The sequence below is a fragment of the Burkholderia sp. Z1 genome (assembly GCF_014893795.1).
In the GTDB taxonomy this organism is placed as follows: Bacteria; Pseudomonadota; Gammaproteobacteria; order Burkholderiales; family Burkholderiaceae; genus Burkholderia; species Burkholderia theae.
This window is the reverse complement of sequence record NZ_JACFYL010000001.1, coordinates 57,672-114,021: the sequence shown is the minus strand read 5'-3', so window position 1 is coordinate 114,021 and position 56,350 is coordinate 57,672. Positions and strand designations below refer to the sequence as shown.

Here is a 56,350-nt window from a genome sequence, read left to right as displayed (position 1 = left end):
ATCGAGCACTTCGTCGCCGACCGTCACGCGCACGCCGCCGATCAGCGACGCATCGGTCTCGACCGTCGGCTTCAGTTTGCGCTTGAACTTGCGTTCGAGGCTGGCGATGAGGTCGGTGAGCTGTGCGCCTTCGAGCGGAAACGCGCTGACGATCTGCACGTCTGCCGCGCCTTCGCGCGCATTCTTCAGCTCGTCGAACTGCGTGGAGATTTCCGGCAGCAGCGCGATACGGTGATTTTCGACCAGCATCTGCACGAAGTTCTTCGCTTCCGCGCTGGTCGCGAGCGGCGATTTCACCGCGGCGAGCAGCAGCTCGTTGACCTGCGCGCGACTCACTTTCGGACTCGACGCGACAGACAGCACTTCGGGCAGGTGCGCAACCTGAGCCAGCTCTTGCACGAGCGTGGACCAGGCGGCGATATCACCACCCTCGGCCACGCGGAACAGCGCTTCTGCGTAAGGGCGGGCGATGGTTGCAAGTTCGGCCATGATCAGAGCTCGGCTTTCAGTTGATTCAGCAGTTCGGCGTGGGCCGTTTGATCGACTTCGCGCTTCAGGATCTGCTCGGCGCCCTTGACCGCCAGCGTGGCGACTTCGCCGCGCAGCGTTTCACGCGCCTTCACGATTTGCTGATCCGCGTCCGCCTTCGCCTGAGCGATGATGCGGGCGGCTTCGGCATGGGCTTGAGCCTTGATTTCTTCGGCAACGGCCTGCGCGCGCTTTTCAGCGTCGGCAATGCGTTGTTGACCGTCGTTACGGGCCTGCGCGAGTTCCTGGTCGACGCGCTTGTGCGCCGCTGCGAGTTCCGCCTGACCCTTTTCCGCGGCCGAGAGGCCATCGGCAATTTTCTTCGAGCGCTCGTCGAGGGCGTTGATCAACGGCGGCCACACGAACTTCATCGTGAACCACGCGAGGATCAGGAACACGACCATTTGCGCAAACAGGGTTGCGTTAAGATTCACGGTGTTTCCTTATCTGCTATTCCGGAAATTGAAACGAGGAGGAGCGCGTCGAATGTGAATTCGATTGGCGCTCGTCATCCGTTCCACCCTGCGCCGGCGATCGCTGGCGCAAATCTTCCGAGGAACCTTAGCCTGCGAGCTTCGACAGGAGCGGGTTCGCGAATGCAAACAGCATTGCCACGCCGACACCGATCAGGAACGCCGCATCGATCAGACCAGCCAGCAGGAACATCTTCGTTTGCAGCGGGTTGATCAGCTCAGGCTGACGTGCGCATGCTTCGATGTACTTGCCACCCATCAGACCAATACCGATACAGGCGCCGATCGCACCGAGGCCGATGATGATACCGATACCGATAGCGGTCAGACCTTGGATGTTGGCGATGAAAGCTTGCATGATCACTCCTTTGTGAAAAGACTTGGAACTGGAATTAAAAGAAAAACTAAAAACAAACCTGCTTGATTGTCCGGCTGCTTAGTGCGATTCGTGAGCCTGGCCGAGATACACCAGCGTCAGCATCATGAAAATGAACGCTTGCAGCAAAACAATCAGGATGTGGAAGATCGCCCAGATGCTGCCCGCGAGGATGTGGCCGATGAAGCCCAGCACCGATGCGTCCGCACCGAAACCCCACATGCTGCCCAGCAACGCGATCAGCAGGAACAGCAGTTCGCCTGCATACATGTTGCCGAACAGCCGCATGCCGAGCGACACAGTCTTGGCGACATATTCAACGATGTTCAGGCCGAGGTTCGGGATCCACAGCAGCGGATGCGCACCGAACGGAGCCGACACGAGTTCATGCACGAAGCCGCCCGCGCCCTTGATCTTGATGCTGTAGTAGATCATCAGCACGAAGACGCCAAGTGCGATGCCGAGCGTGCCGTTCAGGTCGGCCGTCGGGACGATGCGATGATGCGGGATGACTTCCGACAGACCCAGCAAGCCGATCACGCGGCCCGGCAGGTCGACGGGGAGAAAGTCGAGGGAGTTCATCAGCGCGACCCAGATGAACACGGTCAGCGCGAGCGGAGCAATGAAGGTACGATTGCCGTGAACGACCGCTTTCGACTGGTCTTCCACCATCTCGACGATCATTTCGATCATGCACTGGAAACGACCCGGCACGCCCGGCGTAGCCTTGCGGGCAGCCATGTACAGGATCAGGATCGTAACGAGACCGCAGACGATCGACCAGAACAGCGTGTCGAGATTCCAGACGTGAATATCGAAAATCGACGTCTGATGCGCGGTGGAGAAATTCTGCAAGTGGTGCGCAATGTACTCGGACGGATCCAGAGCACGCGAGCCTTCGCTGGTTGCCATATCGTTAGTGCCACCCAAATTGTCGAAAATCGGTCTATCCGCTTCGCCGCAACAATTTATTGCGGGAACGCGCCTGCGCATGTTCCTGTCGAACTGCGCAAGGTCTCACAGCCTATCGCCAGGCCAACGCAATCCAGTACGTTTTCAGCACGAGCAAGTACGTAATGAGCAACGGCACCCAGTGCACACCGGGGTACCACACGGCGATCGCCACGAACAGCGCGATCGTCGCACCCATCTTGAGTACTTCGCCGACCACCCAACCCATCACGGTGTCGGCACCGCCTCGCCTCAAACGCGCCGCAAACAATGCGCTCGGCACCCAGCCAATCGCTCCGCCCAGAAATGCAGATTGCGCAGCGGCGCCCGGCGGCTTCGAGGAAAACAGCCACCACGCCAGCGTTGCAACCAAGGACAAGACCACTTGCGCGATCACCACCCGGTAGGGCGTGACCCGCGAGGGTCGGCTTACATCCGGCCCGAACAGCGTTTCCGCTTCGGCCCGCGTAAGCGGAACGATTGTTGTGTCGTCTTGCTGCTCGGCATCCCAATCGTCGTCGGCTACGTGCCGCGTCTCGACAACCGGTGCGGTATTACGGCGTGCGCTGTGCTTGTCGTGCCCATTGTTCGGCTCCTCCTGACCCGCCATCGCAACCTTCCGCAAAATCCCAATCCGCCCCAATCTTTCCGAAAGCTTTCGGGGGTGCCTAGCTAACAAATCCGGGCGATTGTAAGCGATAGTTGCAGGTGATTCAAGGCTTTAGACGCGACAAAAATCTGCGTAAAACGTCGCCTCATCATGTGAAAAACGGGCGAACCGACGACGTACGATGACAGTTGTAAGGTCGGTTTTTCGCGCAGGTATTTCTTGCCGGGAAAAATGCGTCGACGATGGAATCGCGCGCAAACGATGCTGGGCGCGCGTGTCGGTGGTGCGGCGCGATCCCCGCAGGAAATTCGCTGTGGCGCAGCCGGTCGGAATTGTTCTGTGCGACGCACCGGAACAAGCAAGGCACGGCAACCGATCCGCCGCACCCGATGCGCGAAATTCGATCGGACGCTGGTGCGTCGATCCATCCAATCAGTTGTCATGCCACCACAGACGATCGACTGTGGATGGTCGCACTTATCAACAGCCCCGCAACCACCGCGAACGCTGTGCACCCACCCCACCACCCGAATGGCGCGCCTGTGCCGCACACGCCCGCATCGTTCAGCCGTGCACGAGCAGCCACGCGCCCAGTGCGGCGCTCGCAAGCGCGAACGGAATCGAGACGAGATGGAACGGCAGCCACATGCGCGGCTCCTTCGCGAGACGCACCGCGATCAGGTTCGCGAGCGAACCGATCGCGAAACCGAAGCCGCCGACCGATACGCCGAATGCAAGCGCGCGCCAGTCGCGCGTGAATTCGGACAGCAGGATGGCCGCCGGCACGTTGCTGATCCCTTGCGACAGCACGGCGCCGGCCGCAAAGACACGCAGCGGCGAATCGAGCTGGGCGCGCGCAATCGCGTCATGGATGGCGGGCAGCGCAGCCGCGCTGCGCAGCACGACGAACATCAGCACGAAAATCAGCAGCAGCAGCCAGTCGATCCTGAGGACTGCATCACGTCTTACGACGAGCAGCATGATCGCGACCGCAACCAGGCCCGGCAGCGGATGGTGCGCATCGGCGAGCAGCACGAATGCGGCGAACAGTACAGCGGCGATCAACGCATGCATGCGCTGCACCGGAAGCGCGACAACGTCGCCCGACAGGTCGAGCGGTTTCGCGCGAAACGCGCACGCGGTCAGCGCGAGCAGCAGCACCATCAACGCGATCGCGAGCGGCCCGAGCGTGACCACGAAGTGGCCGAACGATACGCCGCTCAATTGCCACAGGAACAGGTTCTGGGGATTGCCGAGCGGCGTCGCGACGGACCCCGCATTGACGGCCAGCGCGACGACGATCACGAGCCGCCGGAACGGCAGCGGCGTCAGCGCACGCAGCGACACCATCAACGGCACGACGACGAACAACGCGACGTCGTTGGTGAGCCACATCGACAGCACCGCGGCGAACACGACGAGCAGCATCGCGAGCCCGCGTTCGGAGTGCACGTGATGCACGATACGGTGTGCGAGCCACATCAGGCAGCCGGACAACTCGAGTGCCTTGGTCAGCATCAGCAGGCCCGCGAGCGTCGCGACCGTCTGCCAGTCGACGCGACCGGCCAGCACGGAAAATGGTTGCGGGCGCACCCATTGCAGCACGATCAGGCCAAGCGCGAGCACCGACAGTACCGGCTCCTGCGCAAGCCATCCGAGCCACCGGCGCGGCGCCGGTGCGCCCGTCTTCTCCATCGACAACCCGTTACTCTTCGGTCGCGACGTTGCCGCGCAGCCGCGCGAGAATGCCCTCGAGCGAGTCGAGGCTGCCGAAGTCGATCATCACCTGCCCTCGCCCGCGGCGGCCGAGCTTGATCTTCACCGTCGACGCGAGCAAGTCGGACAACTCCTCTTCGAGACGGCGCGTATCGCGGCCGCCATCGTCCTTCGCACGCGCCTTCACGGCCGGCGCTTCCTTCGTCGTATGTGCGACGAGCTTCTCGGTCTCGCGCACCGACATGCGCTTGTTGACGACCTGATGGGCGAGCGTGATCTGCGTTGCCGCATCGACGGCGAGCAGCGCGCGCGCATGCCCCATGTCGAGATCGCCGGCCAGCAGCATCGTCTGCACCGGCGACGCGAGGTTCAGCAGGCGCAGCAGGTTCGACACCGCGCTGCGCGAACGGCCGACCGATTCAGCCGCCTGCTCGTGCGTGAAACCGAACTCGTCGAGCAGGCGCTGGATACCGTGCGCCTCTTCAAGCGGATTCAGATCCTCGCGCTGGATGTTCTCGATCAGCGCCATCGCCGCGGCGGCCTGGTCGGACACGTCCTTCACGAGCACCGGCACTTCGTCGAGGCCGGCCAGGCGCGCCGCGCGGAAGCGCCGCTCACCTGCGATGATCTCGTATTTGTCTGATGAAATGGGCCGTACCAGGATCGGCTGCATCACGCCCTGCGCGCGAATGCTTGCCGCCAGCTCCTGCAGGCTGCCTTCGTCCATCCGCGTCCGCGGCTGGTACTTGCCGGCCTGCAGCTTGCCGAGCGCGAGCGTGTTCGGCGCCCCTTCGATCTTCACCGCTTCGGTGATATCGGCACTGCCACCGAGCAGCGCTTCGAGGCCACGTCCCAAGCCCTTCTTCTTTGGTACCGCGTTCATGTCTTTCTTCCTCGCTTCGCTCATGTCCGGATCACGACACCTCAAACGCGCGGACGCGTTCGATCATCTCGGCACCGAACTGGAGATACGCTTGCGCACCGCGTGAGCTGCGGTCGAACACGACGCCCGGCAGCCCGTAACTCGGCGCTTCCGCCAGGCGCACGTTGCGCGGAATCACCGCGTCGAACACCTTGTCGCCGAAGTGCGCTTTCAGTTGATCGGAGACTTGCTGCTGCAGCGTGATGCGCGGATCGAACATCACGCGCAGCAAGCCGATGATCTTCAGGTCGCGGTTCATGTTCGCGTGAACCTGCTTGATCGTGTTGACGAGGTCCGACAACCCCTCCAGCGCGAAGTACTCGCACTGCATCGGGATCACGACGCCATGCGCCGCGCACAGTCCGTTCAGCGTCAGCAGCGACAACGTCGGCGGGCAATCGATCAGCACGAAATCGTAATCGTCGGCGACGGACTCGAGTGCGGCCTTCAGCCGGCGCTCGCGGTTGTCGATGCTGATCAGTTCGATCTCGGCACCGGACAGCTCGCGGTTCGCAGGCAGCACATCGTAGGTGACGCCTTCCGGGCGCACACGTGCGTCGCTCACCGACACGCCGTCGACCAGTACTTCGTACACGGTCGATTCGCACGCGGCCTTGTCGATCCCGCTACCCATCGTCGCGTTGCCCTGCGGGTCGAGATCGATCAGCAGGACTCGTTGCTCCTGCGCTGCAAGGCTTGCGGCGAGATTGACCGATGTCGTCGTCTTGCCGACGCCCCCCTTCTGGTTTGCAACGCAGAAGATCTTTGCCATCGTAGGTGTGTTCCTCTTACTTCAAACAATCGGCGCGCTACAGCGCGCCTTCAATTCGCTTCGTCGACGGCCACTTCGATCAGATGCCGTTCGGCATCGAGCATCGGCACCGCCAGCCGCATCGTCTGCTTTACGCGGCTGCCTTCCGGCAACCGTGCAATCTCGTCGTCCGGGTGTACGCCCTTCATCGCCCAGATCGATCCGCCCTGCGCAACCAGATGTCGAGCAAGTTTAACGAAGTCGGACAGATCAGCGAAGGCGCGAGAGACGATCATGTCGAATTTTTCCGGCACTTCGACGCCCGGCTGCAGCGATTCGACCCGCCCGGTGACGACCGACAGGTTCGAGAGCTTCAGCTCCGCACGCATTTGCGTCTGGAATGCAGACTTCTTCTGCACGATATCGTTCAGCGTGACCTGCCAGTCCGGTTCGACGATCGCCAGCACGATACCCGGCAACCCGCCACCCGAACCGACGTCGAGCACGCGGGCCGATGCACGGCCGCGCAGATGCGGGACGATGGAAAGCGAATCGAGGATGTGCTGAATCAACATCTGCTTCGGGTCGCGGATCGCGGTCAGGTTGTAGACCGCGTTCCACTTGCCGAGCAGCGCGACATAGTCGAGCAGCTGGTCGCGTTGTGCATCCGTCAGCGTGATGTCGAGCGCAGTCGTGCCGTCGACGAGCATCTGTTCCAGTACGTCCCGATTAACCGCCGGCGCGCGACGCGCCGTCATTGTTGCGTCGGGACAGCACCGTCCCCCTGCTCCGTTGCCTCTGCGGCAGTGCCGTTACGACGTCCCAGGCCGCGGCGCTTCAGGTGCACCATCAGCAGCGAGATGGCCGCCGGCGTGACGCCCGAGATGCGCGACGCCTGCCCGATCGTTTCCGGTCGGAACTCGTTGAGCTTCTGGCTCACCTCGAACGACAGGCCGCGAACTTCGCGGTAATCGATGCCGTCCGGCAGGCGCGTGTTCTCGTTCGCATCGTTGCGTTCGATCTCGGATGCCTGGCGCTCGATATAACCCTGATACTTGATGCCGATCTCGACCTGTTCCTTGATCTGCTCGAGCATCACCGGATCGTCGGCCAGCGGCTCCGCGGGGCCGCATTCGCCACCCTTCAGGCCGCATACGCCGTCGTAGCTGATACCCGGGCGGCGCAGCAACTCGGCGAGACTGTATTCGTGATCGATCGCCTTGCCGAGCAGCGCGGTCGCCTCTTCCGGCGGCAGCGTCTTCGGCGTGACCCACGTCGACTTCAGGCGTTCGGTTTCACGTGAAACAGCGTCGCGCTTTCGGCTGAACGCATCCCAGCGCGCGTCGTCGACGAGCCCCAGTTCGCGACCCATCTCGGTCAGGCGCATGTCGGCGTTGTCTTCACGCAGACTCAGGCGATACTCGGCGCGACTCGTGAACATCCGGTACGGCTCGGCCACACCACGCGTCACCAGATCGTCGACCAGCACGCCCAGATAGGCCTGGTCGCGGCGCGGACACCATGCGTCCTTCTCCTGCACATAGCGGCCCGCGTTGAGGCCGGCCAGCAGGCCCTGCGCCGCCGCTTCTTCATAGCCGGTCGTGCCGTTGATCTGGCCCGCAAAGAACAGCCCGTTGATCGCCTTCGTCTCGAGCGACGCCTTCAGCGCGCGCGGGTCGAAGTAGTCGTACTCGATTGCGTAGCCGGGGCGCAGGATGTGCGCGTTCTCGAGGCCGCGCATCGAATGCACAAGCTCGAGCTGGACGTCGAACGGCAGGCTCGTCGAGATCCCGTTCGGGTAGAACTCGTTGGTCGTCAGCCCTTCCGGCTCGAGGAAAATCTGGTGCGATTCCTTCGATGCGAACCGGTGGATCTTGTCCTCGATCGACGGGCAATAACGCGGCCCGACGCCTTCGATCACGCCTGTATACATAGGCGAACGGTCGAGGCCGCCGCGAATGATGTCGTGCGTGCGCTCGTTCGTATGCGTGACCCAGCACGGCAACTGCTGCGGATGCTGCTCCGCGCGGCCCAGGAACGAGAACACGGGGATCGGATCGAGGTCACCCGGCTGCTCGTCCAGCTTCGAGAAGTCGATCGTCCGGCCGTCGATACGCGGCGGCGTACCGGTCTTCAGGCGGCCTTGCGGCAGCTTCAGTTCCTTCAGGCGCGACGACAGCGACACGGCCGCCGGATCGCCCGCGCGGCCGCCCGTGTAGTTGTTCAGGCCGACGTGGATCTTGCCGTCGAGGAACGTGCCGGCGGTCAGCACGACCGCGCGAGCGCGGAAGCGGATGCCGATCTGCGTGACGGCGCCCACCACACGGTCGCCTTCGACCATCAGGTCGTCGACAGCCTGCTGGAACAGCCACAGGTTCGGCTGGTTTTCGAGCCGGTGACGGATCGCGGCCTTGTACAGGATGCGATCGGCCTGCGCGCGCGTCGCCCGCACGGCCGGGCCCTTCGACGAATTGAGGATCCGGAACTGAATACCGCTCTCGTCCGTCGCGGCGGCCATCGCGCCGCCCAGCGCATCGACTTCCTTGACCAGATGGCCTTTGCCAATGCCGCCGATCGACGGGTTGCAGCTCATCTGCCCGAGCGTTTCGATGTTGTGGGTCAGCAGCAGTGTCTTCGCGCCCATTCGGGCGGACGCCAACGCGGCTTCCGTGCCGGCGTGACCGCCACCGACGACGATGACGTCAAATTCTGTGGGAAAAAGCATGGTGGGATTCCGTACGCAGGACTGCGCACGAACCTATCTGAGAAATGTATGGGCGGAATTATAGCGGGTTCGCTTTTCACCCGAAGGCCGTCCGAATGGTAGGGTCTGTGCATTTCGTCGATTTTTCGACGGTGGCCACAAGAATTCGTGGTGCCAGGCCCGCTCCGACAATGCTCTCGGTCAGTTCGCCGCACATCGCTGCGGCTGTGCAAAGACCGCCACATCGGGAAAGCAGCACGAGGAACACATGCAGCAATCAAAGCCTGTGGCCGACGCAACACTCCGGACACGACACCCTGTGCCTGCCGCGCCCGCCCTCTTCCTCACAGAATTTCCAGCTATTGATCCGGCACTTATCCACTGAGAACCAGCACCTCGCGGGTCTGTGCAGAGATCCATGCACCGTGAACCCAACCTGTGAAGCAAGACGCGGGATCATCAGCCGTACTGTGGACACCTTATCCGCCGTCACCACACAGAACTTCCGACTATTCACCCGATACTTATCCCCCGGCCTCGGGCCTTCGAGGCATCGCCCGATCCTCCAAACAAAAACGGCGTGTTTCACGTGAAACACGCCGCCCGTTTCCCGCCAACCGCTCTAACAATCAGGCCGTCTTCTTCGCCAACCCGAGGTACGTCTCGATCACGCGCGGATTCTGCGCGAGTTCGGCTGCCGGCCCTTCCAGCGCAAACTCGCCCGTCTCCAGCACATAACCGTAATCGGAGATCTGCAACGCGGCCCGCGCGTTCTGCTCGATCAGCAACGTCGCAACGCCCGTACCGCGCAACGCACTGATGATATGAAAGATCTCCTTCACGATCAGCGGCGCCAGCCCGAGGCTCGGCTCGTCGAGCATCAGCAGGTCGGGCTTGCCCATCAGCGCGCGCCCGACCGCAAGCATCTGCCGCTCGCCGCCCGACAGCGTGCCGGCCGCCTGCTTGCGCCGTTCCTTCAGCCGCGGAAACAGCGCGAACACGTGATCGAGCTGGTCCAGGAAGTTCGCCTCCCCGGCCCGCTTGCGCCGATACGCGCCCAGCACGAGGTTGTCCTCGACCGTCATCGTGCTGAACAGCTCGCGCTTTTCCGGGACGAGGCACATCCCGCGCGCGACGCGCTGCTCGACCGGCAATGCGCCGACGTCGTTGCCGCGATACACGACCGCGCCCGACGCATGTCCGGTCACCGGCAGCGCCCCCATGATCGCGTTCAGCAGCGTCGATTTGCCGGCGCCGTTCGGGCCGATCACGCTGACGATCTGCCCCGCACCGACCTTGATCGCCGCACCGTGCAGCGCCTCCACCTTCCCGTACCGGACCGCCAGCCCGCGCACTTCAAGAATCGGCATCGTCGTGTCCGTCATCACTCCACCCCGCCCAGATACGCTTCGAGCACCGCCGGATCCTGCTGCACGTCCTGCGGCAGCCCTTCCGCGATCCGCGTGCCGAATTCCATCACCACCAGCCGGTCGGTGAGGTTCATCACGAAATCCATGTCATGTTCCACGAGCAACACGCTCATGCCTTCCGCCTTCAGCCGCCGCAACAGGTCGGCGAGCTGCTGCTTCTCCTGGTAACGCAGCCCGGCGGCCGGCTCGTCGAGCAGCAGCAGCGTCGGATCGCAGCACAGCGCCCGCGCGATCTCGAGAATCCGCTGTTGCCCGAGCGCGAGGCTGCCCGCTTCGTCGTACATGTGCTTTTCGAGCCCGACGCGGCGGATCTGGCGCGCGGCTTCGGCCAGCAACTGCGCCTCCTCGTGGGCATTGAGCCGCGCGATGCTGCGCCACACACCCGTATGGCCGCGCAGATGCGCGCCGATCGCGACGTTCTCGAGCACCGTCATCGCCGGCAACAGCTTCACGTGCTGGAACGTGCGGCCGATGCCGCGGCGGACGATCTGGCGCGACGTGAGCCCGTCGATGCGCTCGCCGCGAAACGTGATCGTGCCGCTCGTCGGCTTCAGTACACCTGTGACGAGGTTGAACGTGGTCGACTTGCCGGCCCCGTTCGGGCCGATCAGCCCAATGATCTGCCCCGCCTTCACGTCGAAGCTGACATCGTTGACGGCCACGAGCCCGCCGAACTGCTTGCGTGCGTTGTCGACGACGAGCAGCGGCTCGCCGGCCGCGGGCTTCGCGCGCTGCGGCAACGGATCGGCGTGCTCGGGCACATGCGCGCGCGGCCCGCGCGGGAACAGCCTCGCGACGAACGGCCATACGCCCTGGCGCGCGTACTGCAGCAGCAGCACCATCAGCACGCCGAACACGATGATCTCGAAGTTGCCTTCCGAGCCGAGCAGCTTCGGCAACAGCGTCTGCAGGTAGTCCTGCAGCACAGTGAGGATCGCCGCACCGAGCACCGCGCCCCACACGTGCGACACGCCGCCGACCACGGCCATGAACAGGAATTCGATCCCGTGGTTCAGGCCGAACGGGGTCGGATTCACCGCACGCTGCAGGTGTGCGTACAGGAAACCCGACACGGCCGCGAGCACGGCCGCGTAGACAAAGATCACGACGCGCATCCACGCGGTGTTCACCCCCATCGCCTCGGCCATCACACCGCCGCCGCGCAGCGCGCGGATCGCGCGGCCCGGGCGGCTGTTCAGCAGGTTCTGCACCGACACGATCGCGGCCAGCACGACGGCCCAGATCAGGAAGTACAGGCTGCGGCCGCTTTCGAGCGCGATGCCGAACAGGTTCAGCGCCGGAATCCCGTTGATCCCGTCGTACTTGCCGAGCAGTTCGAGGTTGCCGAACAGGTAGAACAGCGCGAGGCCCCACGCGATCGTGCCGAGCGGCAGGAAGTGCCCGGACAGCCGCATCGTGACCGCGCCGAGCACGAGCGCGACGAGCGCCGTCAGCACGACGCCGACGATCAGCGCGAGCCACGGCGACACGCCGTACCGCGTCGTCAGGAACGCGGTCGCATACGCGCCGATACCGACGAACGCGGCCTGCCCGAAGCTGGTCATCCCGCCGACGCCCGTCAGCAGCACGAGCCCGATCGCGACGATCGCGTAGAGGCCGATGTAGTTCAGCAGCGTGATCCAGTACTCGGGCACCTGCAGCACGCCCGGCAGCACCGGCAGCGAGAACAGCACCACGAGAAACACCCAGAAGGTCTTGTTGCGTACCATCGTCTTCATCGTGTCACTCCTCTTCCTCTTCCGCGTGCGGCGTCGCGAAGCTCCGCCACAGCAGCACCGGAATGATCAGCGTGAACACGATCACCTCCTTGTATGCGCTCGCCCAGAACGACGAATACGATTCGAGCACGCCGACGAGCAGCGAGCCGGCGGCCGCGAGCGGATAGCTGACGAGCCCGCCGATGATCGCGCCGACGAAGCCCTTCAGGCCGATCAGGAAGCCCGAGTCGTAGTAGATCGTCGTCAGCGGGCCAACGAGGATGCCGGACAGCACGCCGAGCCCCGCCGCGAACGTGAACGCGAGCCGCCCTGCGTCGGTCGTGCCGATACCGACGAGCTGCGCGCCGAGCCGGTTCACCGACGTCGCGCGCAGCGCCTTGCCCGCGATCGTGCGGCCGAAGTACACGTAGAGCGCACCGATCAGCACGAGTGCGGTGACGACGACCAGGATGCTCTGCACCGACACCGTCATGCTGCCGATCGACAGCGATGCATCCGAGAACCCGTTGGTGCGCGAGCCTTCCGCGCCGAACATCACGAGCCCGAGGCCGACCATCGCGAAATGGACGGCAACCGACACGATCAGCAGCAGCAGCGTCGTGCCTTCGGCGATCGGCTGGTACACGAGCCGGTAGACGAATGGCCCCATCGGCACGACGATCGCAAGCGTCAGCGCGATCTGCGCGAGCATCGGCAACGGCTGAGCGGCAACACTGTGCGTAATCGCGAACACCGCGAGCGGCAGCAGGATGTAGCGGCTGCCGAGCGTCGCGAGCGTGCGGCCGAGCTGATGGCGGCGTTCGCGATGCCGGATCAGGCCGCCGACTTCGAGCAGGAAGCACGCGATGCCCATCACGAACAACAGCCAGCAGGTGGCGGGAAATTTCTGCGCCTGCAACGCTGCAAGCGTCAGCGCACCGTAGGCGACGAATTCGCCCTGGGGAATGAAGATCACCCGCGTGACGGAAAACACCAGCACGAGCGCCAGCGACAGCAATGCATAAATGGCGCCGGTCGTGATGCCGTCTTGCGCGAGGATCGCCGCAATCGAGAGATCCATACGTTTCGTGTATCGAGAATGTTGCGGAGAAACGGCGACGGGAACGGCCGGGATGCACGGACCGCAAGATCGGCGCGTCAGGCGCCACGCGGCGTGCCCGGTGGTTCCATGCGGCACGGGCGCGGCCTGTCAGGCCCGGCGCCGTGCCGACGGTGCGCGCGGCACCGTTCGCGCCGCGCACGCCGGTTTCACGTGATGCTTACTCGGCCTGCAACTTCCACTTGCCGTCGACGATCTGCACCATCACGCGCGCACGCGTGTCGAAGCCGTTGTGATCGGTCGGCGTCATGTTGATCACGCCGTGAGACACGGGCAGATCCTTCACGCTTTCGAGCGACGCGCGCAGCGCTTCGCGGAACGCTTCGGTGCCCGGCTGGCCCTTCTTCAGCGCGTCGGGAATCGCACGCTGCAGCAGCAGCCCCGCATCCCATGCGTGGCCGCCGAACGTCGCCAGCGAGCCCGCACCATAGGCCTTCTCGTACGCGGCCTTGTACCCGAGCGCCGCCTTCTTCACCGGATTCGAATCGGGCAGCTGGTCGGTCACGAGCACCGGGCCGGCCGGCAGGATCTCGCCTTCGCAATCCTTGCCGCACACGCGCAGGAAGTCGTTGTTCGCGACGCCGTGCGTCTGGTACACCTTGCCCTTGTAGCCGCGCTCCTTCAGCGTCTTGGCCGGCAGCGCCGCCGGCGTGCCGGACCCGGCGATCAGCACCGCATCGGGATTCGAGCCCATCAGCTTCAGCACCTGCCCCATCACCGACGCGTCGGTACGGTTGAAACGCTCGTTCGACACGACCTTCAGGCCGTTCTTCGCGGCCGCCGCGTTGAACGTGTTGTACCAGCTGTCGCCGTACGCATCGGCGAAGCCGATGAAGCCGACCGTCTTCACGCCGTGCTTCGCCATGTAACCGGCGATCGCGTCAGCCATCAGCTGGTCGTTCTGCGGCACCTTGAACATCCACGCGCGCTTCGCGTCCATCGGCGCGATGATCTGCGCGCTCGCCGCGAGCGAAATCGTCGGCGTCTTGCCCTGCGACACGGGGTCGAGCATCGCGAGCGAGTTCGGCGTGACGGACGAGCCGATGATCGCGTCGACGTGGTCCTCGTCGATCAGCTTGCGCACGTTCTGCACCGCGCGGCTCGTGTCGGATGCATCGTCGAGCACGATGTACTGCACGCTCTTGCCCGCGATTTCCTTCGGCAGCAGCGCGATCGTGTTCTTTTCCGGAATCCCGAGCGATGCAGCCGGCCCGGTGGCCGACAGCGTCACGCCGATCTTCACCTGCGCCGACGCCGTTGCCGCCGCGCACACGAGGCCCGCGGCGAGCACGGCCTCCATCCATCGATTCATCTTCATTTACGTTGTCTCCAAACGCTGCTCGAAAAAGCCACGGGTCGCTCGGGCGGCTCCCGGTCCCCAAAACAAGTTAATAATTTAACTATCTCGCCTTGCCGCGCCTACGCTCGTTTTCCCGTGAAGCCTCGCGTGCGCGACAGCGCCCGGCCGGCATCCCGCACGCGCGCGCCGGATACCGGCCGGAGCGGTCGTTCGACCGCCACGATGCGCAGCGGCAGTGTCGTCAGGATGAAGGACGCGAAGAAATGCGGAATCGCGCGGGCGATCGATGCGTGCGCAACGATGGTCGGAAGGTGCGTCGATCCGGCCTGGTTCGGCCTGATACGCGAGCGGCAAACGATCGAAAAACCGGCAGCTCATGCGGATGCCAACGCGGCTGCGGATACAGATGCGAACGCAACGACCCGGAATCGCGACGGAACGCCCATACAGGCTGCAGGACGGCCCGGGAAAGCCGCGATGGCACCACTCGCACCCCACGACGAACGAGCGGCGCCAGCCGCCCTTCCTGCCCCGATCCAACGTCCCGCGCTTCTCATCCAACCGTACTCCCTCTTCTGCATTCTGCTTGTAGGAGAACTGCCGACCGATATTCCCGACCGCACGGTCGGCGAAAGCCAAGTGTAACGGACGCTTTTCGCGCACGCCAACCGGGTAAGCCCGGACGGTATGCACATGGCTGCGCGTCGTCTGCGAATGGATTGCGGAGAATGGAAAAGCGGAGGGACGCGGTGAAGCGCGGAAAATGCGCGGCGCGAACGGAGGCGTGGAACACGGCGGCTGCGCCGCTCGATGCACCATCGACGCAATTCGTGCACGCAAATGAAAAAGCGCTGTTGGATTCCGTCCAACAGCGCTTTAGGGTCCGGGCACTTTGTGCCTCGATTGTCTCCTCGTTCTCCACCTGCAAATTCGTTTCGCGGTGCATCAGAACTAGGACGAAGATTAAAGGACCTTTCACCGAGCGACAACTTAGCATTTACCCCTATGGTGCATCGCCGCACGAAAATGGGGCACCAGTCTGCCGCGCGGCGCCGGCCCGAGCCCGCTGCGGCACCCTTCCGAAGCGTGCCGGATGGTGCTTCGCATCAACGTGCACGCGACGCGTGCGGACCCGCGCTCAGGACGCCCTGAGCGGTTTGATCCGCGCGACCATTTCGCCGACGATGCCGCGCCGGAATGCCAGCACGCACGCGATGAAAATCAGTCCCGTGACGATCGTCGCCGATTCGCCGAGCGAGTGGAACCACGCAACGCCCGTCGTCGACGCGAGCCATTCGCCGATGTCGCCGAGCCGGTCTTCCAGCGCGACGATCAGCGCGGCCCCCAGCAGCGGCCCGAACAGCGTGCCCATCCCGCCGACGAGCGTCATCAGCACGACGAGGCCCGACATCGTCCAGTACGCGTCGGAGAGCGTCTCGAAGCCCAGCACGAGCACCTTCAGCGAGCCCGCCAGCCCGGCGAGCCCGGCCGACAGGATGAACGCGAGCAGCTTGAAGCGATCGGTGTCGTAGCCGAGCGAGATCGCGCGCGCTTCGTTCTCCTTGATCGCGACGAGTACCTGGCCGAACGGCGAATGCACGACCCGCACGATGAACGCGCACGCGGCGACGACCACCGCCAGCACGACGTAGTACAGCGCAACGTCGTTCGACAGGTCGAGCAGCGCGAACAGGTGGCCGCGCGGCACGCCCTGCAGGCCGTCCTCGCCGTGCGTGAACGGCGCCTGCAGGTAGATGAAGTAGACCATCTGCGCGAACGCGAGCGTGATCATCGCGAAGTAGATGCCTTGCCGGCGGATCGCGAACAGCCCGACGACGAGCCCGAGCAGCGTCGCGGCGACGGTGCCCGCGAGCACGCCGAGCTCCGGCGTGACACCGAGCGTCTGTATCGAGTAGCCGGTCGCGTAGCCGGCGGTCGCGAGGAACATCGCATGGCCGAACGACAGCAGCCCCGTATAGCCGATCAGCAGGTTGAACGCGGCCGCGAACAGCGCGAACGTGAGCACCTTCATCACGAACACCGGATACGCGCCGATGAACGGCGCCGCGAGCAGTGCGGCGAGCAGCACGCCGTAGAGCACTTTTCTCTGCATCATTTTTCCTTGCCGAAGAGGCCCGCCGGGCGGAACAGCAGCACGATCGCCATGATCACGAACACGACGGTGGCCGACGCTTCGGGATAGAACACGCGCGTGAAGCCCTCGATCACGCCGAGCAGCAGGCCCGTGACGATCGAGCCGAGGATCGAGCCCATCCCGCCGATCACGACCACCGCGAACACGGTGATGATCATCGGCTGGCCCATCAGCGGCGACACCTGGATCACCGGCGCGGCCAGCACGCCCGCGAACGCGGCGAGCGCGACGCCGAAGCCGTAGGTGAGCGTGATCATCATCGGCACGTTCACGCCGAACGCCTCGACCAGCTTCGGGTTCTCGGTGCCCGCGCGCAGGTAGGCGCCCAGGCGCGTCTTCTCGATCACGAACCACGTCGCGAGGCACACCGCGAGCGATGCGACGACGACCCACGCACGGTAGTTCGGCAGGAACATGAAGCCGAGGTTGGTTGCGCCGGAAAGCTGCGACGGCACGTCGTACGGCTGGCCGGACGAGCCGTAGATCGACCGGAACACGCCTTCGACGACCAGCGTGAGGCCGAACGTGAGCAGCAGCCCGTACAGGTGATCGAGCTTGTACAGCCAGCGCAGCATCGAGCGCTCGATCACGATCCCGAACGCGCCGACGACCAGCGGCGCCAGCACCAGCATCGCCCAGTACGGCAGCCCGAAATACGACAGGCCCATCCACGCGAGCATCGCGCCCAGCATGAACAACGCGCCGTGCGCGAAGTTGATCACGTTGAGCAGCCCGAAGATCACCGCGAGCCCGAGGCTCAGGATCGCGTAGAACGAGCCGTTGACGAGCCCGAGCAGCAACTGGCTCAGCATCGCCGGCAACGGAATGCCAAAGATTTCCATCGACTTAGCCGTCAGAATGAGTTTCGTTGCGTGCGCAACCTTCATGCATTGCGCACGCGGGCGGCGCAGCGGGCACATCGCCGCAGCCGCCACTGCGCGGTGCGCCCGCGCGCGCCGCTACGTTTCGCTTACTTCCACAGCGCGCAGCGCGTCTCCTGCTTGGTCCCGAACGCCTGCTCGCCCGGAATCGTCGCGAGCACCTTGTAGTAGTCCCACGGCTCCTTCGATTCCGACGGCTTCTTCACTTCCATCAGGTACATATCGTGGATCATGCTGCCGTCCGTGCGGATGTAGCCCTTCGCGTAGAAGTCGTTGATCTTGATCTTCTTCAGCTCGGCCATCACCTTGTCGGAGTCGGTCGTACCGGCGGCCTGGACCGCCTTCAGGTAGGTCGTCACCGACGAGTAGTCGGCCGCCTGCAGGCTCGACGGCATCTTCTTCATCTTGCCGAAGTAGCGCTGCGCCCACTGGCGCGACGCCGCGTCGCGATTCCAGTACCAGCTGTCGGTCAGCACGAGGCCCTGCGTCGTCTCGAGGCCCAGGCTGTGCACGTCGTCGATGAACATCAGCAGCGCGGCGAGCTTCATCGTCTTCGTGATGCCGAACTCCTTCGCGGCCTTGATCGAGTTGATCGTGTCGCCGCCCGCGTTCGCGAGGCCGAGGATCTGCGCCTTCGACGATTGCGCCTGCAACAGGAACGACGAGAAGTCCGACGCGGACAGCGGGTGACGCACCGTGCCGAGCACCTGGCCGCCGTTCGCCTTCACGACATCCGACGTGTTCTTCTCGAGCGCCTTGCCGAACGCATAGTCGGCGGTCAGGAAGAACCACGACTTGCCGCCCTGCTTCACCACCGCCGACCCGGTGCCCTTCGCGAGCGCCATCGTGTCGTACGCGTAGTGGACGGTGTACGGCGTGCACTGCTCGTTGGTCAGCGTGTCGGCGCCCGCGCCGATGTTGATGTAGACCTTCTTCTTCTCGCCCGCGACCTGGTTCATCGACAGCGCCGTCGCCGAGTTCGTGCCGCCGACCAGCAGGTCGAGCCCGCCGCGATCCATCCATTCGCGCGCCTTCGACGCGGCGATGTCGGCCTTGTTCTGGTGGTCGGCATAGACGACCTCGATCGGCTTGCCGAGCACCTTGCCGCCGAAGTCGGCGACCGCCATGCGGATCGCCTCGAGGCCGCCCTGCCCGTCGATGTCCGCGTAAAGCCCCGACATGTCGGTGATGAAGCCGATCTTCACGGTATCCGCGGCTTGGGCGGCGCCGGCAGTGAACGCGGCGGTCGCGAGCGCGAGACAAGCGTGTGCGAGGGTCTTCATTTTCATTGACGTCTCCTTGTTGTTCTGATGCGTTGTGGTTGTTCGAGGGCCGCCACGGCTAGCGGCAAAAGATACGGGGCGGCGTCACACCCCGAGCAGGTCGTGCAGGGTCGGCATCTTGCCTTCCAGTTCGGACGCACGGAAATGCTCGACGATCGTGCCGTGCTCCATCACGTAGAAGCGGTCGGCGAGCGGCGCGGCGAAGCGGAAATTCTGTTCGACCATCACGATCGTGTAGCCGCGCGCCTTCAGCGCGACGATCATCCGTGCGAGCGTCTGCACGATCACCGGCGCGAGGCCTTCGGAAATTTCGTCGAGCAACAGCAGGCTCGCGCCGGTGCGCAGGATCCGCGCGACCGCAAGCATCTGCTGTTCGCCGCCGGACAACCGCGTACCCTGGCTCTGCCGGCGCGACGCGAGGTTCGGAAACATCGCGTAGATCTCGTCGAGCGACATCGCGTGTTCGCGCGGCCCGATCGGCGGCGGCAGCATCAGGTTCTCCTCGCACGACAGGCTCGAGAAGATCCCGCGTTCCTCCGGGCAGTAGCCGACGCCGAAATGCGCGATGCGGTGCGTCGCGAGGCCGATCGTCTCGTTGCCCGCGACCTTGATCGACCCGCTGCGGCGGCCCGTGAGGCCCATGATCGCGCGCAGCGTCGTCGTGCGGCCCGCGCCGTTGCGGCCGAGCAGCGTGACGACCTCGCCGCGGTGCACCGTGAGGTCGACACCGTGCAATATGTGGGATTCCCCGTACCAGGCCTCCAGGCCCGTGATCTCCAGCGCGGGCGTACCGCTTTCGACGCCGCTCAATTCGCGTTCCTCCCGTTCGCTGTGCTTCATGCGTGCGCCCCCGCGAGCGCCGCGTCGGCGCTGCCCATGTAGGCCTCGATGACGAGCGGATTCTTCGATACCTCCGCATACGAGCCTTCGGCCAGCACCTCGCCGCGTTGCAGGACGGTGATCGTGTCGGAGATGCCCGCGATCACGTTCATGTTGTGCTCGACCATCAGGATCGTGCGGCCGCTCGCGACCTTCTTGATCAGCGCGGTCACGCGGTCGACGTCCTCGTGGCCCATCCCCTGCGTGGGCTCGTCGAGCAGCATCAATTCGGGTTCCATCGCGAGCGTCGTCGCGATCTCGAGCGCGCGCTTGCGGCCGTATGCGAGCTCGACGGTCGGTACCTGCGCGAAATCGGTGAGGCCGACCTGCGTGAGCAGGTCCATCGCGCGATCGTCGAGCCGCTTCAGCGTGCGTTCGCTGCGCCAGAAATGGAATTCGGTGCCGAGCGCGCGTTGCAGGCCGATGCGCACGTTCTGCAGCGCGGTCAGGTGCGGGAACACGGCCGAGATCTGGAACGAGCGGATGATGCCGCGCCGCGCAACCTGCGCGGGCCGCTCGTCGGTGATGTCGATCCCGTTGAAGACGATCTGGCCGGCCGTCGGTGTCAGGAACTTGGTGAGGAGGTTGAAGCAGGTCGTCTTGCCCGCGCCGTTGGGCCCGATCAGCGCATGGATCGCGCCGCGACGCACACGCAGGTTGACGCCGTTTACGGCGGTGAAACCCCTGAATTCCTTCGTCAGTCCGCGTGTTTCCAGAATCGTGTCGCCGAGAATCATGTTCCCTTCCGTACGAAGTCAGGCGAAGCACCGGGAAGCGTGGCGCAAGCGCCCGCGAACAGGTCAGCGGATCGGCCGGCTGCCCCCGGGCGCCGTGGTACGCCTCGAGGGTGGTCTCCCGCGCCGACGCGTATGCACATTGCGCAACATTGTCGCGCCGTTGGTGCAGTGCAATCATCGGGATTTGCACTTATAGGGCTGGCCGCCATGCCGCATGGGCTGTGCACGGTTTTTCGCCACGCTTTTTTGACACGTGCATCATCGTCCGTTGACCATCCGCACGGCCCTGCTCGCGCAACGAAAAAAGCCGCGCAACTGCGCGGCTTGCATGGATCTTGCCGTTCGAACCGCCGCAATCGACACGCGCGACGCAACGGCAGCTTGTTTCGCATATCGAATCAGCGGACGCCATCATGGCGGCCCGCTGTCGCGTGCGTCAGCGTTTCGTCACGCGACCGTCACCGCCGCGTCGGTTCGCACCGTCGTGGCTTCGCGCGCCGCGCGGCGATCGGCACGGATCATGTCGCTCGCGCGCTCGGCGATCATCAGCGTCGGCGAATTGGTGTTGCCCGATGTAATGAACGGCATCACCGATGCATCGACGATCCGCAGCCCGGCGATGCCGCGCACGCACAGCCGGCTGTCGACGACCGCGCGTTCGTCATCGGCACGCCCCATCCGGCAGGTGCCGACCGGATGGAAGATCGTCGTGCCGACGGCGCCGGCCGCCTCGATCAGCTCGGCCTCGGTCCGGTACTGCACGCCCGGCAGGATTTCCTCGGGACGGTAGCGCGCGAGCGCCGGCGCGGACGCGATCCGGCGCGTGAGGCGCAGCGCGTTCGCGGCGACCTGGCGATCGTGCCCGGTCGACAGATAGTTCGGCGCGATCGCGGGCGCCATGCCCGGATCGGCGCTCGCGATGTGCACGCTGCCGCGCGACGTCGGCCGCAGATGGCAGACGGACGCCGTAAACGCGTTGAAGCTGTGCAGCGGCTCGCCGAAGCGTTCGAGCGACAGCGGCTGCACGTGGTATTCGAGATCGGGCCGCGTGAGCGCGGGATCGTCGGGATCGGATTTCGCGAACGCGCCGAGCTGCGACGGTGCCATCGACATCGGCCCGCGCTGCAGCAGCGCATATTCCGCGCCGATCATCAGCTTGCCCCACCAGTGCGCGGACAGCGTGTTGAGCGTGCGCACGCCTTCGACGCGAAACGCCATCCGCAATTGCAGGTGATCCTGCAGGTTTTCGCCGACGCCGGGCAGATCGTGCACGACGTCGATGCCGAGCGCCTGCAGCCGCCGGCCGCAGCCGACCCCCGACAGTTCGAGCAGTTGCGGCGAATTCACGGCGCCGGACGTCAGCAGCACTTCCGCGCTCGCCCGCGCGACGTAATCGGTGCCGCCGCCGTGATACTCGACGCCGACCGCGCGCCGCCCTTCGAAGATCACGCGCTGCGCCTGTGCGCCGGTGATCACGGTCAGATTCGGGCGCGCCATCGCGGGCCGCAGGAACGCCTTCGACGTATTCCAGCGCACGCCGCGCTTCTGGTTCACCTCGAAATAGCCGACCCCGGAATTGTCGCCGCGATTGAAATCGTCGGTCGCCGGGATGCCCGTCTGCTGCGCGGCCTGCGCGAACGATTCGAGGATCTCCCAGCGCAGCCGCTGCTTCTCGACGCGCCAGTAGCCGCCCGCGCCGTGCGCGTCGCTCGCGCCCGCGTGGTGATCCTCGCTGCGCTTGAAGATCGGCAGCACGCTGTCCCACGACCAGCCGGCGTCGCCCGTTTCCTGCGCCCAGCTGTCGTAATCCTCGCGCTGGCCGCGCATGTAGATCATGCCGTTGATCGACGAGCAGCCGCCGAGCACGCGACCGCGCGGATACGACAGCGCGCGGCCGTTGAGCGCCGCTTCGGGCTGCGTCTTGTACAGCCAGTCGGTGCGCGGGTTGCCGATGCAATACAGATAACCGACCGGGATGTGGATCCAGTGATAGTCGTCCTTGCCGCCCGCTTCGAGGAGCAGCACGCGGATGTCGGGATCCTCGGTCAGGCGGTTCGCGAGCACGCAGCCCGCGGTGCCCGCGCCGACGATCACGTAATCGAATTCGCCTTCGAGCGTGCGTTGAGTAGTCACTTGTTTGTCTCCTGTCGACCCGAGTTAGCGCTTCAGCGCTTACTCGGGTCCCATGGCGTGGTTGGATGGAGTTAGCGCTTCAGCGCTTACTCCACCCCCACGGCGGTCGGTCCGAGTTAGTGCTTTAGCACTTACTCGGATCCCATAGCGTGGTTGGATAGAGTTAGCGCCTCAGCCCTTCCTCCGGCCCATCCAAATCTCGTTGTTGTGTGCCGCGCGTCATTTCCAGCATAGTGCGTCGCGCGCCGCGCTTGCGGCCCCACGCGCCACGACCGCTGAAGCGTACTCCGGCAGCCGGCCGTCGATCCAATGAGTTATGCTGAACTGCGTTATAAGCCGCGCTCATATCACGACGATGGATCTCACCCTGCTCCGCGCGTTCGCGACGGTCGCCCGCGAAGGCAACCTGACGCGCGCCGCCGCGCAACTGCACCTGACGCAGCCGGCCGTCAGCCTGCAGATCAAGCATCTGCAGGAAACGCTCGGCGTCGCGCTGTTCACGCGCACGTCGCGCGGGCTCGCGCTCACGCGCGACGGCCAGACGCTGCTGCCGCATGCGGAACGCGCGCTCGCCGCGGCCGCCGACGTGCAGCGCGCCGCTGCTGCGCTGCGGCACGAAGTGCGCGGCCGGCTGCGGATCGGCACGATCCTCGATCCGGGTTTCCTGCGGCTCGGCGGCTTCCTGCGCGCGCTGGTCGAGACCCATCCGCAGATCGAGACGGCGCTGCGGCACGGGATGTCGGGCTGGGTGATCGAACAGGTGCGCGCGCAGGCGCTCGACGTCGGCTACTACATCGGCCGGCCGGGCGAGGACGACCCGCTCGACGGCGCACTGTTCCATACCGTCACGCTCACGCATTTCCAGTACCGCGTGCTCGCACCGGCCGGCTGGAAGGAGCGTGTGCAGCGCGCGCACGACTGGCGCGCGCTCGCCGCGCTGCCGTGGATCTGGACGCCGCCGGCGTCCGCGCACCACCGGCTGCTGTCGCGGCGCTTCGCGAACGCCGGTGCGCAGCCCGTGAAGGTCGCCGAGGTCGACCAGGAGCAGTCGATGCTCGATCTCGTCAAATCGGGAATCGGGCTGACACTCGCGCGCGACTCGACCGCGCTGGCCGAAGCGCACACGCATGCGCTGACGATCGTCGAGCGCGTGACTGTGCCGACCGAACTGACGTTCGTGACGCTCGCCGAGCGGCGCGACGAACCGGCGATCGCGGCCGCGCTGCGGCTGATCGAAGCCCAGTGGGCGATATGAGCGGTGCTGATGAAGGCGCGACCGCCACGCACCGGGCGCCGGGGTCGCGCGCAACACGCGTCATCTCGCCACGCCCCCCGCCCGTCGTCACGCCACCATCCCCGCCTTTTTGCTAGATTGTGCGTTCGCACACCGCGAGACCCCTTATCGAAGGAGACCCGCATGGCCCGCAACATCGAGATCAAAGCCCGCGCCCGCGCATTCGACCAGCTGCGCGAACGCGCGGCGACACTCGCGACCGAAGCGCCGCTGTTCTACCGCCAGCAGGATTTCTTCTATGACGTGCCGCGCGGCCGGCTGAAGCTGCGCCGCTTCGAGGACGGCACGCCGGCCGAACTGATCTTCTACCAGCGCGACGACCGCGACGGCCCGAAGGCGTCGTACTACACGCGCAGCCCGGTGACGAATCCCGACGCAATGCACGCGCTGCTCGCCACCGCGCTGACCACCCGCGGGATCGTGACGAAGGAACGGCACGTGTACCTCGCGGGCCGCACGCGCATCCACCTCGACCGCGTCGACGGCCTCGGCGACTTCATCGAACTGGAAGTCGTGCTCGGCCCCGACGACGACGAAGCCGGCGGTGAAGCCGAAGCGCACGACGTGTTCACCAAGCTCGGCGTGTCGCAGGACGACCTCGTCGCGGTCGCGTACGTCGACCTGCTGAACGCGGACACGCCGCACGAGGCCGCCTGATCCGGCCCTGCCGGCGGCGCAGTACGCGCCGCCCTCAGCCCCGGTGCCGCGTCATGCGGCGCCGGGCGCCAGGTGCGCGAGCGGCAGCGCGCCGTTGCGCTTGAAGGTGGTCAGCACGATGTTCGAGCGCACGCTGTCGACGCCCGGCACGCGCATCAGCTTCTTCATCACGAACTGCGACAGCGCGTTCAGGTCCGGCGCGACGATCCGCAGCAGATAATCGGCATCGCCCACCACCGCATGGCATTCGAGCACTTCGGGCAGCACATCGATCTGCTGCTGGAACTGCTCGATGATCGAATCGCCATGGTGTTTCAGCTTCAGGCTCGTGAACGCGGTCACGCCGAGCCCGAGCTTTTCGGGGCGCAGCATCACGCGGTAGCCTTCGATCACGCCCGCCGCCTCGAGCCGCTGCAGCCGCCGGCCGATCTGCGACGGCGACAGCGGCACCTCCTCGCCGAGCTGCTGATGCGTCGCGCGACCGAAGCGCTGCAGCACGTCCAGCAGCGCGAGATCGAAGTGATCGAGTTCCAGCATGAGCATTCTCCGCATTGATTCGTGATTTTATGCGCGATTATCGCATCATCTGTCGAATCAACGCCAATATTGCGCCCATTCCGCGCGCAAGCCGCTCTACACTTGCATGGTTCACAACCACAGCGTGCAGAGCCTGATCATGTCCACCGTCGTCACCGCGAAACTGCAGGAGCAGTTCGACGCGGGCCTCGAAACCCGCGCGGATTTCACCATCGACCAGCCGCTGGCCCGCTACGGCCAGGTCGACCACGCGGTGTGGAAGCAGCTCTATGCGCGCCAGTCGGCGCTGCTGCGCGGGCGCGCGTGCGATGCGTTCGTCGCGGGGCTCGGGAAGATCGACCTGCCGGCCGATCGCGTGCCGTCGTTCGCCGACGTGAACCTCCAGCTGAAGCCGGCAACGGGCTGGGAGATCGTCGCGGTGCCGGGCCTCGTGCCCGACCGCGTGTTCTTCGAGCACCTCGCGAACCGGCGTTTCCCGGTCACCTGGTGGATGCGCCGTCCCGACCAGCTCGACTACCTGCAGGAACCCGACTGCTTCCACGACCTGTTCGGCCACGTGCCGCTGCTGATCGACCCGGTGTTCGCCGACTACATGCAGGCGTACGGCCGCACCGCACTCGCGGTCGCCGACGACGAAGCAGCGCTGGCGCGGCTCGCGCGGCTCTACTGGTATACGGTCGAATTCGGGCTGATCCGCGACCCGCGCGGCACGAACGGGCTGTCGATCTACGGCGCCGGGATCGTGTCGAGCAAGGGTGAAAGCCTGTACAGCCTGGAAAGCGCGGCGCCGAACCGGCTCGGCTTCGATCTCGAGCGCGTGATGCGCACGAAGTACCGGATCGATACGTTCCAGAAGACCTACTTCGTGATCGACGATTTCGCGCAGCTGTTCGCGCTCGCCGATGTGGACGGCCGCGCGCTGGCGGACCGGCTGGCGGCGCTGCCCGAATTCGCGGCCGGCGCGGTGCTCGCGACCGACCGCGTGCTGCACCGCGGCACGGGCGAAGGCTGGCCCGACGACGCCGACGCGTAACGCGCCAACGCGCGCCGCATTCCGGCCGGCCGCGGCCGGATGGCCGTCCCCGGATGCCCGTCCCACAACTATGAAACAATGACCGATGCCGGCTGCACCGCGCGGCGCAGCCGCGCGCGGGCGCCGTTACCGAACGAGAGGTGCAACATGATCCACAAGCTCACATCAGAAGAACGCAAGACCAGGCTCGAAGGCCTGCCGCTCTGGACGGCCGTGCCGGGCCGCGATGCGATCCAGCGCAGCCTGCGCTTCGCCGATTTCAACGAAGCCTTCGGCTTCATGACGCGCGTCGCGATCAAGGCGCAGGAAATGAACCACCATCCGGAATGGTTCAACGTGTACAACCGCGTCGACGTCACGCTGTCGACCCACGACGCCGACGGCCTGACCGAACGCGACATCGAACTGGCGCTGTTCATCGACCGTGCGGGCGCGCACGCGCACCCGGCCGCCTGAGGCCTTCCTCTACCGCCGCGCATCTTTCGATGCGCGGCGCGTCAACTTTTCATTTCGATGAACGTTTTCTAGGATGTAGTCAGCGAAAGCCTTCAGCTTTCCAAGCCATCCTTAAGGCGCACGTAAGTCTCGTACGCTTTCCGCGCCTTGGGGTCCAAACCTTCCAGTTGCAGCGCGCTTTCGCGCTGTACAATCAGCAGCGCATACGGCTTGGAGAGCGCGCTGGCCTCTTCGCAGAGTTTGAGTTCGTCGCCGCTCGACGGCGAGCGGGCGCGCCAGAAATTGATCGCGGCTTCAAGGTCGTTGATCGAGATATCGGACATGTTTGGATTTAATCGTTCGCTGGCCGCCACGCTTGATGTCGGTGATGCGGCGCCCCTGTGGAAACGGCGTCGTGCTGTCCGCGTGCCTGAACCGCCAACCCATTGTACTTGAGCGAACTTCATGCGACTCCTTCTGATCGAAGACGACCGCCCCATCGCACGCGGTATCCAGAGCAGCCTCGAGCAGGCTGGCTTCACCGTCGACATGGTGCATGACGGCATTTTTGCCGAACAGGCGCTGGCACAAAACCGCCACGAACTCGTGATCCTCGACCTCGGCCTGCCGGGCATCGACGGGATGACGTTGCTCACGCGCTTCCGCCAGACCAACCGCCACACGCCCGTGATCGTGCTGACCGCGCGTGACGAGCTGAACGACCGGATCCAGGGCCTGAATTCGGGCGCCGACGACTACATGCTCAAGCCGTTCGAGCCGGCCGAGCTCGAAGCGCGTATCCGCGCGGTGATGCGCCGCAGCGGCCCGCACAGCGACATGCCGCGTCCGGAAGTGTCGCTCGGCGGCGTCCGCCTGTCGGGCGTCGACCGCCGCATCTTCAACGACGACAAGCCGCTCGAACTGTCGCCGCGCGAATTCGCGGTGCTCGAGATGCTGCTGCTGCGTCACGGCCGCGTCGTCAGCAAGGCCCAGCTGCAGGATCACCTCACGCACTTCGGCGGCGATCTCGGCGATACCGCGATCGAAGTCTATGTGCACCGCGTGCGCAAGAAACTCGAACAGTGCCGTGTCGAAATCGTCACGGTGCGCGGCTTCGGCTACCTGCTGCAGGAAATCCGCCAGACGGCGAGCGTCTGAGCGGCGCCGCGTCGGCCGGCCGCGTGCCGCCGGCGTCCGCGCCCTGCCCCGCGTCGTCGCCCGGCGCACGACCGCGCCGCTCCCCGTGAGCGGCGCTTATCCATTTGCCCGTCGAAATGTCTCCTGATCCGGCTGTGACCACCAGCCTGCGCCGCTCGCTGCTCCGGCGCCTCGCCGCGCCGCTGTCGATGCTCGCGCTAATGAGCGGCCTGATCGCCTACTGGCTCGCGTGGCAATACACGCAGCACGTGATCGACCGCTCGCTCGCCGATCTCGCGACCGCCATCTCGAAACAGATCCAGATCGCCGGCCCCGACGCGCCATTCACGGTGCCGCCGCTCGCGCAGGCGATGTTCTCCGATCCCGCCGAAGCGCTGATCTACCGGATTAGCGACGGCGAACAGGAACTCGCCGGCGATCCGAAGCTGCCGCTGCAGGGCATCAACGTGCGCCGCATGCATCACGCGTACGTGTTCGAGGCCGAGTACGACAACCGCGCGGTGCGGGTCGCGCAGGTACGTGTCGACGATGTCGAGGGCGGCAAGCCGATGGTCGTCGAGGTCGCGCAGCCGGTGCGGCACCGCTACCGGATCGCGGCCGAATTCCTGGTCGCGATCATGATGCCGCTGCTGCTGCTGCTGCTCGCGGGCTGGGGCATCGTCTGGCGCGTCGTGAACCAGCAGCTCGGCCCGCTCACGCATCTCGCCGATTCGCTGAACCGACAGACCCACACGTCGCTGGAGCCGGTCGACGAAACCGAAGTGCCGCTGGAGATCCGGCCGCTGACGAGCGCGATGAACGCACTGCTCGGCCGCCTGAAGACCGCGCTCGACGCGCAGCGCAAGTTCATCGCCGATGCCGCGCACCAGTTGCGCACACCGCTCACCGCCGTGAAGCTGCATGCCGAGCAGGCGGCCGTCGCGCGTGACCCGCACCAGACCTTCGCCGCGGTGCGCGAGCTGCGCGCGGCCGCCGACCGCGCGGTGCGGCTGTCGAACCAGCTGCTGTCGCTCGCCCGTGCGGAACCGGGCGAACAGGCCGCGCGTTTCGTCGACGTCGACCTCGCGGCGATGGCGTTCGAGACGGGCGCCGAATGGGTGCCGCGCGCGCTCGCGTCGCATGTCGACCTCGGCTTCCAGCGCAGCGACGACCCCGGCGACGACCATAAGCTGACCGTGCGCGGCAACCCCGTGCTGCTGCGCGAGGTGATCGCGAACCTGCTCGACAATGCGCTGAAATACGTGCCGCTCGCGCGGCCGGACGGCGCGCGGATCACGGTGAACGTCGCGCGCGGCGCACTCGAGGACGGCCAGCCGGCCGCCGAGATCGTCGTCGAGGACAACGGCCCAGGCGTCCCCGCGAACCAGCAGGCCGACCTGTTCAAGCGCTTCTTCCGCGGCGACGCGCAAAGCGGCAACGGCGTCGAGACCGGCGCCGGGCTCGGTCTCGCGATCGTGCACGACATCATCGCGATGCATGGCGGCACCGTGTCGTACGAGGATGCGTCGGGAGGCGGCTCGCGCTTCGTGGTGAGGGTACCGCTCGCCGCGCACACGGAGAAGCCGGCCAGCGAAACGCCGGCGGCCGCGTCGACGCACTGAGTTGAGCGATAACCGGGTGCTTTACGGCGGGCGGGCGACCGTTGGCCGGCTCGCCCGCCGGATCAAGAAGCAGGAACAACGGCGGCGCAGCGCGGCAACCGTCCGCCGAAACGGCAGCGGGAGCGCACGGTGCGCCGCCGCCTGCGTTACTTCCTGCTTTTCTTGTCCTTCGATTTGGACTCGGACTTGCCGTCCTTCTTGTCCTTCTTCTTTTTCTTCTTATCGCCGTCGTCCGACGTCGCGAGCAGCGTGCCGCGGCACGCGGCCGCGCCGCAATGGCACGCGTATTCGCGCTTGAGCGTCTTCGTCAGCTTCGCGTCGATCACGAGGCCGTAGTCGTAGAACAGCTCCTCCTCCGGCCCGATGTCGCGCAGCGCGTGGATGTACACGCGGCCTTTGACTTCCTCGGCTTCGCAGTTCGGCGCGCACGAATGATTGATCCAGCGCGCGCTGTTGCCGTCGATCTTGCCGTCGATCACGCCGCCTTCGTCCAGTGCGAAGTAGAACGTATGGTTCGGCTCGCTCGGGTCGTGCGGATGGCGGCGCAGCGCTTCCTTCCACGAAATTCGTTCGCCCTTGTATTCCACTACGCGCTCGCCGGCCTTGATCGGCGCCACGGCGAACACGCCCTTGCCGTGTACTCCCGAGCGGCGCACCGCGATCCTGCGTGAACTCATCGAACGAATCCTTGTGAAGACGAATGAATGGAAGACGGCCGCGACCGCGGCCTGGCGTCGCGCAAAACGAAAACGCGGCACCGGGTGGTGCCGCGTCGGGGCATGCGGCGAATCACCCGCATCCTACACGTTCACGATTGCTTCGTTCAACATCGCGCGCAATATTGCGCGCTTGACGCTCAACGCTGGCCGAAGGCGATGTCGCCGAACAACGCCTTGTGCTCGCGCGGCTGCGAGCGCCAGTACTGCGGCGGCGCCGTCACCTGCGCGCCGAGCTCGGCCGCCGCGTGCCACGGCCAGCGCGGGTCGTACAGCATCGCGCGCGCCATCGCGACGAAATCGGCATCGCCGGACTCGATGAGCCGGTTCGCATGCGCGGGCTCGTTGATCAGGCCGACCGCGATCGTCGGCATGCCGACCGCGCGCTTCACGGCCTGCGCGAACGGCACCTGGTAACCGGGCGACAGCGGAATCTTCTGCAGCGGCGATACGCCGCCGGACGACACGTCGATCCAGTCGCAGCCGCGGCGCTTCAGTTCGTGCGCGAACGCAATCGTGTCGTCGAGTTCCCAGCCGCCTTCGACCCAGTCGGTCGCGGACACGCGCACGCCGACCGGCCGATCGTCCGGAAACGCCGCGCGCACGATCTCGAAGATTTCGAGCGGAAAACGCATCCGGTTTTCGAGCGAGCCGCCGTATTCGTCGGTGCGCTGGTTCGCGAGCGGTGACAGGAACTGGTGCAGCAGGTAGCCGTGCGCCGCGTGCACTTCGATCGCGTCGATGCCGAGCCGCGCCGCGCGCTTCGCGGCGGCCGCGAATGCGTCGCGGATCCGGTTCAGGCCCGCTGCGTCGAGCGCGAGCGGCGGCGTCTCGCCGTCCTTGTGCGGCACGGCCGACGGCCCGTGCGGCAGCCACCCGCCGTCGGCGACCGACACGAGCTGGCCGCCCTCCCACGGCGCGGCGCTCGACGCCTTGCGCCCCGCGTGCGACAACTGCATCGCGACGGGGATCGGCGAATGCTTGCGGATCGCGGCCAGCACCGGTTTCAGCGCGGCTTCGGTCACGTCGTCCCAGAGGCCGAGGTCGCCGTGCGTGATGCGCCCGTCGGGCTCGACGGCAGTCGCCTCGATGCAGAGTAGCCCCGCGCCGGACAGCGCAAGATGGCCGAGGTGAATCATGTGCCAGTCGGTCGCCTCGCCGCGCTCGGCCGAATACTGGCACATCGGGGAAATCACGATCCGGTTCGGAAGAGTCACGCCGCGGAGCGTGAACGGGGAAAACAGCGCTGTCATGGAGGCCGCTCGCCAGGAAAGGGAAAGAGCGGACGAGCGTAGCACGCAGTCTTGAAGCGTGCAGTTGGCGTGCGTGGCAGTAAGCGGATGGTCAGGTGCGGCCGGCAGCTTGCCGGCGATGCTGGAAACGCGAGGGACGCAACGACACGCCGGCCTGCAACGGATGCAGGCCGGGCAACAGGTTCGCGGCGACCGGCGCCGCCCGCGACGTCAGAGCCCGACGCTGTCGAGCCACTCCGCGAACATGCGCCGCGCAGCCGTCTCGAGCACGGGGCCATGCTGCGCGGTATCGGCGCGCAACTGGCGCGCGTCGATGCCGGGCGTCGCGGCGATTTCGCCCGCGTTCCCGATCAGCCAGGGTTCGAAGCGGTCCGTGCGGATTTCCGGATGACACTGCAGCGCCAGCACGTGCTGCCCCCACGCGAATGCCTGGTGGCGGCACGCCGGCGTCGACGCGAGATGAATCGCACCGCCCGGCAGGTCGAACGTGTCGCCATGCCAGTGCAGCATCGACGTCGCCGCGCCATCGAGATGGCGCAGCGGCGACGCGCGGCCGGCATCGGTGAGCGCCAGCGGCGCCCAGCCGAGTTCGTGCTGCGCAGCCGGATAGACGCGCGCGCCGAGCGCACGGGCGATGAACTGCGCGCCGAGGCAGATGCCGAGAATCGGCAGCCCCGCGTCGATGCGCTGGCGTACGAGCGCCGCGAGCGGCGCGATCGTCGGATACTCCGCATCGTCGTACACGCTGAGCGGCCCGCCAAGCACGACGAACAGCGACGGCGCGAGCGGGTCGAGCACCTCGACCCGCGACGACCCGACATCGACGTAGCGCACCCGCCGGCCCCGTTCGCCGAGCACCTGCTCGAAGCTCCCGAGATCCTCGAAATGCACGTGGCGGATCGCCACGACTTCAGCGTTCATCATCGGCCTCCCGGTCGATCGACGGACGTCAGCCGGCGAAAATCTTCCAGGTCTTCTTCTGCGTCGCCGCGTCGGCTTCTTCCTGCACCGAACAGTCGAGACGCAGGTCGCTGTCGGACATCGAGATGTCGAGCGCCGCGCAGTGATGCACGGTCTTCTTCGACAGCTTGCCCGGCTGGAAGTGGGCGCACGTCACGCACATGCGCTGCGGCGGCGTCGCACCGGCCACCTGCAGTTCGCGCAGCGTCTTCAGCAGCGCGCGATACAACGCGCCCTGCTCGTCCGCGCCGAGCTTGCCGACCGCTTTCGTCAGGAATTCCGGCCATTGCAGCGCCTTCTTCGCGGCCGTACGGCCACGGGCCGACAGGCGCACGGCCAGCGCGCGGCCATCGTCCAGCGCACGGCGCTTCTCGACGAGCCCCTTCGTCTCGAGCGTGCTGACCGCATCGCTCGTGGTGGCTGCGGTGAGCTGCGTCTCGCGCGCGATCTCGCCGAGCCGCATCGGACCCTTGCGCTGCAGCAGCAGCACGAGAATCTCGCCCTGCGTCGGCGTGAGGCCCGCGCCTTCCGCCCAATCCCATGCCTGGCTTCGCATGGCCGTACTCAACCGCAGCAGGCTGTGGGTGACACGTCCCGAAGCCTGGTTCCCGTAAACGCCTTCGCTCATAGTCTTTTCGCTTTGCCGCCGCCCGGATTGCCGAGCGGCCGTAGTGTGGAGATCGAATGTCTATCTCAAAACAGACGCACTCTTGCGAGTGCGTCAGCACGGCCGTCGCGAGGCACACGCGGCGGTCGCGTTCGCGGCGACCGGTGAGACACGCGTCGTTCCGGTGTCCGCAAAGCCGACATTCTAAGCGACAGTGGAAAATCGCACAGCTAAGTTATCCCCTGCATTCTGTGGAAAATCGCTGGATAACTGAAATTTTTCGTTGTGCCTGCTATGCCGCGCGCCCGCGGATCGGGGCGCGCAAACATTTTCCTGTTCGGATCGGCCATCGGGGGAATGGCAATGATCCACCGGGTTATCCCACCCGCAGACCGTTGACTTTGCAGCGGAATATCGGGTTATCCACAGATTTTCAGGACGACTGGCAACGATTTCGGCCTGAAACAGCGCCGAGCGTCGTTCAGCGAATCGCGACGCGGTCGAGCCTGCAATCTGCAAAACATTTTTTCATTCACGCCAACGTAAGCACTGCTGGCGGACCGTCTCGTTCAGCGATTTTTCCTGTTTGAAAACGGTTCTCAACCACGATGCGTCGTTCACGCGCGCTTTCGCCAGCGCGCCGATCTCGTCGAGCGCCGCGCGCGAGCCGAGCGCGGCCGCATGCGGCGCGATCCGGTCGAGCGTGTCGAGGATGTCTTCCGCGATCGTGCGGCGTTCACCCGTCTGAGGATTCACGCAGGTGCCCTCGAGCCCGAAGCGGCACGCTTCGAAACGGTTGAACGTGTAGACGAGGTAGTCGTCCTCCGACAGCTTCAGCGGCCGGTCGGTCAGCAGGTAGCGCGCGAGCGTCTGGATGTAGCAGGCGATCGCCGCCGCCCGGTCGACCGACAGCGGCGTGTCCATCACGCGCACCTCGATCGTGCCGAAGCCGGGCTTCGGGCGGATGTCCCAGTAGAAGTCCTTCATCGAGTTGACGACGCCGGTGTTCACCATTTTCGTGAAGTACTCCTCGAAGCTGTCCCAGGTCAGCACGAACGGCGCGCGGCCCGACAGCGGGAACGCGAACACCGAATTCAGGCGTGCCGACTGGAAGCCCGTGTCGACGTTCTGCACGAACGGCGACGACGCGGACAGCGCGATGAAGTGCGGAATGAAGCGCGACATCGAGTGCAGCAGGAACAGCGCGCTGTCGGAATCGGGACAGCCGATGTGGACGTGCTGGCCGAACACGGTGAACTGTTTGGCCAGGTAGCCGTACAGCTCGGAGATGTACTGGAAGCGCGGCGCGTCGTAGATCTGCCGGTCGCTCCATTGCTGGAACGCGTGCGTGCCGCCGCCGGCGAGCCCGACGTTGAGCTGGTCGGCCGCCTTCACGAGCACGTCCCGGATCGCATGCAGCTCGCTGACCGCCTGCTCGTGCGTATGGCAGATGCCGGTCGACAGCTCGATCATGCTCTCGGTGATTTCCGGCGTGATGTTGCCCGGAAAGGTCTCGCCCTGGATCAGGCGCATCAGGTCGGATGCAGCCTTGGTCAGGTCGTAGTTGTGCGTGTTGACGACCTGGATCTCCAGTTCGACGCCGAACGTGAACGGTTCGGAATTGACGAAGGTTTCGAGTGCCATGGCAGGTTCCTGAATCAGTTGCTGTCGCTGCGTTCACCGACCGCCGACAGGCATCGGTAGACGACGAACGGACTGACGAGCTGCAAGACCACGATCGTGCACATCACGATCGCGCGCAGGTGCGGGTCGAAATTCGGATAGAGCTGGTAGGTATCGTCGACGAGCAGGTACGACAGCGCGGACATCGGCGTGAGCGCGATGCCGAGCGCGACGCCCTGCTTCAACCCGATGCCGCTCGGCTTCGCGAACGCGACGACGCCGGCCAGCTTCGCGACGAGCCGCGTGACGATCAGCACGATCGCGAGCAGCCCGCCGAGCGCGAGGTCGCCCCACGTGAACGACGTGAGCGTCAGCACGAACAGGACCACCGTCAGCAGCCAGCCGGCCGTGCCGAAGTGCTCGGGCCACAGCTGCGGACGCGCTTCGAGGTTCTTCACGATGATGCCGGCGAGCAGCAGCGTGAGCAGCGTCGACAGCTTCAGCGCCTGTGCCACCGCGATCGCAAGCATCACGAGCCCGAACAGTGCGACGAACGAATGCTCGTCGCGCATCGTCGACGTCATGTGGCGAAACAGGAAATTGCACGAACGCGCGACCAGGTACGCGACGATGAACGAACCGGCGATCAGGTACAGCGGCTGCAGGATCGTCGCGAAAACGTTGCCGTACGCTTCCTGGTGGAGCCAGCTGGTCACGAGCTTGGTCAGCACGATCGCGTACACGCTGTTCAGCGCGGTGAGCGTGATGAGCCGCTGTGACACCTGCCCTTCCGCGCGCAGTTCGGTCTTGAGCTGGATCACCATCGACGGCGATGTCGCGATCGCGATCGCCGACAGCACCAGCGCAACCATCCCCGATACGCCGAGCGCGAGCATCACGAACAGCACGAGCACGAACGTCAGCGTGGCTTCGGCGAGGCTCGACGCGATGAGCCACGGATTGCGCCGGATCCAGCGCAGGTCGAGGCGGCTGCCGAGCTCGAACAGCAGCAGGCCGAGCGCGACGTCGATCAGCAGCCGCGAGGTTTCGTCGGTGCTCGCGTCGATCACGCCGAAACCGAACGAACCGGCGATCAGGCCGATCACCGCATAGCCGGTAATGCGCGGCAGGCGCCACGCGCGATAGCACAGCTCGCCGCACAGGCCGGCCGCGAACAACGCGAGCCCGGCCCAGAACACGGCATCCGGCGCAAGCGGCCAGTTGGGCAGAAATGAGAACGCCGACTTCATCGTGGTGACTTCTCCTTTGGAAGCAACCGCCAGCGACGCAGGGTCAAACGTCAGAAATGGATACGCGCCGGCTGGGTGTCGCCCCGAATTTGATTGTTGTGGTCGACGACGGCGGGACATGGGATCCGCCTGTTCCGCCACTCGGCGGAACGTCGCACAGATTGCCGATCTGGATTGTCGGCCTGGTGTGTGAACGGACAGCGCAGTCTCGAAGATTCAGATTCGAAAACGTGCCGACCGTTCCATTGAAGCATGTCCGGCGCCTGGCCGAACGAACGCGAAGGACACCGATTGTGCCACAGCTTTTTCGGTCTGGAACCCATTGAATCGACTCGCGGCGCTGTGCGGCACCTCAGGTCTTTGGTTTCAAAGGTTTACTTGTATATATACGTAGTAGAAGTTAACAAGACCGGCACAGTTCTGTGGATAACTTCGGTTTACGCTGACGGATCAATGCGTTGCAGAAGCCATAACCCGTTGCACAGGCTGTTCGTGCACAGAGGTTTGAGTTGAGCAACTTTTGGCCCTTCTCACAGCTGTGCGGAGTTACCCAGTTTACGTCCACTGTGATTACACACGAAGTGCGTGCGGATTTCGCAAGGTTATCCACAGCATCGGGTGGATAACCTCGCACAGGAAAATCGGGAAACTGTGAGGGATGCGCGCGGCCGGTCAGCCGGCTGACGCGATGCGGCGAGCGCGTAGTGCGCGGATCAGGAAGCGTGCCGGGTCGACGGCTTCGGCGAGTTCGCGCTCGAGCGGCCACGGCTCGCCTTCGAGTTGCGATGCGATCAGTTCGGCGCCGAGGGCGGCCCATACGAGGCCGCGCGAGCCGAAGCCGAAGGCGCCGTAGAGGCCGGGCATGCGCGGCAGGTCGCGCGCCTTGGCGCCGCTCAGCGCGCGTGCGTTCGCGACGGCCTGCGCTTCGTCGGCGAGCAGGCCGATCAGCGGCAGACGGTCGGCGACGACCCAGCGGAACGCGACGCGGCCGCCCAGGGTGCCGACGTCCGACAGGTCGCCGATCAGGCCCGGCAGCAGGTGCCGCACGCGGTCGAGATTTTCGACGTGGCCGGCCATACGCATCGCGGGATCGACGTCGTCGGGTTCGAACGTCGCGCCGATCAGCAGCGTGCCGTCGTCGAGCGGCACCGCGTAACCGTCGCCGATCGTCGGACACGGCAGCGGCGCCGCACTGCCGGGCGGCAGCAGCGTGAGCTGCCCGCGCACCGGTTGCAGCGCGACATGCTGCAGCCCGGCGAGACGCACGGCGTCGCCGGCGTTCGCGATCACGACGACGGGGGCTTCGGCCAGCGTGCTACCGGCCGCGTCGAGCGCATGCCACGTGTCGCCCTGCTGCTCGAGCCGCGCGACGTCGGTGGCCGCGAGCAATCGCACGCGTTCGCCGGCCGCCGCGCATTGCGCCGCGCAAAGCCCGGCTGGCCAGACGGCGCCACCATGCGGAAACAGCAGGCCGCCATGCGCGACCGGCAGGTTCAGATGGGCGCGCGCGGCATCGGTATCAAGCAGCGATGCATAGTCGGACGGCGCGCCGAATGCATCGAATGCGTCGCGCATCCGAGCGAAATCGTCGGCCGATTCGGCGAGATGAATCATCCCTTGCGTGCTGCGCGCGAACGCATGACCTGCGCGTTCGAGCGCACGCCAGCGCGTGATCGCGTGCAGGAAGCCGCTGCGCGTGAGCCGGCTCGCGACGTTGTCGTCGCGCGTCATCAGCGGGTGGAATACGCCGGCCGGATTGCCCGACGCTTCGCTCGCGATCCGTTCGTGCCGCTCGATCAGCGTGACGTCCCAGCCGCGCGCGGCCAGACGTTCGACGACCGCGCAGCCCGCCAGGCCCGCGCCGATCACGATCGCGCGGCGCGCCGCAACGGGCAGCGCGCGCGGCGGCTCGTGCCGGCGCGCGCGCCAGCGTGGCGCATATTCGCCGACGAGCAGATCGTCGACCTCGCGATACGTGAAGCCTGCTTCGCCGAGTGCATGCTTCATGGCGTCGGAATGCGCATGCGTCGCAAACGTCGCGCCTTCGCCGGCGATCTTCGCGCATGCGCGGAACACGTCGTTCGACCACTGATCCGTGTCGTTCGATGTTGCGACGCCGTCGAGACAGAAGGCATCGGCGCGTGCGACGAGCTTCGTCAACATGTCGATCGCATCGCCGAACGCGAGCGTGAGCACCACACGCCCTGCGTCGAATTCGAGCCGGTGCAGGCCCGGCACGAGCATTGGCCATGCGTCGACGAGCGCATCGACGTCCGCCGATATGGTTGTGTTCGCAACGATATGGGAAAGCACTCGGCGCAGGTCGTCGCGCGAGAACGGATGCGGCTCGACCGCGACGAAGTGCAGCCGCTCGCAGCGTGCGGGATCGTCGCGCCACGCGGCCCAGGTCGACAGGAAGCTGTCGCCTGTACCGAAGCGCGTCGCGACCATCGTGAACGCGCGGCGGCCGTGCCAGCGCGCCGGCAGCCCGTTGCCCGCGACGAACGTGCGATGCGTGTGCGCGAGTGCGCCTGACGCGCCGCGATGGAGGTCGCCGAACTCGGGCGAGACGGGCGTGCCGTCGTCGCGAAGCGCGAGCGTGGCGGGAACAAGTCGGTCGGGCATGCGAAACAAAAAACGTGGCAGCCAAGCCTGGCAAGGGATTGCGCGGGGGCGTCCGAGCGGCCGTTGGAAAAAGCCAACGGGGCGGCGCACGGGCGGACCGCGCTGCGTATCCTGTCCGGTTGGCGCAGGTCAAAAAACAGGCAATCGACGATTCATTCGGCGAAATACCGATGAAAATCTTTGAAACCCTTGTCGTTATTGGGTTTGCGCTGCGCTATCATAGCAACGCCGTACCGCGGGGTGGCCGCCGGCAAGCCGGAGGGCGCGTCGCGCGGGCCAGGATTCGGCGCTGTGCCGTCGGAGTCTGACTCTCGACGGCACGGTTCGCGCACGTATAATCGGCGCGTTCGCGCTGTTCGTGTCAACCTAACCTGATAAAGGAACCTTAATGAACAAACAGGAACTGATCGACGCCGTCGCCGCCCAAACGGGCGCCAGCAAGGCTCAAACCGGCGAAACGCTGGACACGCTGCTCGAAGTCATCAAGAAGGCCGTGTCGAAGGGTGATGCGGTTCAGCTGATCGGCTTCGGCAGCTTCGGTTCGGGCAAGCGCGCAGCACGTACGGGCCGCAACCCGAAGACCGGCGAAACCATCAAGATCCCGGCAGCCAAGACGGTCAAGTTCACGGCTGGCAAGGCGTTCAAGGACGCCGTCAACAAGCGTTAAACCAGCGCCTGTTCCAGAAAAAACCCGCCTCTCGGCGGGTTTTTTGTTGGGCGCGCGCGGCATTTTCGCCACAGTCCGCGCCGCTCTTGCAAGATTTAACGGTTGTTTTACAAGCCGTTACGCGTGCACGATCTGCGTGTCGCCGTGATCGTCGTCGTCGTGCGAATCGACATCCCACGCCGGGAACGGATCGTCGAACGCGCTCCATCCCGCCGCGCCGAGTGCGAATTCCGCATCGGTCAGCAGGCACGCATCGAGTTTCTCGCGCCATGCATCGGCGTCGAGCGCGATGCCGATCAGCACGAGTTCCTGCCGGCGATCGCCGACCGCGCGATCGTCGAGATCGCCCTGCCATTCGGCGCGGATTTCGGCGAGCAGGTCGTCGTCGTCCGGCCATTCCGAGCGATCCTGCGCGGCCCACCACAGACCCGCCGGGCCATGCCGGCAGACGCCGCCGGCCTGCGACAGCGAACCCGCGATGTCGTTGCGCGTCGCGAGCCAGAAGAAGCCCTTGCTGCGCAACACGCCCGGCCACTCCTGGTGCAGCAGCGCCCAGAGTCGCGCCGGATGAAACGGCCGGCGTGCGCGGTAAACAAAATTGCCGATCCCGAATTCGTCGGCTTCACCGTGCACGTGCGCGTGATGCTGATCGTGGCAGTCGGGGTCGTCGCAATGCGTGTGATCGTGATCGAGCGACGCGAGCCAGCCCGGCGCGTTCGCGGCCTCGTCGAAATCGAAGCGGCCCGTGTTCAGCACTTCATTCAGCGGAATGTTGCCGAACGTCGACACGACCTGGTGCGCGCGCGGATTGAGCCGCGCGAGGATGTGCTGCAGGCGCGTGAGTTCGTCGGCAGCGACGAGGTCGGCCTTGTTGATCACCAGCACGTCGCAGAATTCGATCTGCTCGATCAGCAGCTCGACGAGCGTGCGGTCGTCGTCTTCCGACGCGGCGATGCCGCGCGTCGCAAGCGCGTCGTCGGAACCGTAGTCGCGCAGGAAGTTGTATGCGTCGACCACGGTAACGAGCGTGTCGAGCCGCGCGATTTTCGACAGCGACGTGCCGTCGTCGTCGACGAATGTGAAAGTTTCGGCGATCGGCATCGGCTCCGCGATACCGGTCGATTCGATCATGATCGCGTCGAAGCGGCCTTCGGACGCGAGGTTGCGGATCTCGACGAGCAGGTCGTCGCGCAGCGTGCAGCAGATGCAGCCGTTCGACATTTCGACGAGGCGTTCCTCGACGTGCGACAGCGCCTGCGCATCGCGCACGAGCGACGCGTCGATGTTGACCGCCGCGAGATCGTTGACGATCACGGCGACTTTCAGGCCCGCGCGGTTCGCGAGGATATGGTTGAGCAGCGTGGTCTTGCCGGCGCCGAGGAAGCCGGACAGCACGGTGACGGGCAACGGCTGGTTCATTGCGGTACGCACCAACGGAAAAAATGAAAAAGCGGCCGCGGCGCCCTTCCGGGGCGCGATCGGCCCGCGGACGGGCGAAGTTGCGGCGTGAGCCCGCATTGTGCATCAAACGCGCGCCGGCCGGCCGGCACGGCGTCAGGCCGCGACGCGGCGCAGCGTCATTGCGCGGGCGGCAGCAGCTTCCATTGCGACAGGATGCCGGCGATCTGCCGCGCGTACTTGTCGCGCAGCGACGGTGTTTCCGAATGATAGGCGCCGACGGCCTGCCACGTGTTGCCGTAGCGGTTCATCTTCTGTTTGAGATGCCACGCGGCGATGTACACGTTCTTGCACGGTTCCATCAGCGTGTCGCGGCCGATCCCGTAGCGCGACAGCGTCGGCAGATGGATCGAATTGATCTGCATCAGGCCGTAGTCGATCGAGCCGTTGGTGTTCTTGTTCAGCGCGTCGGGCCGGTTGTGCGACTCCTGCCACGCGATCGCGCGCAGGATCAGCGGATTGACCTGCTGGTATTTGGCCGCCTCGTCGAAACAATCCGCGCGTGCGTTTGCGCTGGCGAACCACGCGCCGGCGGCGATCAACACGATCGAAGCGAACCGTCTGTTCATGGTGCGGAAACGAAAAGGAATTGCGCGAAGGTCGGGAAAACCCGTGTCTATTACCAGTACGGCGAGAAACGCGTCGCCCGTATCATACCGACAGTCCGTCAGGTTGCGACAGGCAGGCGTACGACAGTCCGGTTATATCGTATTTCCATGTCGGTTCATCGAGAAACGGGGCGATGGCCGGCATGCCGAGGGTAGCTCAGAATCTTACATATTGCATACGACTCGCCGATCACATGTCGTATGTGAGACAGTCCTCTGATCAATGTGATATTTCGGACATGAAAAACTGCTAATGTCGCCCCTTTCGGACTTGGATCCCAGCACTACCGCCGGAAGTGGCCTGAGCCGGCATCGACCCATTCATCCATGACAAGAAATCGCTTCGTTATGCGGCGCGTTGCCACGACCCTGATCGTCGCCGGCATCATCGTCTCGCAGGCCGCCTACGCTCAGGTCACGCTCAACTTCGTCAACGCGGATATCGACCAGGTCGCCAAGGCGATCGGCGCCGCGACCGGCAAGACCATCATCGTCGACCCTCGCGTGAAGGGGCAGCTCAACCTCGTTGCCGAACGTCCGGTGCCGGAAGACCAGGCGCTGAAGACGCTGCAGTCGGCGTTGCGCATGCAGGGCTTCGCGCTCGTGCAGGATCACGGCGTGCTGAAGGTCGTGCCCGAGGCCGACGCGAAGCTGCAGGGCGTGCCGACCTATGTCGGCAATGCGCCGCAGGCGCGCGGCGACCAGGTGATCACGCAGGTGTTCGAGCTGCACAATGAATCGGCGAACAACCTGCTGCCCGTGCTGCGGCCGCTGATTTCGCCGAACAACACGGTGACGGCCTACCCGGCGAACAACACGCTCGTCGTGACCGACTACGCGGACAACGTGCGCCGCATCGCGCAGATCATCGCGGGCGTCGACAGCGCCGCGGGCGCGCAGGTGCAGGTCGTGCCGCTGCGCAACGCGAACGCGATCGACCTTGCCGCGCAACTGCAGAAAATGCTCGACCCGGGCGCGATCGGCAACAGCGACGCGACGCTGAAGGTATCGGTCACGGCCGACCCGCGCACCAACTCGCTGCTGCTGCGCGCATCGAACGCGGCGCGCCTCGCGGCCGCGAAGCGCCTCGTGCAGCAGCTCGACGCACCGAGCGCGGTGCCCGGCAACATGCACGTCGTACCGCTGCGCAATGCCGATGCGACCAAGCTCGCGAAGACGCTGCGCGGGATGCTCGGCAAGAGCGGCAACGACAGCGGCTCGTCGGCGTCGTCCAACGATGCGAACAGCTTCAACCAGAGCGGCGGCTCGTCGTCGAGCGGCAACTTCTCGACCGGCACGTCCGGCACCCCGCCGCTGCCGTCGGGCGGCCTCGGCGGTTCGTCGTCATCGTCGTCCGGGTACGGCGGTTCGTCGGGCAGCGGCGGTCTCGGTACCGCCGGCCTGCTCGGCGGCGACAAGGACAAGAGCGACGACAACCAGCCGGGCGGGATGATCCAGGCCGATGCGGCGACCAACTCGCTGATCATCACCGCGTCGGATCCGGTTTACCGAAACCTGCGTTCGGTGATCGACCAGCTCGACAAGCGTCGCGCGCAGGTTTACATCGAAGCGCTGATCGTCGAGCTGAACTCGACGACAGCCGGCCAGCTGGGTATCCAGTGGCAGGTCGCGAGCGGCGCACTGCTCGCCGGCACGAACCTCGCGGCTACCGCCGGCAGCGTCGCGGGCAACAGCATCATCGGTCTAACGGCCGGGACGGTGAACGCCACCACGGGCGGATTGACCGGCGCCGGGGTGGCGGCGAATCTGTCGTCGCTGAACCAGGGCCTCAACATCGGCTGGCTGCATAACATGTTCGGTGTGCAGGGGCTTGGGGCACTGCTGCAGTACTTCGCGGGCGTGAGCGACGCGAACGTGCTGTCGACGCCTAACCTGATCACGCTCGACAACGAGGAAGCGAAGATCGTCGTCGGCGAGAACGTGCCGATCCCGACCGGTTCGTATTCGAACCTGACGAGCGGCACGACGAGCAACGCGTTCAACACCTACGATCGCCGCGACGTCGGCCTGACGCTGCACGTGAAGCCGCAGATTACCGACGGCGGGATCCTGAAGCTGCAGCTGTACACCGAGGATTCGGCGGTGGACACCGCGACGTCGAACGCGCAGACGGGCCCGTCGTTCACGAAGCGCTCGATCCAGTCGACGATCCTGGCCGACAACGGTGAAGTGATCGTGCTCGGTGGCCTGATGCAGGACGCGTATCAGGTGTCGAACAGCAAGGTGCCGCTGCTCGGCGACATCCCGTGGATCGGCCAGTTGTTCCGCTCGGAAAGCAAGCAGCGCAAGAAGACCAACCTGATGGTGTTCCTGCGCCCGGTGATCATCGGCGATCGCGATACCGCGCAGGCCGTCACCGCGAACCGCTATGACTACATTCAGGGCGTGACGGGCGCGTACAAGTCGGACAACAACGTGATCCGCGATAAGGACGACCCGATCGTCCCGCCGATGCCGCTGGGCCCGAGCCAGGGCGGTACGCCGGCCGGAAACCTGTTCGATCTCGACAAGATGCGCCGTCAGCAGATGCAACGCCAGGTGGCGCCGCCGGCCGAACAGGCACCCGCGCAGCCGCAGGGCGTACCGCTGCAGGCGGTGCCGCAACAGCCGCTGACCGCCACGCCGGGAGCCTCGCAGTGAGCGACGTGCTCGCGTCTTCCGCCCACGACGGCGCGCCGGGCGAACGGCAGCCGCCGTCGCCGCTCGCCGCGCGCCTGTTGCCGTACGGCTTCGCGAAGAGCGGCCAGGTGCTGATCGCGCATCAGCTCGACGACACGCTCGAGGTGTGGATCAGCGAACGCACGAGCGACGCCGCGCTCGCGGAAATCGCGCGCAACTTCGGCTCGATTTCCGTGCACCGCGTGCCGGCCGACGAACTCGCGCAGGCGATCAACCAGGCCTACTCGCGTCATGACGGCAGCGCCGCGCAGGTGGTCGGCGAGGTCGAAGGCGAAGTCGACCTGTCGCGGCTGATGCAGGACATCCCCGAAGTCGAGGATCTGCTCGAATCGGAAGACGACGCGCCGATCATCCGGATGATCAACGCGCTGCTCACGCAAGCGGCGCGCGAACACGCATCGGACATTCACATCGAGCCGTTCGAGAATGCGTCGGTCGTGCGCTTTCGCGTCGACGGCACGCTGCGCGACGTCGTGCGCCCGAAGAAGGCACTGCACGGCGCACTGATCTCGCGGATCAAGATCATGGCGCAGCTCGACATCGCCGAGAAACGCTTGCCGCAGGACGGCCGCATCACGCTGCGCGTCGGCGGCCGGCCGGTCGACGTGCGTGTGTCGACGCTGCCGACCGGGCACGGCGAGCGCGCGGTGCTGCGTCTGCTGGAAAAGGATGCGCAGCGCCTGAACCTCGAGGCGCTCGGGATGGGCCGCGACACGCTGCGCGAGTTCGACAAGCTGATCGCGCGCCCGCACGGCATCGTGCTCGTCACGGGCCCGACGGGTTCGGGCAAGACGACGACGCTGTATGCGTCGATGTCGCGGCTCGAAACCGCGACGACCAACATCATGACCGTCGAGGACCCGATCGAATACGATCTCGGCGGCATCGGCCAGACGCAGGTGAACGAGCGGATCGGGATGACCTTTGCCCGTGCGCTGCGCTCGATCCTGCGCCAGGATCCGGACGTGATCATGATCGGCGAAATCCGCGACCTCGAAACCGCGCAGATCGCGGTGCAGGCGTCGCTGACGGGCCACCTCGTGCTCGCGACGCTGCACACGAACGACGCGGCATCGGCCGTCACGCGTCTGACCGACATGGGCGTCGAGCCCTACCTGCTCGCGTCGTCGCTGCTCGGCGTGCTCGCGCAGCGTCTGGTGCGGCAGCTCTGCCCCGTCTGCAAGGAAGAGCGGCACGAGGACGGCCGCATCGTGTGGCACCCGGTCGGCTGCGACAAGTGCGGGCATTCGGGTTACTCGGGCCGCCGCGGTGTATACGAACTGCTGCTGGTCGACGACGCGATCCGCTCGCTGATCCATCGCAACGCGGCCGACGCGGAGATTCTGGCCGCCGGCCGCGCGGAAGGGATGCGCACGCTGCGCGACGATGCCGAGCGCTGGCTCGCGGCCGGCGCGACGTCGCTCGAGGAAGTGCTGCGCGTGACGGGAGGCGCATAGCGCGATGCCGGCATTCCGTTTCGAAGCAATCGATTCGGCGGGACGCGCGCAGAAAGGCGTCATCGATGCCGACAGCGCGCGGTCCGCGCGTGGCCAGTTGCGCACGCAGGGGCTCACGCCGCTCGTCGTCGAGCCGGCCGCCAGCGCGACGCGCGGCGCGCGTTCGCAGCGGCTCGCGTTCGGCCGCAAGCTGTCGCAGCGCGAACAGGCGATCCTCACGCGCCAGCTCGCGAGCCTGCTGATCGCCGGGCTGCCGCTCGACGAGGCGCTCGGCGTGCTGACCGAGCAGTCTGAACGTGACTACATCCGCGAACTGATGGCCGCGATCCGCGCCGAGGTGCTCGGCGGCCATTCGCTCGCGAATGCGCTGGGCCAGCATCCGCGCGATTTCCCGGAAATCTACCGTGCGCTGGTCGCCGCCGGCGAGCACACGGGCAAGCTCGGTATCGTGCTGTCGCGCCTGGCCGACTACATCGAGCAGAGCAACGCGCTGAAGCAGAAGATCCTGCTGGCGTTTACGTATCCGGGGATCGTCACGCTGATCGCGTTCGGCATCGTCACGTTCCTGCTGAGCTATGTCGTGCCGCAGGTCGTCAACGTGTTCGCGAGCACGAAACAGCAGCTGCCGATGCTGACGATCGTGATGATGGCGCTGTCGGATTTCGTGCGGCACTGGTGGTGGGCGATCCTGATCGCGGTCGCGCTGATCGTGTGGTTCGTGAAGGCGACGCTGTCGCGCGACGGGCCGCGGCTCGCGTTCGACCGCTGGGTGCTGACCGCGCCGCTCGCGGGCAAGCTCGTGCGCGGCTACAACACGGTGCGCTTCGCGAGCACGCTCGGCATCCTGACCGCAGCTGGCGTGCCGATCCTGCGCGCGTTGCAGGCGGCCGGCGAGACGCTGTCGAACCGCGCGATGCGCGCGAACATCGACGACGCGATCGTGCGTGTGCGCGAAGGCTCCGCGCTGTCGCGCGCGCTGAACAACGTGAAGACGTTTCCGCCGGTGCTGGTGCACCTGATCCGTTCCGGCGAAGCGACGGGCGACGTGACGACGATGCTCGACCGCGCGGCCGAAGGCGAGGCGCGCGAGCTGGAACGCCGCACGATGTTCCTGACGAGCCTGCTGGAACCGCTGCTGATCCTGGCGATGGGCGGCATCGTGCTCGTGATCGTGCTGGCCGTGATGCTGCCGATCATCGAGCTGAACAACATGGTGCAGTAACGGCCTGACCAGTGGGTCGGGCCGTCACCGTTCAACGCATGTAGATCGCGGGGGACGGCGTGTTCGCCGGAAGCTGGATTTCGGCGCGGGCGCCGTTGCGGTCGACGATGATCGAGCGGGGGCGGACTTCGGCGAGCTTCGCGCCGGGCGTGACCTCCGCGCCGAGCGACACGGCGCGCGGCGGTTCGCCGCCGATGCCGACGATCGCGGCGGCGCCGCGGTCGAGCGAGAGAATGCCGAACAGGTGGATGTCCTGCACGGGATTCTTGTCGAGCTGACCGCCGAAGAGCGCCGCGGCGTCCTCGGTGCGGATCGGCAGCCGCGCGGCGGCGGCGGGCAGCGGTGCTTCGCGGGCCGATAGCGTGACGACCCAATAGGTGGCCGTCGCGCACAAACCCGCGAAGAGGGCTAGGGAAAGGATCCGGATCGAGAGCGCGTTCATGCGCGCTATTGTACGGATGTATATGAAATTTGCGTTGGGTGAAAGCCCTCGGCAATGCGCGCCTTACAATGCGTGCTCCGCGCCCGCGGGTTCGGAAGCTTGCCGTCAGGGAATCGTCCGGGTGTGCCGGGTGCGTCACTCAACCAACGACATTTTTTTGGAAAGAGGTAGTCAGTCATGCAAACGTGGATCACTCGCCGCAACGCGGCCGTGCGTCGTCAGCGCGGTTTCACGCTGATCGAGATCATGGTGGTGGTCGCGATCCTCGGGATCCTGGCGGCACTGATCGTGCCGAAGATCATGAGCCGCCCGGACGAAGCGCGCCGCATCGCCGCGAAGCAGGACATCGGCACGATCATGCAGGCCCTCAAGCTGTACCGTCTCGACAACGGTCGTTATCCGAGCCAGGAGCAGGGCCTGAACGCGCTGATCCAGAAGCCGTCCACCGATCCGATCCCGAATAACTGGAAGGACGGCGGTTACCTCGAGCGCCTGCCGAACGACCCGTGGGGCAACGGCTACAAGTACCTGAACCCGGGCGTGCACGGCGAGATCGACGTGTTCAGCTACGGCGCCGACGGCAAGGAAGGCGGCGAAGGCAACGATTCCGACATCGGTTCGTGGCAATAAGCCGTCGCTGATCGGCCCGCCGCTTCGGTCCCGTTCTTCATGCTCGCCATTCGCACGACCTCCCGCTGCGGCCGCGATTGCCGTGTGCGTCGCGGTGCGGCGCCGTTCGTCCCGGCGCGTGCCGATAGCGGGCCGCTGAAGCGCGACGCGCGCGGCTTCACGCTGCTCGAAATGCTGGTCGTGCTCGTGATCGCGGGGCTGCTCGTATCGCTCGCGTCGTTGTCGCTGACGCGCAATCCGCGCACCGACCTGCGCGAGGAGGCGCAACGCGTCGCGCTGCTGTTCGAGACCGCCGGCGACGAAGCTCAGGTCCGCGCGCGCCCGATCGCGTGGCAACCGACCGCGCACGGCTTCCGGTTCGACGTGAGTTCGGCCGACGGCTGGCGCACGCTGCGCGACGACCTGCTGCGCCCGCGCGACTGGGACGGCGGCGTCACGGGCGCCGACATCGACTACCCGGGTTCCGACACGCACGCGAGCCGGGTCGTGTTCGGCACCGAGAGCATCGACACGCCGGTGCGCGTGACGCTGCATTCGGCCGTCGGCAGCGCGACGATCGTCGGCACCGGCAACGGCCGCTACGAGGTGCAATGACGATGCGTCGTCGCCTGCCCTTCCCCGTTTCCTCATCCCGCGGCTTCACGATGATCGAGGTGCTCGTCGCGCTCGCGATCATCGCGGTCGCGCTCGCCGCGTCGATCCGCGCGGTCGGCACGATGGCGACCAACGCGTCCGACCTCCATCGCCGGCTGCTCGCCGGCTGGAGCGCCGACAACGCGCTCGCGCAACTGCGGCTCACGCATGCGTGGCCGGAGATCGGCGAGCAAAGTTTCGACTGCTCGCAAGGCAACGTGCAGCTCGTCTGCACGCAGCGCGTGAGCACCACGCCGAACCCCGTGTTCCGGCGTGTCCGGGTTTCGGTGAGCATGCCCGGGCATTCCGGCGTGCTCGCACAGATGGTGACGGTGATCGCGAATGAAACCAGCCGTCCGCTCTGACGCGCCGATGCGACGCTCGCCCACCCGCTCCGCCCGCGGCTTCACGCTGATCGAGCTGATGATCGCGATCGCGATTCTCGCGGTGGTCGCGATCCTCGCGTGGCGCGGGCTCGACCAGATCATGCGCGGCCGCGACAAGGTGGCGGCCGCGATGGAAGACGAGCGCGTCTTCGCGCAGATGTTCGACCAGATGCGCATCGACGCGCGGCTTGCCGCGACCGACGACGAGGCCGGCCAGCCGGCGATCGGCGTCGCCGGCAATACGCTGCAGATCGTCCGCGAATTCGAGGTGCCGGGCGCCGCGCCGCGGCTGCAGGTGGTCCGTTACCGGATCGCCGGCGGGCGCGTCGTGCGTTATGCGTCGCCGCCGATCGACGACGCGAACCGGCTGCGCAGCACGCTGAAGGACAGCAGCGTCGAAGGCTGGAGCTGGGTCGCGCTGATGGGCGGCGTCGGCGCGATCGACGCGAAGCTGTACGTGCCGCGCGTGGGCTGGACGACCAATCTGCAGACGGCCGACGATGCGCTCGCGCAGAACAACGATGCGCTCAAGGTGCCGCAGATCGGCAACGCGCCGCCGGCGCGTGCGGTGACGGGGCTGCAGGTCAGCATCGGCGCGACGTCGCTGCGCGTGCCGGTCACGCGCATCTTCCTCGTCGGGGAATGACGATGCGCGTGCGCCGTCACCGTTCATTGCTCACCCACCGCGCTGCCGTGCGCACGCGTGCACGCCGCCGCGAGCGCGGCGCGGCGATCATCACCGCGCTGCTCGTTGTCGCGCTGTCGGCGATCCTCGTCTCGGGGATGCTGTGGCGCCAGCAGGTGCAGATCCGACGCATCGAGAACCAGCGCGTGATCGCGCAGGCGCAGTGGGTCGCGCGCGGCGCGCTCGACTGGACGCGGATGATCCTGCGCTCGGAAGGCGACACGGCGCCTGGCATCACGTATCTCGGCGGAATCTGGGGCGTGCCGATCGCGAAGACGAAGCTGTCGGATTTCCTCGGCCGAATCGGCGCGCCGAACGACAACGGCGGCGAAGACACCTATATCTCCGGCTCGATCGAGGACGCGCAGGCGAAGTTCAACCTGCGCAACCTCGTGGCGTCGCCGGCGCCCGGCGTGCTGCAGCTGAACGTCACGCAGCTGCAGGCGTTCCAGCGCCTGCTGACCACGCTCGGCTTCGACGGCGCGTTCGCGAAGCGCATCGCGCTGCAGGTGCGTGCGGGCCTCATGCATTCGGCGACGCGCTTCCAGATGCCGACGCTGCCGGGCGGCGGCGGCACGGCGCCGGCCATCGCGCCGGTGACCACCGACGAGCAGGGTGGCAGCGGCTTCACCGACGATCCCGGCATGACCGGCGGCGACCGCGGGCCCGCGCCGCTGATGATGACCGGTGTCGACAGCCTGCTCGACGTCGACGGCGTGACGCCCGAGATGGTCGCGCGGCTGCGCCCGTTCGTCACCGTGCTGCCGACCACGACGCCCGTGAACATGAATACCGCACCGGCCGAGGTGATCGCGGCGCTCGTGCCAGGGATGAGCGTGTCGTCCGCGCAGGCGCTCGTGTCGCGCCGCGAGACCGTGTTTTTCCGCAACGTCGGCGATGTGCAGCTCGCGCTGCGCGGTGCCGGCGCGCCGAACGTGACGATCGACTCGAACCTCGTCGACGTCAATTCGAGTTATTTCATCGTGCATGGCCGGATCCAGCACGATCGCGCGGAGGTCGACCGCACCTCGCTCGTGTATCGTGATCCGACCACGCACTCGACGCGGGTCGTGCGCATCCGCGACCAGCTATAACAACGCCATTCGGGAGAGGAGCTCTTGTGAGCACGTTGATTGTTTCTTTGCCGCCGCGCGAGCCTGCCGTGCCGTTGCAGGAATGGCAGTGGCCCGAACTGCCGTTCACGCTCGTCGACAAGGCCGGCCATGTGCAGCGCGCGGGCCGCGCCGCGCTTGCGTTGCTGCCGCGCGCGAATGCGACGGTACTGATCGTCGCCGCGCGCGACGTGCTGCTGCTGGCCGCGATGGTGCCGCCGCTCAAGGGACCGAAGCTGCGCCAGGCGCTGCCCAACATCGTCGAGGATCAACTGATCCAGGATCCGCTCGGCTGCCACATCGCGCTCGATCCGGCCGCGCTGCCCGACGGGCGCCGCGTGCTGGCGATCGTCGATCGCGCGTGGTTTCGCACGATCTGCGACGCGTTCACGGCGGCCGGCCACCGGCACCTGAGCGCGGTGCCCGCGACCCGCTGCCTGCCGGCGCCGCGCACGTCGGCCGAGGCCGCAGCCGCGGTCGCAGCCGCCGCGCCGGCCGACGGTGAGATCGCGAACCTTGCCGATGCCGCGCTGGCCGCGGGCGCCGTCGAGCCGTCCGCCCACCCGCCCGCGGTCGCCGCGGTGCTTGGGCTCGCGGCGGCAGTCGAACCGGCGCTCGTCGAGGCCGGCGCGCTGCCGGCCGCGGCCGGCGCGCCGCGCCTGGAACTTGCGGTCGCGCGCGGCGCGCTCGGCGAAGGCTTCGCGGCGCCCGCGGCGCGCGCGGCTGGCACGCTGGCCGCGCTCGCGGGCGGCGGCGACGTCGAACTGTATGAACTCGGCGAACCGGGCGCGGAGCCGCGCCTCGCGTCGGTCGGCCGCACCGACGGCCCGCTGCTGCCGGGTGCCGCGCCGCTGTCGTTCGACACGTTCGCACGGCGCGCGCTGACCGAGCGGTTCGATCTGTGCCAGTTCGAATTCGAGTCGCAGCCGTGGCGCTTCGACCGTGCGACGGTGAAGCGCCTGCGCGTGCCGCTCGCACTCGTCGCGGCGACGCTCGGCGTCGCGGTGATCGGGATGAACCTGCACTGGTGGAAGCTGTCGCGCGAGCGCGATGCGCTGTCGGCGCAGATCACCGAAACGCTGCTGTCCGCGTTCCCGAAGACGACGACGGTGCTCGATCCGCCCGCGCAGATGCAGCGCCAGCTCGATCAGTTGCGCCTCGCGGCCGGCGAGCTGTCGCCGAACGATTTCCTCGCGCTGTCGAGCGGCCTGACGCGCTCGATGGGCGCGCTGCCGCTGAACGGCATCGCGTCGCTCGACTATCACGACCGGCGGCTCGACGTCGGCTTCAAGCCGGAGGTCAAGGTCGATCCCGATTTCCCGCAGCGCCTCGCGCGTAACGGACTGTCCGGCGAAGTCGACAGCAACACGGGCAAATGGACGATCCGGAGCCGCTCATGAAAACGGAACAACTGAACCAGACGCTGGCCCAGTTCTGGGGTGAGCGCTCGCAGCGCGAGAAGATGCTGCTCGGCTGGGGCGGCGCCGTGCTGGCCGTCGTGATCGCCTATTCGGTGCTGTGGGCGCCCGCACAGGAAGGCCGCGCACGGATCCAGCGCGAGCTGCCGACGATGCGCCGCGAACTCGCGCAGATGACCGCGCAGGCGAACGAGGCGAAGTCGCTGACCGCCGCCGCGCAGGGCGTCGCGCCCACTGGCCTGGCGTTGAAGGACGCGCTGACCGCGTCGCTGTCCGATCACGGGCTGCAGGGCGCGCAGGTGCAGATCGTCGGCAACGGCGTGCAGGTCCAGATGAAGAACGTGTCGTTCCCGGCGTGGACGCAGTGGCTCGACGACGCGCGCCGGCAGTTCAAGGTGCAGGTCGGCGAGGCGCACGCGACCGCGCTGAAGGAAGATGGCCAGGTCGACCTGACGGCCGTAATGCAACCGTCGACGCAGAAATGACGCAGTGGATGACGCAAGTGGCGGTCGGCCGATGAGGCCGTGGACGAAGCGGCTCGCCACCGCATTGCCGTGGGTACTGGCGGGCGGACTGGCGACGGCGGTGACGCTCGTCGCGCTCGCGCCGGCCGCGTGGATCGCGCCGCAATTCGCACGCGCGACCGGCGGGCACGTGAATCTCGTCGATCCGGACGGCTCGCTGTGGCACGGCTCGGGCACGCTGATGCTCGCGCCGGGCGCCGACCAGAGCGCGGCGACGCTGCTGCCGGGCCGGGTCGAATGGACCACCCGCTTCTGGCCGCTGCTGACCGGGCGCGTGCAGATGCGCATGCGGCAGACCGAGGCGATGCCCGACGCCGTCACGCTCGATGCGACGTGGCGCGGTGCGGTGCTGTCGGCGGGCACGATGGCCGTGCCGGCGTCGCTGCTCGCGGGGCTCGGCACGCCGTTCAACACGCTCGACCTGCAGGGCGACGTGCGGGTCGGCTGGAGCGACTGGCGCCTGTTCGGCAACAACGCGTTCGGCCAGCTGACGGTGACGATCGATTCGATGAGTTCGCGCGTGTCGCGCGTGAAGCCGCTCGGCTCGTACCGCGCGGTGCTGCAGGCGAAGGGGGCGGGCGCCGATCTCGACCTGTCGACGACGCAGGGCCCGCTGTTCCTCGACGGGCACGGCAACTTCGGCGCCGGTCAGGGATCGTTCCGCGGCACCGCACATGCGGCGCCCGAGCAGCAGGCGAACCTCGCCGGGCTGCTGAACCTGCTCGGCCACCCGATCGGGAACAACGAGGTGTCGCTGATCTTCGGCGACGCGCAGCGCTGACGCGCGCGGCGCGTCGCCCTCTTCCGTTACTTCTGCGCGAGCGGCGCGGCCGCCGCACCGGACGCCGGCACCGGTGCCGGCGCAGCCATGTCGCCGTTCTCGCGTGCCATGTCCGACGCATCCCAGCCGCCGCCGAGCGCCTTCACGAGCCCGACCGACGACGCCATCCGCTGCCCGGCGATCGTCGAGAGCTTCTGCTGCGCGGTGAACGCGGTGGTTTGCGCGGTCAGCACGTTCAGGTACGCCACCGTGCCGGCTTTGTACTGGTTCGTGACGATCGCGAGTGAGTGCTCGGCGCTCTCGACGGCCTGCCGCTGCACGTCGATTTCCTGCGCGAGGATGCGCTGCGACGCGAGGTTGTCCTCGACGTCCTGGAATGCGGTGAGCACCGCGAGGCGATACGCGGCGACATCCTGGTCGTAGGTCGCGCGCGCGGCGTCGGTCTGCGCCGCGCGCAGACCCGCGTCGAACAGCGTCGCCGCAAGCTGCGGGCCGACCGTCCAGAAACGCGCCGGCAGCGTGAACAGCTGCGACCACACCGAGCTCTGGACGCCGCCGGTGGCCGACAGCGTGAGCGTCGGGAAAAACGCGGAAATCGCGACGCCGATCTGCTCGTTCGCGGCGGCCGCGCGGCGCTCGGCCGCCGCGATGTCGGGCCGGCGCTCGAGCAGCGCGGACGGCACGTCGACCGGCGTGATCGGCGGCTCGGCCGTGAGCGGGTTCGTCGGCAGCGAGAAGGTCGACGCCGGTTCGCCGATCAGCGTCGCGATCGCATGCTCGTACTGCGCGCGTGCGACGCCGTTGTCGATCGACGCCGCCTGCGCGCTTTGCAGTTGCGTCTGCGCCTGGATCACGTCGGCGCGTGCGGCGACGCCCTGCGCATACTGGTTCTGGGTCAGCTGCAGCGACTGTTGGTACGACTTCACGGTGTCGTCGAGCAGCTTTTGCAGCGCATCGGACGTGCGCAGCTGGAAATAGGTTTGCGCGAGCAGCGCCTGCTGCGACAGCCGCGCGTTCGCGAGATCGGCCGCCGCCGCCGCTTCGCCGGCGCGCTGCGCGCTGACGGTGCGGCTCACCTTGCCCCACAGGTCGGGTTCCCAGCTCGCGTCGAGGCCGACGCTGTAGCTGTTATTGATCGATCCGGACGAACCGCTGCCGAAACTCGACGACGAGCCCGACGACACTGATGTGCGCGGCGTGCGGGCACGCGAGCCCGACGCGGTCAGCCCGACGGTCGGGAAATACGCGGCACGGGCCTCGGTGACGAGCGCACGCGCCTGCCGGTAGGCGGCCGCCGATTGTGCGATGGTCTGGTTCGATGCGTTGAGCTTGCCGATCAGCGCACCGAGTTGCGGATCGTTGTAGACCGTCCACCACGCGCCGCGGTCGGTGCGGTCGGCGGGCTGCGCGACCTTCCAGCCGGCCGGCGCTTCCTTGAATGCGGCAGGGATCGACGTGTCGGGCCGGTGATAGTCGGGCCCGACGGCGCAGCCGGCGAGCAGCACGGCCGTCGCAACGGCGACGGCGGCGCTCAGCGGGCGAAGGGCGCGCGGGAGGGAGGCGTACGGCATCGTGGTTTTCCTGTCTGGGCGCGACGGCCGGCGAGCGGCGCCGCGCGATGCGGTCGTTGCCGCTGGCGGACAAATGGTAACTGACGGCGGGGAAGCTGCGCAGCCCTAAGGGTACGGTGCCAGGGGGCCTGAATGTGTTACCGGTGCGAGCGGCCGGTTTACCGGCCATTACGGATCGCTTGCGGGGAGACAGGTGCGCGCCGGCCGCCGCGGGGGCGCGGCCGGCGATCAGTCGGGATGGCGGGAGCGGCGTGGCGTCAGTGGCAGCGCACGGGTACCGGGACGGGTTCGGCGGCGGACCGCCATGACGACGGTTCCGTTGCCGCTGGCTGGCTCGTGCGGCGTGCGCCGCCCTTCGCGTTGCGCTGCCGGCGATGATCGAACCATGCGAACCCGAGCGCCGCGAGCGAGCCGCCCGGCACGACCAGCATCGTCACGTACAGCGCGATCTTCCAGCCGCGGTGCGGCCCGGAGAACACATGATGAGCGGTATCGGTCAGGTTGCGGCGCAGCGCGCCGGCGGCATTTTTCAGGAACAGCATCGCGAACATCCTCGGGGGCCCGGCAGTGCGGGCGAATCGGTCAGAACATCGTCTCCGGCAGTGCAACATGCACGTCGTAACTGGTTGCCTCAAATAATATTGACTAAGCAATCATTTTTCAAGATACTGGGCGCGTTTTAACCTGAAACGCACTATTGCTGTGTGCGCAATCGCATGACCGGCGGCCTCTACGATCCCGAGAACATCGCGCTGGAAACGAGCCTCGGCTATTACCTGTCGAAGGCGAAGCAGGCGCTCGTCGAGCGGATGGATCGCGCGCTCGAGCCGCTCGACCTCACCGCGCAGCAGATCGGCGTGATCCTGCTGCTGTCGCGCGGTTACGCGAGCACGCCGTTCGAGCTGTCTCGCAAGATGTCGTACGACAGCGGGTCGATGACGCGGATGCTCGACCGGCTCGAACGCAAGGGGCTGGTCGCACGCTCGCGCAGCGAGCAGGATCGCCGGATGATCGAGCTGACGCTGACCGAACGTGGCGCCGACGCGGCCCGCGCGCTGCCGTCGCTGATCGCGACCGCGCTCAACGCGCAGCTCGACGGTTTCTCGGCCGACGAACTCGCGACGCTCACCGGCCTGCTGCAGCGCTTCATCGCCAACGGGCCCGGCACGACCGGTTGCCCGAAACCCGACGACGCGGACAGCTGATGCGCGCGGAGGCCCCATGTCTAGGTTAAGCACTCGCTTATTTCTCTGTCTGGGCAGAAGATGACAGGGCACGCGCTTCACTTTTTCCCTTATCCGTTCCACCCGGCCGGGCCGCGCTGCGTTGCGCACCCGTGCGTTGCACCGGCGCGTCGCGCGCGCCGCGTCTAGGAGATTCCGATGTCCGCCACCACGGCATCCGCCGCCTCCCCTGCTGCCGAACCCGCGCCGCTCACCGGCGGTGCGCTCGCGCTGCTCACGGTCGGGCTCGCGCTCGGCACCTTCATGGAGGTGCTCGACACGTCGATCGCCAACGTCGCGGTACCGACCATCTCGGGCAGCCTCGGCGTCGCGACGAGCGAAGGCACCTGGGTGATCTCGTCGTACTCGGTCGCGTCCGCGATCGCGGTGCCGCTCACCGGCTGGCTCGCGCGGCGC

The 56,350-nt window shown here is 66.4% G+C and carries 55 protein-coding genes (2 of these 55 only partly in view); 21 read left to right on the top strand and 34 right to left on the bottom strand.

What is annotated here, in order from left to right:
* From H3H55_RS00525 to H3H55_RS00460, 14 genes are all read right to left on the bottom strand, one after another.
* Positions 1–489 carry the 5' portion of a F0F1 ATP synthase subunit delta gene (locus H3H55_RS00525; RefSeq protein WP_048247914.1) on the bottom strand. The gene continues 51 nt to the left of window position 1, outside the view, so only the first 489 of its 540 coding nucleotides appear in the window; it begins with the start codon at positions 487–489; the stop codon falls past the left edge of the window.
* A 2-nt stretch (positions 490–491) separates the two neighbouring features.
* Positions 492–962 (bottom strand): F0F1 ATP synthase subunit B, encoded by a 471-nt coding sequence (locus H3H55_RS00520; protein WP_048247917.1) that lies wholly within the window; start codon positions 960–962, stop codon positions 492–494.
* A gap of 127 nt (positions 963–1,089) precedes the next feature.
* Positions 1,090–1,359 carry a F0F1 ATP synthase subunit C gene (gene atpE / locus H3H55_RS00515; protein WP_025990054.1) on the bottom strand — a complete coding sequence of 90 codons (270 nt, stop codon included), beginning with the start codon at positions 1,357–1,359 and terminating at the stop codon, positions 1,090–1,092.
* A gap of 78 nt (positions 1,360–1,437) precedes the next feature.
* A complete protein-coding gene (gene atpB / locus H3H55_RS00510; RefSeq protein WP_129513370.1) occupies positions 1,438–2,289 on the bottom strand; it encodes a F0F1 ATP synthase subunit A in 852 nt (283 codons plus the stop codon).
* Between the two features lie 112 nt (positions 2,290–2,401).
* Positions 2,402–2,938 carry an ATP synthase subunit I gene (locus H3H55_RS00505; RefSeq protein WP_129513369.1) on the bottom strand — a complete coding sequence of 179 codons (537 nt, stop codon included), beginning with the start codon at positions 2,936–2,938 and terminating at the stop codon, positions 2,402–2,404.
* A gap of 564 nt (positions 2,939–3,502) precedes the next feature.
* Entirely contained in the window at positions 3,503–4,633 is a 1,131-nt protein-coding gene (locus H3H55_RS00500) for an SLC13 family permease (protein WP_193097391.1), read from the bottom strand.
* Positions 4,634–4,643: 10 nt separating this feature from the next.
* Positions 4,644–5,537 (bottom strand): ParB/RepB/Spo0J family partition protein, encoded by an 894-nt coding sequence (locus H3H55_RS00495; RefSeq protein WP_129513367.1) that lies wholly within the window; start codon positions 5,535–5,537, stop codon positions 4,644–4,646.
* Positions 5,538–5,568: 31 nt separating this feature from the next.
* Positions 5,569–6,348 carry a ParA family protein gene (locus tag H3H55_RS00490; RefSeq protein ID WP_129513366.1) on the bottom strand — a complete coding sequence of 260 codons (780 nt, stop codon included), beginning with the start codon at positions 6,346–6,348 and terminating at the stop codon, positions 5,569–5,571.
* A gap of 50 nt (positions 6,349–6,398) precedes the next feature.
* Complete coding sequence (gene rsmG, locus H3H55_RS00485; protein ID WP_129513365.1) at positions 6,399–7,085, bottom strand: 16S rRNA (guanine(527)-N(7))-methyltransferase RsmG; 687 nt, start codon at positions 7,083–7,085, stop codon at positions 6,399–6,401.
* A complete protein-coding gene (gene mnmG / locus H3H55_RS00480) occupies positions 7,082–9,052 on the bottom strand; it encodes a tRNA uridine-5-carboxymethylaminomethyl(34) synthesis enzyme MnmG (RefSeq protein WP_048247926.1) in 1,971 nt (656 codons plus the stop codon). The genes rsmG and mnmG overlap by 4 nt, the downstream gene beginning before the upstream one ends.
* 608 nt (positions 9,053–9,660) lie before the next feature.
* A complete protein-coding gene (locus H3H55_RS00475) occupies positions 9,661–10,416 on the bottom strand; it encodes an ABC transporter ATP-binding protein (protein ID WP_048247928.1) in 756 nt (251 codons plus the stop codon).
* A complete protein-coding gene (locus H3H55_RS00470; RefSeq protein ID WP_129513363.1) occupies positions 10,416–12,200 on the bottom strand; it encodes an ABC transporter permease subunit in 1,785 nt (594 codons plus the stop codon). Before H3H55_RS00470 ends, H3H55_RS00475 begins: the two co-directional genes overlap by 1 nt.
* A gap of 4 nt (positions 12,201–12,204) precedes the next feature.
* Positions 12,205–13,260, bottom strand: a complete 1,056-nt coding sequence (locus H3H55_RS00465; RefSeq protein WP_129513362.1) for a branched-chain amino acid ABC transporter permease — start codon at positions 13,258–13,260, stop codon at positions 12,205–12,207.
* A gap of 199 nt (positions 13,261–13,459) precedes the next feature.
* Positions 13,460–14,617, bottom strand: coding sequence for an ABC transporter substrate-binding protein (locus tag H3H55_RS00460; protein ID WP_193097390.1), 1,158 nt, complete (start codon positions 14,615–14,617; stop codon positions 13,460–13,462).
* A gap of 204 nt (positions 14,618–14,821) precedes the next feature.
* Here H3H55_RS00460 and H3H55_RS00455 point away from each other — a divergent pair, with 204 nt between their 5' ends.
* Positions 14,822–15,244 (top strand): hypothetical protein, encoded by a 423-nt coding sequence (locus H3H55_RS00455; protein WP_193099506.1) that lies wholly within the window; start codon positions 14,822–14,824, stop codon positions 15,242–15,244.
* Between the two features lie 493 nt (positions 15,245–15,737).
* Here H3H55_RS00455 and H3H55_RS00450 read toward each other — a convergent pair whose 3' ends face one another.
* The 6 genes from H3H55_RS00450 to H3H55_RS00425 form a co-directional block, all read right to left on the bottom strand.
* Positions 15,738–16,712 (bottom strand): branched-chain amino acid ABC transporter permease, encoded by a 975-nt coding sequence (locus H3H55_RS00450; RefSeq protein WP_193097389.1) that lies wholly within the window; start codon positions 16,710–16,712, stop codon positions 15,738–15,740.
* Positions 16,712–17,596, bottom strand: a complete 885-nt coding sequence (locus H3H55_RS00445) for a branched-chain amino acid ABC transporter permease (protein WP_031397096.1) — start codon at positions 17,594–17,596, stop codon at positions 16,712–16,714. Before H3H55_RS00445 ends, H3H55_RS00450 begins: the two co-directional genes overlap by 1 nt.
* Positions 17,597–17,724: 128 nt before the next feature.
* A complete protein-coding gene (locus H3H55_RS00440) occupies positions 17,725–18,924 on the bottom strand; it encodes an ABC transporter substrate-binding protein (RefSeq protein WP_193097388.1) in 1,200 nt (399 codons plus the stop codon).
* A gap of 78 nt (positions 18,925–19,002) precedes the next feature.
* Positions 19,003–19,758: an ABC transporter ATP-binding protein gene (locus tag H3H55_RS00435; protein WP_048247938.1), complete on the bottom strand. Its 756-nt coding sequence runs from the start codon at positions 19,756–19,758 to the stop codon at positions 19,003–19,005.
* A complete protein-coding gene (locus H3H55_RS00430) occupies positions 19,755–20,534 on the bottom strand; it encodes an ABC transporter ATP-binding protein (RefSeq protein WP_021160426.1) in 780 nt (259 codons plus the stop codon). Before H3H55_RS00430 ends, H3H55_RS00435 begins: the two co-directional genes overlap by 4 nt.
* 447 nt (positions 20,535–20,981) lie before the next feature.
* Entirely contained in the window at positions 20,982–22,667 is a 1,686-nt protein-coding gene (locus H3H55_RS00425) for a GMC family oxidoreductase (protein ID WP_193097387.1), read from the bottom strand.
* A gap of 355 nt (positions 22,668–23,022) precedes the next feature.
* Between H3H55_RS00425 and H3H55_RS00420 the strand changes: the two genes are divergently transcribed.
* Positions 23,023–23,922, top strand: a complete 900-nt coding sequence (locus H3H55_RS00420; protein ID WP_193097386.1) for a LysR family transcriptional regulator — start codon at positions 23,023–23,025, stop codon at positions 23,920–23,922.
* A 162-nt stretch (positions 23,923–24,084) separates the two neighbouring features.
* Positions 24,085–24,618, top strand: coding sequence for a class IV adenylate cyclase (locus H3H55_RS00415; RefSeq protein ID WP_129513353.1), 534 nt, complete (start codon positions 24,085–24,087; stop codon positions 24,616–24,618).
* 51 nt (positions 24,619–24,669) lie between these two features.
* On the opposite strand, the gene H3H55_RS00410 is transcribed toward H3H55_RS00415, so the two are convergent.
* Positions 24,670–25,155: an Lrp/AsnC family transcriptional regulator gene (locus tag H3H55_RS00410; protein WP_006408082.1), complete on the bottom strand. Its 486-nt coding sequence runs from the start codon at positions 25,153–25,155 to the stop codon at positions 24,670–24,672.
* 139 nt (positions 25,156–25,294) lie between these two features.
* Here H3H55_RS00410 and phhA point away from each other — a divergent pair, with 139 nt between their 5' ends.
* Positions 25,295–26,188 (top strand): phenylalanine 4-monooxygenase, encoded by an 894-nt coding sequence (gene phhA, locus H3H55_RS00405; protein WP_226799894.1) that lies wholly within the window; start codon positions 25,295–25,297, stop codon positions 26,186–26,188.
* Between the two features lie 78 nt (positions 26,189–26,266).
* On the top strand, positions 26,267–26,644 hold the full coding sequence (locus tag H3H55_RS00400) for a 4a-hydroxytetrahydrobiopterin dehydratase (RefSeq protein WP_264299658.1): 378 nt from the start codon (positions 26,267–26,269) through the stop codon (positions 26,642–26,644).
* A 92-nt stretch (positions 26,645–26,736) separates the two neighbouring features.
* On the opposite strand, the gene H3H55_RS00395 is transcribed toward H3H55_RS00400, so the two are convergent.
* Positions 26,737–26,967: a DUF3717 domain-containing protein gene (locus H3H55_RS00395; protein ID WP_034183818.1), complete on the bottom strand. Its 231-nt coding sequence runs from the start codon at positions 26,965–26,967 to the stop codon at positions 26,737–26,739.
* Positions 26,968–27,088: 121 nt separating this feature from the next.
* Here H3H55_RS00395 and H3H55_RS00390 point away from each other — a divergent pair, with 121 nt between their 5' ends.
* Together H3H55_RS00390 and H3H55_RS00385 are read left to right on the top strand one after the other, a co-directional pair.
* Positions 27,089–27,781 (top strand): response regulator transcription factor, encoded by a 693-nt coding sequence (locus H3H55_RS00390; RefSeq protein ID WP_006401494.1) that lies wholly within the window; start codon positions 27,089–27,091, stop codon positions 27,779–27,781.
* A 116-nt stretch (positions 27,782–27,897) separates the two neighbouring features.
* Positions 27,898–29,382 (top strand): sensor histidine kinase, encoded by a 1,485-nt coding sequence (locus H3H55_RS00385; protein WP_129513351.1) that lies wholly within the window; start codon positions 27,898–27,900, stop codon positions 29,380–29,382.
* Positions 29,383–29,528: 146 nt separating this feature from the next.
* Here H3H55_RS00385 and H3H55_RS00380 read toward each other — a convergent pair whose 3' ends face one another.
* From H3H55_RS00380 to mnmC, 7 genes are all read right to left on the bottom strand, one after another.
* Positions 29,529–30,059 carry an SET domain-containing protein gene (locus tag H3H55_RS00380; protein ID WP_193097384.1) on the bottom strand — a complete coding sequence of 177 codons (531 nt, stop codon included), beginning with the start codon at positions 30,057–30,059 and terminating at the stop codon, positions 29,529–29,531.
* A 179-nt stretch (positions 30,060–30,238) separates the two neighbouring features.
* A complete protein-coding gene (locus H3H55_RS00375) occupies positions 30,239–31,351 on the bottom strand; it encodes an NADH:flavin oxidoreductase/NADH oxidase (protein WP_193097383.1) in 1,113 nt (370 codons plus the stop codon).
* Between the two features lie 210 nt (positions 31,352–31,561).
* Positions 31,562–32,272, bottom strand: a complete 711-nt coding sequence (locus H3H55_RS00370; RefSeq protein ID WP_193097382.1) for a glutamine amidotransferase — start codon at positions 32,270–32,272, stop codon at positions 31,562–31,564.
* A 28-nt stretch (positions 32,273–32,300) separates the two neighbouring features.
* Positions 32,301–32,939 (bottom strand): MarR family winged helix-turn-helix transcriptional regulator, encoded by a 639-nt coding sequence (locus H3H55_RS00365; RefSeq protein ID WP_043184842.1) that lies wholly within the window; start codon positions 32,937–32,939, stop codon positions 32,301–32,303.
* 507 nt (positions 32,940–33,446) lie between these two features.
* The gene (locus H3H55_RS00360; RefSeq protein WP_048247951.1) at positions 33,447–34,562 is read right to left on the bottom strand and encodes a YbdK family carboxylate-amine ligase; all 1,116 of its coding nucleotides are present in this window, start codon (positions 34,560–34,562) and stop codon (positions 33,447–33,449) included.
* Between the two features lie 14 nt (positions 34,563–34,576).
* Positions 34,577–35,791 (bottom strand): cation:proton antiporter, encoded by a 1,215-nt coding sequence (locus H3H55_RS00355; RefSeq protein WP_129513347.1) that lies wholly within the window; start codon positions 35,789–35,791, stop codon positions 34,577–34,579.
* Between the two features lie 672 nt (positions 35,792–36,463).
* On the bottom strand, positions 36,464–38,416 hold the full coding sequence (gene mnmC, locus H3H55_RS00350; protein WP_193097381.1) for a bifunctional tRNA (5-methylaminomethyl-2-thiouridine)(34)-methyltransferase MnmD/FAD-dependent 5-carboxymethylaminomethyl-2-thiouridine(34) oxidoreductase MnmC: 1,953 nt from the start codon (positions 38,414–38,416) through the stop codon (positions 36,464–36,466).
* A gap of 388 nt (positions 38,417–38,804) precedes the next feature.
* Here mnmC and H3H55_RS00345 point away from each other — a divergent pair, with 388 nt between their 5' ends.
* Positions 38,805–39,083, top strand: a complete 279-nt coding sequence (locus tag H3H55_RS00345) for an HU family DNA-binding protein (RefSeq protein WP_006401505.1) — start codon at positions 38,805–38,807, stop codon at positions 39,081–39,083.
* A 117-nt stretch (positions 39,084–39,200) separates the two neighbouring features.
* On the opposite strand, the gene H3H55_RS00340 is transcribed toward H3H55_RS00345, so the two are convergent.
* On the bottom strand, positions 39,201–40,514 hold the full coding sequence (locus H3H55_RS00340) for a GTP-binding protein (RefSeq protein WP_319022284.1): 1,314 nt from the start codon (positions 40,512–40,514) through the stop codon (positions 39,201–39,203).
* Positions 40,515–40,660: 146 nt separating this feature from the next.
* A complete protein-coding gene (locus H3H55_RS00335; protein ID WP_129513343.1) occupies positions 40,661–41,110 on the bottom strand; it encodes a lytic transglycosylase domain-containing protein in 450 nt (149 codons plus the stop codon).
* A 387-nt stretch (positions 41,111–41,497) separates the two neighbouring features.
* On the opposite strand from H3H55_RS00335, the gene gspD reads away from it, so the two are divergent.
* From gspD to gspF, 3 genes are read left to right on the top strand one after another with little or no spacing between them, the layout of a single operon-like run.
* Positions 41,498–43,810, top strand: a complete 2,313-nt coding sequence (gene gspD, locus H3H55_RS00330; protein WP_193097379.1) for a type II secretion system secretin GspD — start codon at positions 41,498–41,500, stop codon at positions 43,808–43,810.
* A 5-nt stretch (positions 43,811–43,815) separates the two neighbouring features.
* A complete protein-coding gene (gspE, locus tag H3H55_RS00325; protein WP_413463964.1) occupies positions 43,816–45,306 on the top strand; it encodes a type II secretion system ATPase GspE in 1,491 nt (496 codons plus the stop codon).
* A 4-nt stretch (positions 45,307–45,310) separates the two neighbouring features.
* A complete protein-coding gene (gene gspF, locus H3H55_RS00320) occupies positions 45,311–46,528 on the top strand; it encodes a type II secretion system inner membrane protein GspF (RefSeq protein WP_193097377.1) in 1,218 nt (405 codons plus the stop codon).
* Positions 46,529–46,559: 31 nt separating this feature from the next.
* On the opposite strand, the gene H3H55_RS00315 is transcribed toward gspF, so the two are convergent.
* Positions 46,560–46,970, bottom strand: a complete 411-nt coding sequence (locus H3H55_RS00315; RefSeq protein WP_129513339.1) for a type II secretion system protein N — start codon at positions 46,968–46,970, stop codon at positions 46,560–46,562.
* A gap of 177 nt (positions 46,971–47,147) precedes the next feature.
* Between H3H55_RS00315 and gspG the strand changes: the two genes are divergently transcribed.
* The 8 genes from gspG to H3H55_RS00275 are packed head-to-tail and all read left to right on the top strand — an operon-like array spanning position 47,148 to position 53,139.
* Positions 47,148–47,600, top strand: coding sequence for a type II secretion system major pseudopilin GspG (gspG, locus tag H3H55_RS00310; RefSeq protein WP_193097376.1), 453 nt, complete (start codon positions 47,148–47,150; stop codon positions 47,598–47,600).
* Positions 47,601–47,639: 39 nt separating this feature from the next.
* Positions 47,640–48,194 carry a GspH/FimT family pseudopilin gene (locus H3H55_RS00305; RefSeq protein WP_193097375.1) on the top strand — a complete coding sequence of 185 codons (555 nt, stop codon included), beginning with the start codon at positions 47,640–47,642 and terminating at the stop codon, positions 48,192–48,194.
* A 2-nt stretch (positions 48,195–48,196) separates the two neighbouring features.
* Positions 48,197–48,598: a type II secretion system minor pseudopilin GspI gene (gene gspI, locus H3H55_RS00300; protein WP_193099428.1), complete on the top strand. Its 402-nt coding sequence runs from the start codon at positions 48,197–48,199 to the stop codon at positions 48,596–48,598.
* Positions 48,576–49,265, top strand: a complete 690-nt coding sequence (locus H3H55_RS00295) for a type II secretion system protein J (RefSeq protein WP_048247973.1) — start codon at positions 48,576–48,578, stop codon at positions 49,263–49,265. Before gspI ends, H3H55_RS00295 begins: the two co-directional genes overlap by 23 nt.
* Before the next feature lie 2 nt (positions 49,266–49,267).
* Complete coding sequence (gene gspK, locus H3H55_RS00290) at positions 49,268–50,398, top strand: type II secretion system minor pseudopilin GspK (RefSeq protein WP_226799892.1); 1,131 nt, start codon at positions 49,268–49,270, stop codon at positions 50,396–50,398.
* Positions 50,399–50,424: 26 nt separating this feature from the next.
* Entirely contained in the window at positions 50,425–51,816 is a 1,392-nt protein-coding gene (gspL, locus tag H3H55_RS00285; protein WP_193097373.1) for a type II secretion system protein GspL, read from the top strand.
* Positions 51,813–52,319 (top strand): type II secretion system protein GspM, encoded by a 507-nt coding sequence (gspM, locus tag H3H55_RS00280; protein WP_129513335.1) that lies wholly within the window; start codon positions 51,813–51,815, stop codon positions 52,317–52,319. The genes gspL and gspM overlap by 4 nt, the downstream gene beginning before the upstream one ends.
* A 31-nt stretch (positions 52,320–52,350) precedes the next feature.
* Entirely contained in the window at positions 52,351–53,139 is a 789-nt protein-coding gene (locus tag H3H55_RS00275; protein WP_129513334.1) for a type II secretion system protein N, read from the top strand.
* 26 nt (positions 53,140–53,165) lie between these two features.
* On the opposite strand, the gene H3H55_RS00270 is transcribed toward H3H55_RS00275, so the two are convergent.
* Positions 53,166–54,710 carry an efflux transporter outer membrane subunit gene (locus tag H3H55_RS00270; protein ID WP_193097372.1) on the bottom strand — a complete coding sequence of 515 codons (1,545 nt, stop codon included), beginning with the start codon at positions 54,708–54,710 and terminating at the stop codon, positions 53,166–53,168.
* A 257-nt stretch (positions 54,711–54,967) separates the two neighbouring features.
* Complete coding sequence (locus H3H55_RS00265; RefSeq protein ID WP_193097371.1) at positions 54,968–55,252, bottom strand: multidrug ABC transporter ATPase; 285 nt, start codon at positions 55,250–55,252, stop codon at positions 54,968–54,970.
* A gap of 174 nt (positions 55,253–55,426) precedes the next feature.
* Here H3H55_RS00265 and H3H55_RS00260 point away from each other — a divergent pair, with 174 nt between their 5' ends.
* Positions 55,427–55,915 (top strand): MarR family winged helix-turn-helix transcriptional regulator, encoded by a 489-nt coding sequence (locus H3H55_RS00260; protein ID WP_129513332.1) that lies wholly within the window; start codon positions 55,427–55,429, stop codon positions 55,913–55,915.
* A 177-nt stretch (positions 55,916–56,092) separates the two neighbouring features.
* Positions 56,093–56,350: the 5' end (the start) of a DHA2 family efflux MFS transporter permease subunit gene (locus tag H3H55_RS00255; RefSeq protein WP_129513331.1), read on the top strand. The gene runs 1,305 nt beyond the window's last position; the window shows 258 of its 1,563 coding nt (coding positions 1–258); the start codon lies at positions 56,093–56,095; its stop codon lies off the right edge, out of view.

What these genes read in the sequence shown, in the direction of transcription:
- atpE (WP_025990054.1), bottom strand. Translation starts at nt 1,359, where the DNA reads ATGCAAGCTTTCATCGCCAACATCCAAGGTCTGACCGCTATCGGTATC.
- atpB (WP_129513370.1), bottom strand. Translation starts at nt 2,289, where the DNA reads ATGGCAACCAGCGAAGGCTCGCGTGCTCTGGATCCGTCCGAGTACATT.
- H3H55_RS00505 (WP_129513369.1), bottom strand. Translation starts at nt 2,938, where the DNA reads ATGGCGGGTCAGGAGGAGCCGAACAATGGGCACGACAAGCACAGCGCA.
- H3H55_RS00500 (WP_193097391.1), bottom strand. Translation starts at nt 4,633, where the DNA reads ATGGAGAAGACGGGCGCACCGGCGCCGCGCCGGTGGCTCGGATGGCTT.
- H3H55_RS00495 (WP_129513367.1), bottom strand. Translation starts at nt 5,537, where the DNA reads ATGAACGCGGTACCAAAGAAGAAGGGCTTGGGACGTGGCCTCGAAGCG.
- H3H55_RS00490 (WP_129513366.1), bottom strand. Translation starts at nt 6,348, where the DNA reads ATGGCAAAGATCTTCTGCGTTGCAAACCAGAAGGGGGGCGTCGGCAAG.
- rsmG (WP_129513365.1), bottom strand. Translation starts at nt 7,085, where the DNA reads ATGACGGCGCGTCGCGCGCCGGCGGTTAATCGGGACGTACTGGAACAG.
- mnmG (WP_048247926.1), bottom strand. Translation starts at nt 9,052, where the DNA reads ATGCTTTTTCCCACAGAATTTGACGTCATCGTCGTCGGTGGCGGTCAC.
- H3H55_RS00475 (WP_048247928.1), bottom strand. Translation starts at nt 10,416, where the DNA reads ATGACGGACACGACGATGCCGATTCTTGAAGTGCGCGGGCTGGCGGTC.
- H3H55_RS00470 (WP_129513363.1), bottom strand. Translation starts at nt 12,200, where the DNA reads ATGAAGACGATGGTACGCAACAAGACCTTCTGGGTGTTTCTCGTGGTG.
- H3H55_RS00465 (WP_129513362.1), bottom strand. Translation starts at nt 13,260, where the DNA reads ATGGATCTCTCGATTGCGGCGATCCTCGCGCAAGACGGCATCACGACC.
- H3H55_RS00460 (WP_193097390.1), bottom strand. Translation starts at nt 14,617, where the DNA reads ATGAAGATGAATCGATGGATGGAGGCCGTGCTCGCCGCGGGCCTCGTG.
- H3H55_RS00455 (WP_193099506.1), top strand. Translation starts at nt 14,822, where the DNA reads ATGCGCAGCGGCAGTGTCGTCAGGATGAAGGACGCGAAGAAATGCGGA.
- H3H55_RS00450 (WP_193097389.1), bottom strand. Translation starts at nt 16,712, where the DNA reads ATGCAGAGAAAAGTGCTCTACGGCGTGCTGCTCGCCGCACTGCTCGCG.
- H3H55_RS00445 (WP_031397096.1), bottom strand. Translation starts at nt 17,596, where the DNA reads ATGGAAATCTTTGGCATTCCGTTGCCGGCGATGCTGAGCCAGTTGCTG.
- H3H55_RS00440 (WP_193097388.1), bottom strand. Translation starts at nt 18,924, where the DNA reads ATGAAAATGAAGACCCTCGCACACGCTTGTCTCGCGCTCGCGACCGCC.
- H3H55_RS00435 (WP_048247938.1), bottom strand. Translation starts at nt 19,758, where the DNA reads ATGAAGCACAGCGAACGGGAGGAACGCGAATTGAGCGGCGTCGAAAGC.
- H3H55_RS00430 (WP_021160426.1), bottom strand. Translation starts at nt 20,534, where the DNA reads ATGATTCTCGGCGACACGATTCTGGAAACACGCGGACTGACGAAGGAA.
- H3H55_RS00420 (WP_193097386.1), top strand. Translation starts at nt 23,023, where the DNA reads ATGGATCTCACCCTGCTCCGCGCGTTCGCGACGGTCGCCCGCGAAGGC.
- H3H55_RS00415 (WP_129513353.1), top strand. Translation starts at nt 24,085, where the DNA reads ATGGCCCGCAACATCGAGATCAAAGCCCGCGCCCGCGCATTCGACCAG.
- H3H55_RS00410 (WP_006408082.1), bottom strand. Translation starts at nt 25,155, where the DNA reads ATGCTGGAACTCGATCACTTCGATCTCGCGCTGCTGGACGTGCTGCAG.
- phhA (WP_226799894.1), top strand. Translation starts at nt 25,295, where the DNA reads ATGTCCACCGTCGTCACCGCGAAACTGCAGGAGCAGTTCGACGCGGGC.
- H3H55_RS00400 (WP_264299658.1), top strand. Translation starts at nt 26,267, where the DNA reads ATGACCGATGCCGGCTGCACCGCGCGGCGCAGCCGCGCGCGGGCGCCG.
- H3H55_RS00395 (WP_034183818.1), bottom strand. Translation starts at nt 26,967, where the DNA reads ATGTCCGATATCTCGATCAACGACCTTGAAGCCGCGATCAATTTCTGG.
- H3H55_RS00390 (WP_006401494.1), top strand. Translation starts at nt 27,089, where the DNA reads ATGCGACTCCTTCTGATCGAAGACGACCGCCCCATCGCACGCGGTATC.
- H3H55_RS00385 (WP_129513351.1), top strand. Translation starts at nt 27,898, where the DNA reads ATGTCTCCTGATCCGGCTGTGACCACCAGCCTGCGCCGCTCGCTGCTC.
- H3H55_RS00380 (WP_193097384.1), bottom strand. Translation starts at nt 30,059, where the DNA reads ATGAGTTCACGCAGGATCGCGGTGCGCCGCTCGGGAGTACACGGCAAG.
- H3H55_RS00375 (WP_193097383.1), bottom strand. Translation starts at nt 31,351, where the DNA reads ATGACAGCGCTGTTTTCCCCGTTCACGCTCCGCGGCGTGACTCTTCCG.
- H3H55_RS00370 (WP_193097382.1), bottom strand. Translation starts at nt 32,272, where the DNA reads ATGAACGCTGAAGTCGTGGCGATCCGCCACGTGCATTTCGAGGATCTC.
- H3H55_RS00365 (WP_043184842.1), bottom strand. Translation starts at nt 32,939, where the DNA reads ATGAGCGAAGGCGTTTACGGGAACCAGGCTTCGGGACGTGTCACCCAC.
- H3H55_RS00360 (WP_048247951.1), bottom strand. Translation starts at nt 34,562, where the DNA reads ATGGCACTCGAAACCTTCGTCAATTCCGAACCGTTCACGTTCGGCGTC.
- H3H55_RS00355 (WP_129513347.1), bottom strand. Translation starts at nt 35,791, where the DNA reads ATGAAGTCGGCGTTCTCATTTCTGCCCAACTGGCCGCTTGCGCCGGAT.
- mnmC (WP_193097381.1), bottom strand. Translation starts at nt 38,416, where the DNA reads ATGCCCGACCGACTTGTTCCCGCCACGCTCGCGCTTCGCGACGACGGC.
- H3H55_RS00345 (WP_006401505.1), top strand. Translation starts at nt 38,805, where the DNA reads ATGAACAAACAGGAACTGATCGACGCCGTCGCCGCCCAAACGGGCGCC.
- H3H55_RS00335 (WP_129513343.1), bottom strand. Translation starts at nt 41,110, where the DNA reads ATGAACAGACGGTTCGCTTCGATCGTGTTGATCGCCGCCGGCGCGTGG.
- gspD (WP_193097379.1), top strand. Translation starts at nt 41,498, where the DNA reads ATGCGGCGCGTTGCCACGACCCTGATCGTCGCCGGCATCATCGTCTCG.
- gspF (WP_193097377.1), top strand. Translation starts at nt 45,311, where the DNA reads ATGCCGGCATTCCGTTTCGAAGCAATCGATTCGGCGGGACGCGCGCAG.
- H3H55_RS00315 (WP_129513339.1), bottom strand. Translation starts at nt 46,970, where the DNA reads ATGAACGCGCTCTCGATCCGGATCCTTTCCCTAGCCCTCTTCGCGGGT.
- gspG (WP_193097376.1), top strand. Translation starts at nt 47,148, where the DNA reads ATGCAAACGTGGATCACTCGCCGCAACGCGGCCGTGCGTCGTCAGCGC.
- H3H55_RS00305 (WP_193097375.1), top strand. Translation starts at nt 47,640, where the DNA reads ATGCTCGCCATTCGCACGACCTCCCGCTGCGGCCGCGATTGCCGTGTG.
- gspI (WP_193099428.1), top strand. Translation starts at nt 48,197, where the DNA reads ATGCGTCGTCGCCTGCCCTTCCCCGTTTCCTCATCCCGCGGCTTCACG.
- H3H55_RS00295 (WP_048247973.1), top strand. Translation starts at nt 48,576, where the DNA reads ATGAAACCAGCCGTCCGCTCTGACGCGCCGATGCGACGCTCGCCCACC.
- gspK (WP_226799892.1), top strand. Translation starts at nt 49,268, where the DNA reads ATGCGCGTGCGCCGTCACCGTTCATTGCTCACCCACCGCGCTGCCGTG.
- gspM (WP_129513335.1), top strand. Translation starts at nt 51,813, where the DNA reads ATGAAAACGGAACAACTGAACCAGACGCTGGCCCAGTTCTGGGGTGAG.
- H3H55_RS00275 (WP_129513334.1), top strand. Translation starts at nt 52,351, where the DNA reads ATGAGGCCGTGGACGAAGCGGCTCGCCACCGCATTGCCGTGGGTACTG.
- H3H55_RS00270 (WP_193097372.1), bottom strand. Translation starts at nt 54,710, where the DNA reads ATGCCGTACGCCTCCCTCCCGCGCGCCCTTCGCCCGCTGAGCGCCGCC.
- H3H55_RS00265 (WP_193097371.1), bottom strand. Translation starts at nt 55,252, where the DNA reads ATGCTGTTCCTGAAAAATGCCGCCGGCGCGCTGCGCCGCAACCTGACC.
- H3H55_RS00260 (WP_129513332.1), top strand. Translation starts at nt 55,427, where the DNA reads ATGACCGGCGGCCTCTACGATCCCGAGAACATCGCGCTGGAAACGAGC.